64 protein-coding genes (1 of these 64 running past the window's edge) are annotated in these 57,512 nt (G+C 36.2%); 10 read left to right on the plus strand and 54 right to left on the minus strand.

All coding sequences use genetic code 11. From position 1 onward, the window contains the following. Positions 1-166 precede the first annotated feature (166 nt). Positions 167-1,552, minus strand: a complete 1,386-nt coding sequence (locus CBF35_RS04120; RefSeq protein ID WP_126778725.1) for a hypothetical protein — start codon at positions 1,550-1,552, stop codon at positions 167-169. 160 nt (positions 1,553-1,712) lie between these two features. Here CBF35_RS04120 and CBF35_RS04125 point away from each other — a divergent pair, with 160 nt between their 5' ends. After that, positions 1,713-1,898, plus strand: a complete 186-nt coding sequence (locus tag CBF35_RS04125) for an SPJ_0845 family protein (protein WP_126778726.1) — start codon at positions 1,713-1,715, stop codon at positions 1,896-1,898. A gap of 15 nt (positions 1,899-1,913) precedes the next feature. On the opposite strand, the gene CBF35_RS04130 is transcribed toward CBF35_RS04125, so the two are convergent. Genes CBF35_RS04130 through CBF35_RS04140 form a run of 3 tightly spaced genes read right to left on the minus strand, consistent with a single transcriptional unit; the run spans position 1,914 to position 4,013 of the window. After that, entirely contained in the window at positions 1,914-2,354 is a 441-nt protein-coding gene (locus CBF35_RS04130; protein ID WP_126778727.1) for a threonine/serine exporter family protein, read from the minus strand. 11 nt (positions 2,355-2,365) lie between these two features. Then, the gene (locus CBF35_RS04135; protein WP_126778728.1) at positions 2,366-3,112 is read right to left on the minus strand and encodes a threonine/serine exporter family protein; all 747 of its coding nucleotides are present in this window, start codon (positions 3,110-3,112) and stop codon (positions 2,366-2,368) included. 43 nt (positions 3,113-3,155) lie between these two features. Next, positions 3,156-4,013: a MurR/RpiR family transcriptional regulator gene (locus CBF35_RS04140; RefSeq protein WP_126778729.1), complete on the minus strand. Its 858-nt coding sequence runs from the start codon at positions 4,011-4,013 to the stop codon at positions 3,156-3,158. Positions 4,014-4,150: 137 nt separating this feature from the next. Here CBF35_RS04140 and gnd point away from each other — a divergent pair, with 137 nt between their 5' ends. Continuing rightward, positions 4,151-5,050: a phosphogluconate dehydrogenase (NAD(+)-dependent, decarboxylating) gene (gene gnd, locus CBF35_RS04145; protein ID WP_126778730.1), complete on the plus strand. Its 900-nt coding sequence runs from the start codon at positions 4,151-4,153 to the stop codon at positions 5,048-5,050. An 88-nt stretch (positions 5,051-5,138) separates the two neighbouring features. On the opposite strand, the gene CBF35_RS04150 is transcribed toward gnd, so the two are convergent. From CBF35_RS04150 to CBF35_RS04185, 8 genes are all read right to left on the minus strand, one after another. Then, positions 5,139-7,304, minus strand: a complete 2,166-nt coding sequence (locus CBF35_RS04150; RefSeq protein WP_126778731.1) for a hypothetical protein — start codon at positions 7,302-7,304, stop codon at positions 5,139-5,141. Between the two features lie 98 nt (positions 7,305-7,402). After that, positions 7,403-7,891 (minus strand): GNAT family N-acetyltransferase, encoded by a 489-nt coding sequence (locus CBF35_RS04155; RefSeq protein WP_126778732.1) that lies wholly within the window; start codon positions 7,889-7,891, stop codon positions 7,403-7,405. A 117-nt stretch (positions 7,892-8,008) separates the two neighbouring features. Then, positions 8,009-8,857 (minus strand): C39 family peptidase, encoded by an 849-nt coding sequence (locus CBF35_RS04160; protein WP_126778733.1) that lies wholly within the window; start codon positions 8,855-8,857, stop codon positions 8,009-8,011. 14 nt (positions 8,858-8,871) lie between these two features. Beyond that, positions 8,872-9,243, minus strand: a complete 372-nt coding sequence (gene fliS / locus CBF35_RS04165) for a flagellar export chaperone FliS (RefSeq protein WP_126778734.1) — start codon at positions 9,241-9,243, stop codon at positions 8,872-8,874. Positions 9,244-9,267: 24 nt separating this feature from the next. Then, positions 9,268-9,600 carry a hypothetical protein gene (locus CBF35_RS04170; protein WP_126778735.1) on the minus strand — a complete coding sequence of 111 codons (333 nt, stop codon included), beginning with the start codon at positions 9,598-9,600 and terminating at the stop codon, positions 9,268-9,270. Between the two features lie 13 nt (positions 9,601-9,613). Continuing rightward, positions 9,614-11,068, minus strand: a complete 1,455-nt coding sequence (gene fliD, locus CBF35_RS04175) for a flagellar filament capping protein FliD (RefSeq protein ID WP_126778736.1) — start codon at positions 11,066-11,068, stop codon at positions 9,614-9,616. A gap of 4 nt (positions 11,069-11,072) precedes the next feature. Then, complete coding sequence (locus CBF35_RS04180) at positions 11,073-11,468, minus strand: flagellar protein FlaG (protein WP_126778737.1); 396 nt, start codon at positions 11,466-11,468, stop codon at positions 11,073-11,075. 90 nt (positions 11,469-11,558) lie between these two features. Next, complete coding sequence (locus tag CBF35_RS04185) at positions 11,559-12,695, minus strand: flagellin N-terminal helical domain-containing protein (protein ID WP_126778738.1); 1,137 nt, start codon at positions 12,693-12,695, stop codon at positions 11,559-11,561. 181 nt (positions 12,696-12,876) lie between these two features. Here CBF35_RS04185 and CBF35_RS04190 point away from each other — a divergent pair, with 181 nt between their 5' ends. Beyond that, a complete protein-coding gene (locus CBF35_RS04190) occupies positions 12,877-13,422 on the plus strand; it encodes a YrrS family protein (RefSeq protein WP_126778739.1) in 546 nt (181 codons plus the stop codon). A gap of 89 nt (positions 13,423-13,511) precedes the next feature. Here the strand turns inward: CBF35_RS04190 and CBF35_RS04195 are convergent, their stop codons facing one another. From CBF35_RS04195 to flgB, 38 genes are all read right to left on the minus strand, one after another. Continuing rightward, positions 13,512-14,471: a flagellin N-terminal helical domain-containing protein gene (locus CBF35_RS04195; RefSeq protein ID WP_126778740.1), complete on the minus strand. Its 960-nt coding sequence runs from the start codon at positions 14,469-14,471 to the stop codon at positions 13,512-13,514. Between the two features lie 6 nt (positions 14,472-14,477). Then, positions 14,478-16,010 (minus strand): flagellar hook-associated protein FlgK, encoded by a 1,533-nt coding sequence (gene flgK, locus CBF35_RS04200; protein WP_126778741.1) that lies wholly within the window; start codon positions 16,008-16,010, stop codon positions 14,478-14,480. A gap of 43 nt (positions 16,011-16,053) precedes the next feature. Beyond that, on the minus strand, positions 16,054-16,416 hold the full coding sequence (locus CBF35_RS04205; RefSeq protein ID WP_126778742.1) for a hypothetical protein: 363 nt from the start codon (positions 16,414-16,416) through the stop codon (positions 16,054-16,056). A 2-nt stretch (positions 16,417-16,418) separates the two neighbouring features. Then, positions 16,419-16,700 carry a flagellar biosynthesis anti-sigma factor FlgM gene (gene flgM, locus CBF35_RS04210; RefSeq protein WP_126778743.1) on the minus strand — a complete coding sequence of 94 codons (282 nt, stop codon included), beginning with the start codon at positions 16,698-16,700 and terminating at the stop codon, positions 16,419-16,421. Between the two features lie 330 nt (positions 16,701-17,030). Continuing rightward, positions 17,031-18,092 carry a flagellar motor switch phosphatase FliY gene (gene fliY, locus CBF35_RS04215; protein WP_126778744.1) on the minus strand — a complete coding sequence of 354 codons (1,062 nt, stop codon included), beginning with the start codon at positions 18,090-18,092 and terminating at the stop codon, positions 17,031-17,033. 2 nt (positions 18,093-18,094) lie between these two features. Next, entirely contained in the window at positions 18,095-19,093 is a 999-nt protein-coding gene (fliM, locus tag CBF35_RS04220) for a flagellar motor switch protein FliM (protein WP_126778745.1), read from the minus strand. Next, positions 19,090-19,494, minus strand: coding sequence for a chemotaxis protein CheW (locus CBF35_RS04225; RefSeq protein WP_126778746.1), 405 nt, complete (start codon positions 19,492-19,494; stop codon positions 19,090-19,092). The genes fliM and CBF35_RS04225 overlap by 4 nt, the downstream gene beginning before the upstream one ends. 38 nt (positions 19,495-19,532) lie before the next feature. Then, positions 19,533-19,895: a response regulator gene (locus CBF35_RS04230; RefSeq protein WP_126778747.1), complete on the minus strand. Its 363-nt coding sequence runs from the start codon at positions 19,893-19,895 to the stop codon at positions 19,533-19,535. 16 nt (positions 19,896-19,911) lie between these two features. Beyond that, positions 19,912-20,508: a chemotaxis protein CheC gene (locus CBF35_RS04235; protein ID WP_126778748.1), complete on the minus strand. Its 597-nt coding sequence runs from the start codon at positions 20,506-20,508 to the stop codon at positions 19,912-19,914. Next, positions 20,501-22,552: a chemotaxis protein CheA gene (locus CBF35_RS04240; protein ID WP_126778749.1), complete on the minus strand. Its 2,052-nt coding sequence runs from the start codon at positions 22,550-22,552 to the stop codon at positions 20,501-20,503. The genes CBF35_RS04235 and CBF35_RS04240 overlap by 8 nt, the downstream gene beginning before the upstream one ends. Before the next feature lie 30 nt (positions 22,553-22,582). Continuing rightward, positions 22,583-23,350 (minus strand): CheR family methyltransferase, encoded by a 768-nt coding sequence (locus tag CBF35_RS04245; protein WP_126778750.1) that lies wholly within the window; start codon positions 23,348-23,350, stop codon positions 22,583-22,585. Beyond that, positions 23,350-24,435, minus strand: a complete 1,086-nt coding sequence (locus CBF35_RS04250; protein ID WP_244922564.1) for a protein-glutamate methylesterase/protein-glutamine glutaminase — start codon at positions 24,433-24,435, stop codon at positions 23,350-23,352. Before CBF35_RS04250 ends, CBF35_RS04245 begins: the two co-directional genes overlap by 1 nt. Then, positions 24,416-24,904, minus strand: a complete 489-nt coding sequence (locus tag CBF35_RS04255) for a chemotaxis protein CheD (protein WP_126778751.1) — start codon at positions 24,902-24,904, stop codon at positions 24,416-24,418. Before CBF35_RS04255 ends, CBF35_RS04250 begins: the two co-directional genes overlap by 20 nt. Then, positions 24,901-25,401 (minus strand): chemotaxis protein CheW, encoded by a 501-nt coding sequence (locus tag CBF35_RS04260; RefSeq protein ID WP_126778752.1) that lies wholly within the window; start codon positions 25,399-25,401, stop codon positions 24,901-24,903. The genes CBF35_RS04255 and CBF35_RS04260 overlap by 4 nt, the downstream gene beginning before the upstream one ends. Before the next feature lie 80 nt (positions 25,402-25,481). After that, a complete protein-coding gene (locus CBF35_RS04265; RefSeq protein WP_126778753.1) occupies positions 25,482-27,551 on the minus strand; it encodes a methyl-accepting chemotaxis protein in 2,070 nt (689 codons plus the stop codon). 91 nt (positions 27,552-27,642) lie between these two features. Next, complete coding sequence (locus CBF35_RS04270) at positions 27,643-28,353, minus strand: cell division ATP-binding protein FtsE (protein WP_126778754.1); 711 nt, start codon at positions 28,351-28,353, stop codon at positions 27,643-27,645. A 44-nt stretch (positions 28,354-28,397) separates the two neighbouring features. Beyond that, complete coding sequence (locus CBF35_RS04275; protein ID WP_126778755.1) at positions 28,398-29,150, minus strand: flagellar hook-basal body protein; 753 nt, start codon at positions 29,148-29,150, stop codon at positions 28,398-28,400. A gap of 6 nt (positions 29,151-29,156) precedes the next feature. After that, positions 29,157-29,870, minus strand: coding sequence for a flagellar hook-basal body protein (locus CBF35_RS04280; RefSeq protein WP_126778756.1), 714 nt, complete (start codon positions 29,868-29,870; stop codon positions 29,157-29,159). Beyond that, a complete protein-coding gene (locus tag CBF35_RS04285; protein WP_126778757.1) occupies positions 29,867-30,577 on the minus strand; it encodes a sigma-70 family RNA polymerase sigma factor in 711 nt (236 codons plus the stop codon). Before CBF35_RS04285 ends, CBF35_RS04280 begins: the two co-directional genes overlap by 4 nt. A gap of 43 nt (positions 30,578-30,620) precedes the next feature. Beyond that, a complete protein-coding gene (flhA, locus tag CBF35_RS04290) occupies positions 30,621-32,705 on the minus strand; it encodes a flagellar biosynthesis protein FlhA (protein ID WP_126778758.1) in 2,085 nt (694 codons plus the stop codon). Between the two features lie 78 nt (positions 32,706-32,783). After that, complete coding sequence (flhB, locus tag CBF35_RS04295; protein WP_170174708.1) at positions 32,784-33,851, minus strand: flagellar biosynthesis protein FlhB; 1,068 nt, start codon at positions 33,849-33,851, stop codon at positions 32,784-32,786. A 10-nt stretch (positions 33,852-33,861) separates the two neighbouring features. Continuing rightward, positions 33,862-34,620, minus strand: coding sequence for a flagellar biosynthetic protein FliR (fliR, locus tag CBF35_RS04300; RefSeq protein WP_126778760.1), 759 nt, complete (start codon positions 34,618-34,620; stop codon positions 33,862-33,864). Positions 34,621-34,630: 10 nt separating this feature from the next. Next, positions 34,631-34,894: a flagellar biosynthesis protein FliQ gene (gene fliQ / locus CBF35_RS04305; RefSeq protein WP_126778761.1), complete on the minus strand. Its 264-nt coding sequence runs from the start codon at positions 34,892-34,894 to the stop codon at positions 34,631-34,633. Between the two features lie 10 nt (positions 34,895-34,904). Continuing rightward, positions 34,905-35,660: a flagellar type III secretion system pore protein FliP gene (gene fliP / locus CBF35_RS04310; RefSeq protein ID WP_425330180.1), complete on the minus strand. Its 756-nt coding sequence runs from the start codon at positions 35,658-35,660 to the stop codon at positions 34,905-34,907. Further along, positions 35,657-36,034 (minus strand): flagellar biosynthetic protein FliO, encoded by a 378-nt coding sequence (locus tag CBF35_RS04315; RefSeq protein WP_126778763.1) that lies wholly within the window; start codon positions 36,032-36,034, stop codon positions 35,657-35,659. Before CBF35_RS04315 ends, fliP begins: the two co-directional genes overlap by 4 nt. A gap of 16 nt (positions 36,035-36,050) precedes the next feature. Then, on the minus strand, positions 36,051-36,551 hold the full coding sequence (locus tag CBF35_RS04320) for a flagellar basal body-associated FliL family protein (protein WP_170174709.1): 501 nt from the start codon (positions 36,549-36,551) through the stop codon (positions 36,051-36,053). Positions 36,552-36,597: 46 nt separating this feature from the next. Continuing rightward, positions 36,598-36,810: a flagellar FlbD family protein gene (locus tag CBF35_RS04325; protein WP_126778765.1), complete on the minus strand. Its 213-nt coding sequence runs from the start codon at positions 36,808-36,810 to the stop codon at positions 36,598-36,600. 41 nt (positions 36,811-36,851) lie between these two features. Next, the gene (locus CBF35_RS04330; protein ID WP_126778766.1) at positions 36,852-37,754 is read right to left on the minus strand and encodes a flagellar hook-basal body complex protein; all 903 of its coding nucleotides are present in this window, start codon (positions 37,752-37,754) and stop codon (positions 36,852-36,854) included. A gap of 25 nt (positions 37,755-37,779) precedes the next feature. Continuing rightward, positions 37,780-38,211, minus strand: a complete 432-nt coding sequence (locus CBF35_RS04335; protein WP_244922559.1) for a flagellar basal body rod modification protein — start codon at positions 38,209-38,211, stop codon at positions 37,780-37,782. Positions 38,212-38,224: 13 nt separating this feature from the next. After that, positions 38,225-39,529 carry a flagellar hook-length control protein FliK gene (locus tag CBF35_RS04340; protein ID WP_126778767.1) on the minus strand — a complete coding sequence of 435 codons (1,305 nt, stop codon included), beginning with the start codon at positions 39,527-39,529 and terminating at the stop codon, positions 38,225-38,227. Between the two features lie 26 nt (positions 39,530-39,555). Beyond that, positions 39,556-39,990 (minus strand): flagellar export protein FliJ, encoded by a 435-nt coding sequence (locus CBF35_RS04345; RefSeq protein WP_126778768.1) that lies wholly within the window; start codon positions 39,988-39,990, stop codon positions 39,556-39,558. A gap of 33 nt (positions 39,991-40,023) precedes the next feature. Then, complete coding sequence (gene fliI / locus CBF35_RS04350) at positions 40,024-41,337, minus strand: flagellar protein export ATPase FliI (protein WP_126778769.1); 1,314 nt, start codon at positions 41,335-41,337, stop codon at positions 40,024-40,026. Further along, the gene (locus CBF35_RS04355) at positions 41,327-42,205 is read right to left on the minus strand and encodes a FliH/SctL family protein (RefSeq protein ID WP_170174710.1); all 879 of its coding nucleotides are present in this window, start codon (positions 42,203-42,205) and stop codon (positions 41,327-41,329) included. Before CBF35_RS04355 ends, fliI begins: the two co-directional genes overlap by 11 nt. Next, complete coding sequence (fliG, locus tag CBF35_RS04360) at positions 42,189-43,193, minus strand: flagellar motor switch protein FliG (protein ID WP_126778771.1); 1,005 nt, start codon at positions 43,191-43,193, stop codon at positions 42,189-42,191. The genes CBF35_RS04355 and fliG overlap by 17 nt, the downstream gene beginning before the upstream one ends. A gap of 8 nt (positions 43,194-43,201) precedes the next feature. Further along, complete coding sequence (gene fliF, locus CBF35_RS04365; RefSeq protein WP_126778772.1) at positions 43,202-44,866, minus strand: flagellar basal-body MS-ring/collar protein FliF; 1,665 nt, start codon at positions 44,864-44,866, stop codon at positions 43,202-43,204. Between the two features lie 27 nt (positions 44,867-44,893). Then, a complete protein-coding gene (gene fliE, locus CBF35_RS04370; protein WP_126778773.1) occupies positions 44,894-45,223 on the minus strand; it encodes a flagellar hook-basal body complex protein FliE in 330 nt (109 codons plus the stop codon). 23 nt (positions 45,224-45,246) lie between these two features. Then, positions 45,247-45,681 carry a flagellar basal body rod protein FlgC gene (gene flgC, locus CBF35_RS04375; RefSeq protein ID WP_126778774.1) on the minus strand — a complete coding sequence of 145 codons (435 nt, stop codon included), beginning with the start codon at positions 45,679-45,681 and terminating at the stop codon, positions 45,247-45,249. 16 nt (positions 45,682-45,697) lie between these two features. Next, positions 45,698-46,081 carry a flagellar basal body rod protein FlgB gene (gene flgB / locus CBF35_RS04380; protein WP_126778775.1) on the minus strand — a complete coding sequence of 128 codons (384 nt, stop codon included), beginning with the start codon at positions 46,079-46,081 and terminating at the stop codon, positions 45,698-45,700. Between the two features lie 462 nt (positions 46,082-46,543). On the opposite strand from flgB, the gene motA reads away from it, so the two are divergent. The 3 genes from motA to CBF35_RS04395 all read left to right on the plus strand — a co-directional run bounded on the left by motA (position 46,544) and on the right by CBF35_RS04395 (position 48,458). Beyond that, entirely contained in the window at positions 46,544-47,320 is a 777-nt protein-coding gene (motA, locus tag CBF35_RS04385; RefSeq protein ID WP_126778776.1) for a flagellar motor stator protein MotA, read from the plus strand. 15 nt (positions 47,321-47,335) lie between these two features. Then, the gene (locus tag CBF35_RS04390) at positions 47,336-48,049 is read left to right on the plus strand and encodes an OmpA/MotB family protein (protein WP_126778777.1); all 714 of its coding nucleotides are present in this window, start codon (positions 47,336-47,338) and stop codon (positions 48,047-48,049) included. Positions 48,050-48,143: 94 nt separating this feature from the next. After that, a complete protein-coding gene (locus CBF35_RS04395; RefSeq protein ID WP_126778778.1) occupies positions 48,144-48,458 on the plus strand; it encodes a hypothetical protein in 315 nt (104 codons plus the stop codon). Positions 48,459-48,657: 199 nt separating this feature from the next. Here the strand turns inward: CBF35_RS04395 and CBF35_RS04400 are convergent, their stop codons facing one another. The 3 genes from CBF35_RS04400 to CBF35_RS04410 form a co-directional block, all read right to left on the minus strand. Further along, entirely contained in the window at positions 48,658-48,921 is a 264-nt protein-coding gene (locus CBF35_RS04400; RefSeq protein ID WP_126778779.1) for a type B 50S ribosomal protein L31, read from the minus strand. Between the two features lie 97 nt (positions 48,922-49,018). Next, complete coding sequence (gene rho / locus CBF35_RS04405) at positions 49,019-50,314, minus strand: transcription termination factor Rho (protein WP_126778780.1); 1,296 nt, start codon at positions 50,312-50,314, stop codon at positions 49,019-49,021. Between the two features lie 26 nt (positions 50,315-50,340). Further along, a complete protein-coding gene (locus CBF35_RS04410; RefSeq protein WP_126778781.1) occupies positions 50,341-51,600 on the minus strand; it encodes a UDP-N-acetylglucosamine 1-carboxyvinyltransferase in 1,260 nt (419 codons plus the stop codon). Between the two features lie 305 nt (positions 51,601-51,905). On the opposite strand from CBF35_RS04410, the gene CBF35_RS04415 reads away from it, so the two are divergent. Both CBF35_RS04415 and CBF35_RS04420 read left to right on the plus strand, forming a co-directional pair. Beyond that, positions 51,906-53,351, plus strand: a complete 1,446-nt coding sequence (locus CBF35_RS04415; protein ID WP_126778782.1) for a glycoside hydrolase family 1 protein — start codon at positions 51,906-51,908, stop codon at positions 53,349-53,351. A 22-nt stretch (positions 53,352-53,373) separates the two neighbouring features. Continuing rightward, positions 53,374-54,711 (plus strand): PTS sugar transporter subunit IIC, encoded by a 1,338-nt coding sequence (locus CBF35_RS04420; RefSeq protein WP_126778783.1) that lies wholly within the window; start codon positions 53,374-53,376, stop codon positions 54,709-54,711. A 49-nt stretch (positions 54,712-54,760) separates the two neighbouring features. Here the strand turns inward: CBF35_RS04420 and CBF35_RS04425 are convergent, their stop codons facing one another. Next, positions 54,761-55,510: a MurR/RpiR family transcriptional regulator gene (locus CBF35_RS04425; RefSeq protein ID WP_228025979.1), complete on the minus strand. Its 750-nt coding sequence runs from the start codon at positions 55,508-55,510 to the stop codon at positions 54,761-54,763. 57 nt (positions 55,511-55,567) lie between these two features. Here CBF35_RS04425 and CBF35_RS04430 point away from each other — a divergent pair, with 57 nt between their 5' ends. Together CBF35_RS04430 and CBF35_RS04435 are read left to right on the plus strand one after the other, a co-directional pair. Next, a complete protein-coding gene (locus CBF35_RS04430; protein ID WP_126778784.1) occupies positions 55,568-56,464 on the plus strand; it encodes an ROK family protein in 897 nt (298 codons plus the stop codon). An 81-nt stretch (positions 56,465-56,545) separates the two neighbouring features. Continuing rightward, on the plus strand, positions 56,546-57,512 hold the 5' portion of the coding sequence (locus CBF35_RS04435; protein WP_126778785.1) for a glycoside hydrolase family 1 protein. Its footprint extends 470 nt past the window's final position; only the first 967 of its 1,437 coding nucleotides appear in the window; its start codon is at positions 56,546-56,548; its stop codon lies beyond the right edge, outside the window.

Here is a 57,512-nt window from a genome sequence, read left to right on the forward strand (position 1 = left end):
TTTAAACACCGCATTCTAATCAGTTTTAAAGTGACACAAAAAAGCAACTTCACCATTTCTGATGAAGCTGCCTAAGTAACTATTTATTCGACTAAATTTTAGCCATCCACACAATTTGACGTAGAGCCAAAATAAGTCATGAGCGAAGCTGGTTTTTTCATTTTAATTATTTTGAAAAGCGTTTTTTTATTTTACTTAGTAAACTTTGATTTGGTGATTGCTGAGCCTTAGCTCCTTTTGAGTCTGCTAGTTCTTCAATCTTTAAAAATTCAATAATCAAGCCTTTTTGAGTCAGGGGCAGTAGCAAACTAATTTTTTCTTTAGCGCCTGTTAACTCACTAAGCTTTTTCATGTGATGACGTTCTTTTAACTGTTCTAGGGGAAGATTACTCAAAGCCTCGCCAGGCAAATAGAAACGTAAAACCCCTTGGTACTCTGAGTTAATCATCTGTTGGTTAAAGACTTCGATATATTGCTTAATGTAAAACTCGAAGGCCTTTAAGCCACTGTCCAACATATAAATGGGGTTAATCGTCCAGTAAGCAATTAACTGTTTGTTTTTTTCGTCACGCCAAGGAAAATAAGCATTTTCATTTAAAACACCATAACGTCGACCTTCGACATACTGATTAGTCGGGCCATTAAACAATCGGGTAGTAAAATGTCTAGCTTTAAGTTTCGTCGTCGGTTGTAAAGAACTGTTCTGAAACTGAATCATTTGAGTACCATTATTAAAAGTTGTAAATTCAGTATACGCTTCCCGCATAACCCCTACCCCGTTCCGCCATTCTAAATGATCGAAACCAAGTTGGTCTCTAAATAAAAATTGAAACTTAATGTTTTGGGAGTGCTGCCATAAATGGGGATCAGAATATAAGACTACTTTCACAGTTTTCTCCGAGATTGCCGAAACACTTGTTACTTGCTGTAAATCGAGAAAGACTTTTTTAGGAATCACTTGAAAATAATCCCTCGTATACCACATTTGCCAACATGACGTAAAAGTCAGTTCTTCAAGCTGATAGTCATAGCCACTCAGTTGACTCGTATCGACGATTTCTTGATGATTTTGATCATACATGACAGGTAGTTCTTTCGGAAAATCTAAGTTTTCTAACTGTCGCTCCTGAAAAGTTTGAAGGTTGTGACTTAAAAATTCTGCCAATGGGCGGATAAAGGCGTAACTACCAGTTTTCTCCATCAACTGATTGACATAATCTTCAAGGAGATTCTGGTTGGTGACATACGTTTCTTCTATTAATAAAAAACGTTGATGGCTTGTTTGATTACTATAAACGTAAGAAAGTTCTTCTTGCTGGTTTTTTAAAGTTAAAACAATCCGTGACTCGAACTCAAATTCTTTTTTATTTAAAAAGTCAGTGAACTGGCTAAAAGATAAGTCACTTTCATGATTGTCTATTTTTAAATGATAAACTTGATTAATTCCTAATAATTGTCCTAGAATCCCCCAATTATTAAGACTATTTATTAAAGATAGCTGATTTTTATGCGTTTCTTTTGTAACAACATAAAGTTTAAACGGTTCTGACATTATCGCGTCTCCTCCTTACTATGTTATTATAACTCATAAAAATAGCTATCGTCTATTTACTTTACATCCCTTTAAAACATTATTAGATGACAACTCTCTTAAAAAGTCTTATACTAAGAATGAATCGTTACTACTGTATCAATACTTAGGAGGAAGAAACATGGGCTTAAAATATAATAAGATTGATAACTTAGGGAAACTTTTTGAAGAGTTTGCCATTGATCCCGATCAAGTTGAAAATCAAGAACGAGCAAATCAAGCACAAAAAGAAGCTGATTATTTTTTAAATAAAGAACAAGAGCAAATTGCTAAGCAAGCCCTTGAAGCAAAAAAGGAAAATCTCTAAGATTTTCCTTTTTTTTTAGACTCTTTTAGTTCGTAAATTACGACGGGCCAGATCAAAGACAATTAAGCCACCAGCAATCGCCCCAGCAATGGCTAAGACACGAATGCCGTAAAACATCGCAATGTTATACTCCCCGATTACTAAGTTGTAAGTCATTTTATAAGAGATTCCACCAGGTACTAAGGCGACAATTCCCGGGATGTTGTAGAGGGTCGCGGGAGTGTGACGATGACGGGCAAAGTAATAACTAACGGCAGCGATTGTTACGGCTCCTAAGAAAGTTGAAATTGTTACACTGATTCCGACAATTCCTGCTAACCAGTAAACTAGCCAGCCGACAGCCCCGCTAATGCCACTATAAACAATCGAGTCTTTCGGCACACGCATAATGATTGCAAAACCGACAGACGAGATAAAACTTAACACTACTTGCTCTATTAATTTTAGTATAATCATTTTTTCTCCTCCTATTGCATGACGTTAAAAGCGACAGCAATGCCTGCGCCAATCATCGAAGCGATAATCAAGGCTTCGACCCCACGACTAATGCCAGATAGCATGTGCCCTTCTTGTAAGTCACGAACCGTATTAGTAATTGCAACCCCTGGTACTAAAGGCATGATGCTTCCGATAATCATATGATCAATCGAGACATTTAGACCGATTTTAGTCATCATAAACGCACTTACCCCGATGACAAAAGAGGCAATGAATTCATCGACATACTTTAATTTAAAATAAGTCACACTAAACATGTAAACAGCATAACCGATGCCACCAACTAAACAAGTGGCTAAGAAATTACTCCAAGTTCCACCTAGTAAAATCATTAAGCAGCCACTTAAAATAGCCGCACTAATTATTTTCAACGTTAATATTTCCGGTGCTTTCACTTGATCAATCTGATTTAGCTCCCGATTTAATTCGTGTAAACTAATTTGTTCAACTGAAAACTGCCACGACAAATCGTTGACTTGAGAGACTTTTTCTAAGTTAGTCGTTCGCTCACTAATCCGTTTCATTTGAATGCTTTTAGTGCTTTCCAAGCCCATTAAGACAATTGTTTGGGTAACAAAACTAATTCCCTCTTCTTGATGAAAGTTGTCGGCAATGCGATTCATCGTATCTTCAACCCGATACATTTCCGCCCCATTTTCTAACATGATTTTGCCTGCTAAGACACATGTTTCTAATAAAAAATCTTTCTCATTCACTCATGAGCCCTCCTATTTTCCTTAGTAATTGATTATTGACCAGTTAGTCTAATTTAGTTGCAGCAATAACTTCCCTAATTTGATCTAAGCTATCACTAGACTTTTCCCGATCTCGGTACATGACATTAACAAATAAGCCATCTACTAAACTCAACTGGGTTAAACGGGAAGCTAAGGCTTCTGGTCGATACTCCACTTCTTTAGAGGTAGATAATAAACAAATATCTGCTAAAGCTGCTAAAGGCGATAATAAGAAGCTAGTAATCACAATCAGTTTGGCACCACTTTTTTTGACTTGACCGGCTATTTGAAGAATGTCCCGGCTTTGACCGGAATGAGAGATTAAAACGGCACAGTCATTTTCCGCCATTTTAGCCGCTTGCATTAACTGGATATGGCTATCGGTAGCACAGCTCACTGCTAAGGGGCTTCTCAAAAACTTATGATAGGCGTCCATGGCAATCACATTTGATCCACCAATGCCGAAAAAGTAAATGGTTTGAGAATGAAGCAATAAAGAGACTGCACCTTCAAAATTTCTTTCATCTAAGAGTTCGACAGTATCTGTTAAAGCTTGACGGTTGGCTTCAAAGACTTTTTTGGCAATCGTCTTAGCAGTATCTTTTTCTGAAATGCCTTCATAAATGTCATGGCTTAATGGTTGTTCTTGTTTTTTAAATGTTGCTAAATCAATTTTAAATTCTTTATACCCCTTATAACCTAATCTTTGACAAAAACGAAAGACAGTTGACTCTGCCATCCCTAGCTGTCTGGAAAGGTCACCAATTGATTGATGGATAATTCGTTCTGGAAAATTTATGATATAATCAGCAATTTGCTGTTCTTTACGACTAATATCGCGATAAACAGAATTAATTTTTAGTTCGATTGGATTCTTCATCGGTCTTTCCTTTCTAATAAAAAATGTTAATTTTATTATAACACGGCAGAAGAAAAATTAAATTCTTTATTAACTTGAATAAAATAAAATTTTATTCTATAATGAATATAATAAAATAAAATATCGGAGTGATGACAATGGAATTAGGTTTAGTAGGTTTAGGAAAAATGGGTATGAATTTAGCGATTAATATGACTCGTGAAAATCACGAGATTATTGCCACAGATATCAACGTAGACTCTCGTCAACAAGCAGAGGGACTTAATGTAAAAACTGCTGAGACCTTGAGCGCTTTAGTGCAAGCCTTACCACAACGAAAAATCATTTGGGTCATGGTCCCAACTGGTGCCCCTCTTGAGGGTGTCCTTGAAGAACTACTAACCCTTTTAAAACCTAATGACATCGTTATCGATGGCGGAAATTCTAACTTTAAAGAATCTGTGGCCCACGCTGCTAAATTTAAAGCACAAGGCATTCATTTCCTTGATGTTGGAACAAGTGGTGGAACGAGTGGCGCTAATGCTGGCGCTTGTTTAATGATTGGTGGAGAGGAAGAGGTGTTTGCTGACTTAGAACCTTTATTTAAAGATATTTCCTTGACTGATGGCTACTTATACACTGGCGCAGTCGGTAGTGGACACTTTTTAAAAATGGTTCATAACGGGATTGAATACGGGATGATGCAAGCCATTGCTGAAGGCTTTGAAGTTTTAGAGGGCGGTCCTTTTGATTATAATTTAGCCGAAGTTGCCAAAGTTTGGAATCACGGCTCAGTTGTCCGTTCATGGTTAATGGAACTAGCTGAAGATGCCTTTAAAGAAGACGCTAAACTAGAAAACATCAAAGGTGTAATGAATTCTTCTGGTGAAGGAAAATGGACTGTTGAAACCGCTCTTGATTATCAGATCCCGACACCCGTCATCGCCCTTTCATTGATTATGCGTTACCGCTCGTTATACGACGATACTTTTACAGGTAAAGTTGTTGCTGCTTTACGGAATGGTTTTGGTGGCCATGAGATTGTCAAAAAAGATTAAACTAATTTACTACGAAACCCCCAAAATTTACTAAACTAAAAGGCAGACCAGTGACTAATGTCACTGACCTGCCTTTTTATGCTTTACTTTACTCAGTTATCATTAAGGGAATGGCGCTCTCTGCTTCTTTTATCATTGTTGCAAGCTCACTTGATTCATATTCAAATTCGATATCATCAACTAGTTTACTAGCCCGACCATACTGATCTAATTCTACTACTAGTAATAATTCTTTTTCTTGGTTGTTGATCAAAATAACCGGTTCCTTGGTGGATTTTTGACTTATTTTATACGTACCATCAATCAAATCATCAGCTACAAATTGGTAGCTACTAAATTCCAAGTCTTCCATTAAGTCATTGTTAACTAAACCAACTAAATTATCAAGCTCCATGTCACGTTCCCAATCATCTATTGCCAAGTAGTTTTCAATTAATGCCGAAACAATTATTTGGGGTGCCACGGTAATCTTCGCAACTAATTCATCCCATTTCTCTCGACCAAGATTCTCCCAACGAGTGCCAAATACAGCTTCAACAGCACTATCATTTAAGATTAAAATAACATCCGCTTGATTGTCAGTCAAAAACAAAAAATCGACTTGCTCTTCTGCTTGATGGCTTTTTATAATCTCATCTCTCAAACTATTGTCAGTTGTTCCTTCATCGGCAATATAATAATCACGTTGATAATTAACAAATAGTTCTTTTAACTCATTAGGAACATAGCTCTCAATAAATTCCGTTTGTCTAATTTCTCGATCACTGCGATAAGCTTCCCTAAGGAAGTATTCATAAAACTCGCCTTCTATTGTATCAGGATAACTTAAATCTTCTCCATTTTGATCGGTTTCTTCAAACTCATCTTCGTACATCGAGAAATTTTCTTCCTGATTACCAAAAATATTACCTAGTAAAGAAATCCCGATGGCTGCTAAAACAACAAATCGAATTAAGATTGCAGGACTCAGGTTAGACATTTGTGGTAATTTTTTTAGTGGGATCGCTTTTTTTTGTAACAACTGCGGGGAAAAACTATTTTTAGTCACTAATGGTTTAACTAACTGGGCACTGGAACCTTTAATTTGGGAAAAATATTTTTTAGCTTGTTCTTGATCGTTCACTGCATAAAATGCGAGACCGATTAGTAAGACTTTTAAGTCTGCTTCTAAATAAACTTCACTACTATTTTTTAAGGTAGTACTTTCTTTTGGCGTTATTTTTTTTGTCCGAAAGACAGTAAATACTGTTCGTAAAAAAACTGCTGTTTGATTTTTTTCTGTTGCTAAATTACTATTTAAAGGCAATAAATGCTTTTCGATTGCTGTTAAGGATTCCCGATTAGTCACAACTTTTTCAAGATTTTCTTTAATCACAAAGACTGCTGCTAAGTTTTCAATATCTTGATCAAGCAAGGACTGACCTTGTAACCAGTCAGGATTTTGAGCAAACTTTTCTAATAGTTTTTTGATTTCAAATGAATGACTTTGCCAGTCCTTTCGCGATACTAGTAAAAACAACTGATATCGGGTTTCAAAATACGAATACGCCTCTTCTTCTGGTAAGTATAAAACTATCTCAAAGGAAAAGTCTGGTAGTTCACTAATGTCGTAATACCAATTTTTAGTACTCGTTAATTCCAACTGATCCATTTCAAACTCTTCATATAAATAAAATAAAACAGTTTTAGGCAAATAAATTAATTCATCAGCTAAAAAAGGCAACAACAACTGTTGATAAGTTTGCAACTCTTGAGTAATATCCTTTTTATATGATGCCAGCAACTTTTGCCAACTCGATTTCTGAATTTTTTCTGGCCAGTCCTTTAATAATTGTTCTAACTCGCGACTGAAATCTTTACTATCTACTTTCCCTTCAATTGGTACCTCTGTTACAGTAATAGTTGGGAGCTTTGACTGCCCTTTCTTGTCTTGATTCACTTCATCTTTCAGTTCTTTTTCTGGCATTAAAGTGTCTTTAACTTTTGGGACTGTCCCTCTATCTTGTCTCTCAGAAGTCCTTTGAAAGTCCTTTTGATTTATTTTTTCAGTTTTACGTTCTAATTGATTAGTCTGCCCTTCAATAAAAGCAATTGCCGCTTGTTCAGCATCTGTTAATTTTTGATAGGCGTCAGGCTGAAGCTCACCTTTCACTTCTTGATTTTTTAGTTGCCGAACTTGATCAACATAGGCTTTTTTCACTTGATATATTTTTGTCGTTGGTTCAATTTTTAACACTTCCCAAAACCAGCTCATTATTATCCCCCCTTTTTCTTAATTGTAAGTTCATTATACCGTTTATTGAAGACTTTAGCCTACTTTTTTAAAAAAAGAAACTAGTCAATTGGTTTAGACTAGTTTGATTCATCTAATTTTTTTAAATACCATAACTCCATTGCGCCATGTTCAGAGCCTGCTAAAGGTTCTTCTAATAATTCAAAGCCATATTTTTGATATAAACGATTAGCGATGTCCAAACGTTTTGTCGTTTCCAAATAAATCCCCTGATATTCTTTGGCAGCCTCACCCAGTATTTTGTCCATTAACAAGCGAGATATTCCTTGTCCTTGGGCTGCTGGCGCAACATATAGTTTTTGAAGCTCACAAATCGTAGTTTCTTGACCAAAGGGCCCAAATCCTCCACAACCGACGACTTGGTCCTGATCTGTGACAACTACCCAATAACTTCCATGACCTTTTCTTTGGTAATACTCAGTCAAGTTAGCTAATTGTGGATCATAATAGGCTGTCCCCGGAATATCTAAGTTAAAACTTTTCAATGTTTTTTGAATCAATCTTTGAACTTGTCGATTGTCTTTCTTTTGAATTTCACGAATTTTCATCGATTGCCTCCTAATTCTGATTTTATTTTTAACTATATCAAACTCTAAAAGAAATAACTAGCAATTGTGGCTAAAAATAAAAAGGAGACTAACTTTCCCTAGTTAGAATCCTTTCACTTAGTTTTTAGTTAAATAAATGCTCTGTTTCCCCATGCCTTGATATATTTCAGAAAATTGCTCTTGCTTAATTGTGACTCTTTTACCTAAAGCATCATTCAAAAAAATATTTTCTTCATCATAACCGGTAATAACCGCTGCATGATACTTATGACTAACTTCAACATCCCCATCAGAAGTTTGCCACATTGTAAAATCATTAGCTGTTGGGACAGAATAATCAATTGTTACTGCGACCCACACTGGGCTTCCTTGACGGATTGCAGCTAATAACGTCTTAACTGATTGACCTGTAGCGTCTACCACAAGATAATCCTCGCCAACAACTTTTTGAGCTAGGCGAGCAATTGGTTCATGGTAGACACCTGTTCCTGGCTGTTTACCACTTGCATCACCGACAAAGCCTTTATGAGGGTTCCCCATTAAGCCATTAGCTAGTTGATATGGTTGCTTTTCAATAGCTTCTTGCAACTTATTTTTATTCCCCTCATACCCGTAATACTCTAAAATCATCCCTAAGGCTGTTACTTCGCAGCCATATAACAAGGGGGGATCACTCATTTGATTTTTCAAAGGTATGTCTAGTTGGTAGTTTTTTTCAACTTTATTTAGGTTGTGACTATTTACTAATGTCACGCCTCTTACTAAACTAGTTACAGGGTACAGGTCGAGATTTCCTTCTGCCGCTTCAAGAGCGGCTCGGTCTGAGCTAGTTTTTACTACTGAATCGCTCTGTTTATTCCGCCACCAATTAACACTAAAAAGTAATAAGAGACTCGCCGTAATAACTAAGAGCAGTTTTGTTTTCAATAGTTTCTGACAACGAGGCACACTTTTTTTTCTTAACATCTTTTGACTCCTTGCTAACTAATTTCTAATTCATTCCAAGTCGTTTTTAATTCTTCTAACATTTTACGGACTAACTCGAATTTTTCTGGTTGCTTTTCGATATTTGCACTTACTAACCGTTCAAACATAAAATCATATATCTGATTAAGTTGTTCCGTTATTTCTCCTCCGGCTGTTGGGTTCAACGCATTTTTCAGCTCTAATATAATGCTTTGAGCTTTAGTACTATAACGATTAACACTTTCAAAGTCAACTGTATCTAAAGCCAACTCGGCTAACTTAATATTTTTTATTGCACCTTCGTAAAGCAATTCAATTAAACGTTTTGGTGAAGCCGTCAAAATCTGATTGTTTTTATACATTGCCGTTGCATCTCTGTACCCCATTTTTTCACCTCCGTGAGTTAATTATTAAAAGTCTTTATCAATAAAATGTGAGTCTTGAGACTTTAGTAAATACCCTTCAATAATTTTATCTTTTTTAGTTACTTGGGTTAACTCTTTTACAACAGCTACTTGAGCTATTTTTAGACTTTGATTGATTTGATTTGTTTTTTCAACAACCTCTTGAATTATTTGGTAATCAGTTTCAGTCATCGGCTCTTGGGTGGCTTGGTAGTTTAGTAAGAGTCCTTGATTTTCTTCAATAATTTTACTTCCCTTGATAACGTCTTGATCCCAACTATTTAAATTAGCTAACATTTTAACTAATAGTAACTGTCCTTGTGTTCTTTGCTGCCCCATCTTTTCACCTCACTTATCTAGCGGTAAAGGAATCCATTTGACTTTGTAAATATGCCATTTGAGATTCAGCTTGCATCATCACTTGATCTAAACGAGTAAAAGTTTTAACGTAATAATCCCGCTTCTTATCGATTTGTGCTGTAAAGCGCTCGATTCTTGAATCTAATTCCTTTAAATTTTGTGACAATGTTTCAGTTTTTGATGTATAGACACTGCGAGCCCCATTGGCATCACTTAGATACGTATTCATCAGTTCTTTTAGTTTAACTGTATAACCGACTTCTTTTTTATCTTTGACAATTGTCGTGACACCGGCTTGATCGGTCATTTCGACTTCTTGTGGTAGTTTATTAAAGAAGAAGTTTTGAACAGCTTGGGGGTCATTCCCTAAGGCTTCTCGAAATTTAGCTTCATCAAAGACGACTAGTGATGTCCGATCTTTACTATCAATACCTATTTCTGAGGGCTTCAAATGACCGGTTGTTTGATTTTCTCCTGGTGAACTCGTCATCAATAGTCTCAAACTTGATTGTAATCTAATTAACGAGCTATCCCCTGAAAGACTTCCAGGTTTATTGTCTTTTTTACTTGGGTCGCCTGTATTTAACTTTTCGTTAATAAAATCCATCACCGCATTGTATTGATCAACTAAATCCTTAGCAGCAGCTACGGCTTTTTCATCATCAGTTGCTAGACTAATTGTTGCCGCCTCTTTCGTTTCACCGTGTAAATTAATCGTCACATTTTCAATCACATCAGTAATTGTGTTACTACTCCGTACAACTGACATCCCGTCAATTTTAAAGTTCGCATTGTCCCCTTCAGTGACTGTCCTAGCCTCTGGGCTTAATCCTAACTCTTTAGCTAAGCTACCGGCAACATTCAATGTTTTGGCACCTGTTGCCACATTACTAATCACAATCCGGTTATCAATCAACGATCCTTTAATACCTGTTTCTTTCGAATTAGCATTAATCTTAGTAATAATATCTTTGGCGCTGTCCCCTTCAACAATTTCAAGGGAGCTAACTTCACCAGCATCATTAGTAAGCTCTAAGCTACCTTTCAAGTTGAGGCTTGCATAAATCGTTTGATCTTTTAAAGCTAGGATTTCTCCTGAAGCAACTTTAGTCGCCGTTGCTAATTGCTCAACGACTATTTGATAACTACCTGTTTCAGCGCTATCAGTGGCACTCATAGTGACTTTATCTGGTTGAGAACTCGTTATTTTTTTAGTATTAAATGTGGCATTCTTTTGTAAATTTTCAATTTTACCTAGTAGGGTATTTAATCGTAACTTCACATCTTTCCAAGCATTTTGCTGTTCTGAGAGTTGTGTTTTACGATTGTTTAGCTTAACTAGAGGGAGTGATTCAGCCTCTATTAATTTATCAATATCTTTTGCTGTAATTCCCGAATAGCTACCTAAAGTACTACTAATACCATTTGAACTCGATACTCCTGCCATACTTTCACCCCTTTTTATTAACTAACAAACCAGCTGCTTCCCAGATTTGAGCAACTGTATCTAAAAACTTTTCCGGTGGAATTTCTTTAATAATTTCTTCTGATTGAATATCTACTAAGGCAACTAAGGTTCGCCTTGTACCTTCATGAATTTTATATGTAAACTTCGTATTTTTGCCAACTAAAAAACGATTAGCATCTGCTATCCCTCTGTCAATTTGTTCTTTACTGTATTCCGAAAGCGTACCTGGCACGTAATCCTCGCCGTTAACATCTTTAAGTTCTACCTTTACTTCTTCCTGCTCAATTAATGCCATAAATTCTTTTTCAACATATTTTTCTACTGTTGGATGGAGCCTCGTAATTTCACTCACAGAATTTATATAATTTGAAATACTCATCAGAACACCCCTATCATCTAGTAAAAGCCGACAAATTGCTAAGTCGGCTTTCTGTAAGTTATCTAATTATGCAAAAGTATTAGTTAGTGATTATTGTAATAATGATAGTACGCTTTGAGGCATTGCATTAGCTTGAGCTAACATTGATGTTGCAGCTTGAGCTAAGATGTTATTTTTTGTAAATGACATCATTTCTTCAGCCATATCAACGTCTCTAATACGAGAGTTAGCTTCTGTTAAGTTTTCTTGTGTTGTTGATAAGTTGTTGATTGTGTGAGTTAGACGGTTTTGAATTGCTCCTAAATCAGAACGAGTGCTTGAAACAACTGATTTAGCGTTGTCTAATTCATCAATTGCTGCATTAGCGCCATCTGCTGTTGCTAAGCTTAATTCATTTAAACCTAATGATTCAGCATCCATTTTACCAATGCTTACATCAATTTGTTGGTTAGAGTTAGCACCAACGTGGAATGATAATTTTTTACTATCATCATCTGCTGCTTTTGAAACTGTTGCTTCAGCCGCTGTAAATGCGCCAGTTGCTTTATCTGCTGCCGCTGCTTTACCAGCATCAGTTAAAGTAATTTTACCAATGACTTTTCCGCCATCTTTGATTTCATATGAACCATCTTTACTAGCAGTTAATGTTTCGCTACCGTATTTAACGACCATATCAGCACCAGTTGCTTTTTCAACACTGATTTTAACATCAGTACCAGCTACGATTGAAGAATCGTCACTAAATTTAACTGATTTAACCATTGTTTTAACATCTTCAATATCAGTAGTTGCTTTAGCTTTTGAGTCAAAAGAACCATCTAATAATGTTTTTTTATTGAAGTTCGTTGTATCAGAAATACGTGAAACTTCTTCTTTTAAAGCATTGAATTCTTTGTTAATTTCAGCACGGTCATCATCACCTAATGTACCACTTGCTCCTTGGTTAGCTAAGTCGCGCATGCGGTTAAGGATTTCATGTGTTTCGTTTAAGGCGCCTTCAGCTGTTTGGATTAAAGAAACACCGTCTTGAGCGTTACGTGTTGCTTGTTTTAAACCACTGATTTGACCTTTCATTTTTTCTGAGATTGCTAACCCAGCAGCATCATCACCTGCACGGTTAATTCTTAAACCTGATGATAATTTTGCTAATGAGTTACTTTTAGATGCATTGGCTGACGTTAGACGTGAGTATGTGTTTAACGCAGATACGTTTGTATTAATTCTCATTGTTGTTGCCTCCTGATTTTTATTGAGGTTACCCTCTGCTATATATATCGGTTCTAATTCAACTTCTTTAATCCTAAAATAACGTTTTTTTAAACTTTCTTTTAGTCCTTGGAATCACTGGGTTTTTATTATCATTTGTGCTAAAATTAACTTACTAATAAAAAAGATAGGTGTTATTTAAATGCAACTTAAAAAGTTTTTCTCCCTTACTTCAGTTACGAAAAAAAAAGTTAAAGTCTGTTTTTTTATCCTGATTTTAATCGGTGTTGGCTTTAAAATAATAGTCCCTAAAGAAAAAGCCAAAAGCGAGCAAATTGGTGGCCCTAAAGTGAAATTTAAATCAGTGACTTCAGCAGAGCAACCATTAACTTTGCAAAAAAAGAACACTCTTACCTTTCATGAATCAAGTGATGCCAATGTAAAAAAAGCCTGGCAAGATTTAAGCTGGCAAGTCATTCCAACTGAACAAACTGGTCACCATCAAACAAACTACCAAGCTAATAGTAGCGATCGTTTAGAATTAACTAAAGGTATCCTGGAAGCCACCAACTTGCCCTCAGACGATTTAATTGAATGGTGGATTGGCGCAATTGATGAACAAACAGTCTTTGCTTTAGTTAGTAACCAGGAACAATCCCTTTATTATCGGTTAACCTTCAGTTGGCAAAAGAACCAAGGCTGGCTTTGTCAATTAAATGAGGAACTCTGGCAGCTCCCTTCATATTAAAAAAAACCTCTTTAGTCAATTAAAAATGACTAAAGAGGTTTTATTAAATAGCTAAAATGAGCCTAGCATCTCAAGAAAACGATATCTAATTAAATGTAGTCTAAAATACTTGTTTGCATAATTTTGGTCCCCATTGATAGGGAGGCTTGATATGCTAACATCTGTGTTGAGTATTCCATATATTTCTGAATGACATCAACATCTTGTTTTTCTGAAAGCACTTCTTTTAAGTTAATGCTTTCACTTTCATTTCTTTCTTTCACTGCTTCTAACCGATTATTTACCGTCCCAATACGAGAACGGACATTTACAAAGTTTTCAGTATGAGTATCAATTTTGGCTAATAACTCACCAGACAACTTATCCTTATCGTCAGAATTTATTGCTGTCATAATGTCTTTGAAAAAACTTCCTAAATTATCAGGATTCACACTATCCCCGGTTTCTTTCATAAACAAGCGACCATCAGAGATCAAATCAACGGAAACCCCTGTAGCAATTTCTCGTGAAAGATTGCCGTTTTGAGGAATCTTTTGTTGATTATTATCAATTTTATCGACTGTACCATGATATTTCAAATCTAAAATATTCCCATCGCCATCTTTAACAATTTCAAATGGTGGTGTTTTCGTATTCTTCCCGCCAAAAATGTAGCGACCATCGAAGTTAGTATTTAATGAATCGACGATGCCTTCAAATTCTGAAATAATTTCATTTTTATTGGCAAGCATCTCTTCTTTTCCTTGGGTACCAGTGGCAGAAGATTCGATAAGTTGACGGACACGATGTAGTGAATCAGTCGCACTCGCTAAAGCTGAATCTTGGGTTTTCCCCCAAGCAATACTATCACCAATCGTAGAATTATAGTTAGCATTTTGCGTAATAGAGTTATTAACATTGATAATTTTAGCGTAAACTAAGGGATTATCTGATGACTTACTGTATTCTGACAATGAATTTAATTGGTTTTGATACTTTTGTAATTTATTTAAATTTGTTGCCATATTACGGTTAAATTCTGTATGCATGGTTGAATTAGAAATTCTCATTTTTCACTAAACTCCTGTCCGATTGATTAACGTATCTAGCATTTCAGAAATGACTGATATCACACGTGAATTAGCTTGAAAGGCCCGTTGGAATCGAATAACATCAGATACTTCTTCATTGATGTTCACTCCTGAAACTGAATCACGACGTTGCTGTAGTTGACTAAGTAAATAGTCTTGTGAGGTCATTGTGTTGTCTGCTTGTTGCTTAGAAATCCCATTTTTAGTTACGATATCAACGAAGGCCCCTAAAAAGGTTAGTCCGCCCTCCTGATCTTTAATTGTCATAGTTGCCGAATCATACAAACTAGCTAAATCGGTCTCTGACACCGGATATTTTAAGCGAACATCTTTTAGCTTACCGATGGCTGCTGCTCGTGAGCCGTCACCAACTTCATGACTGCCAAGTTCTTGCCCCGTATTGATTTTAGTTGGGTCTTTTTTCAATTCCCCTGATACTTGTAAATCTAAAGCATAGTTTTTAGATGTTCCTAAGTTAAAGAATGGCTCGCCTTTACCATTATCTGAATGAATCATATTGACAGTAGAAGCCAAGTTAAAGGCAAAACTATTTAATTCATTCAGCCGAGCATCCAACTCTCCTAAAGATTGTTGCAATCCTTTGGTGGCACCGGAAGTCATTTCAACTGCAGTGTAGGTGATTGGTTGGATTGAACTATCAGAAATCAAAATATCCCCGACTTGGTGATCACCACTTAAGACATCCCGACCTTTCAAAGCGTCTCCACCTTGAGAAACTAAGAACTTGCCATTTTCATCCTTGCCAACTATCACATTTACTGTTTTTAACGTTGTTGGTGTTAAAACATCTTGGCCTGATATTTTAACCGAAACCCGGTTGTACTGATCAAAACTAGTTTCAATTTTTGAAAAACTAGCTAAACTTTCTAAAATACTATCACGCTGATCTAATAGATCATTGGGAACCGTCCCATTATCTGACATTTTATAGATTTGTTGATTAATGACATCTAGTTGCTGTAACTTACCATTGAAATCTAGTGTGCCTTTTTCTAAGGTTGCCAGACTGTTATTAGCTAACTCAGTCATCTGCTTAGCCATATGATTAATCGTGTCTGTCAGCATATTACCATTTTCTAAAACAATTGTTTTGGCATTATCAAGTTCCGGGTTGTTACCTAGTTTCGACCAAGAATCAAAGTAAGTCGCTAAATTATCAGATAACCCTTTACTAAAGGGGGTCTCATTTAAAATTGTTTCTAGTTGACCGAGAATGTCCGATTTTTGTTCATAATAATTATAAGTTGATGTCTCAGACCGTATGTTGCCAATCACAAAATCATCGACTACTCGGATAATTGAAGTGATCTTCACCCCTGTTCCAACAGAACCAATTCCAACCATATGATAAGGTTGATCCGCTTGCATATTGACTCGTTGCCGTGAGTAGCCAGCAGTATTGGCATTAGCTATATTATGACCTGTTGTTTCTAATGCTTTCTGTTGTGCATTTAACCCTTTATTTGCCGTCCCTAAGGTACCAAATAAACCTACCATAATCTTTCACCTCTTTGCCAATTTTTGCTAAAAAAATCAGTCCTTAAAATTGTTGATTAACTAAACTGATATCTTTAGGACCTTGGATATTTCCTTGTCGTGAATAGGTCGGATTCACATCTTTAACACTTGCACTAATCGCCGAAAGAAAGGCCTCTTGATAACTTAAGGTTTGCTCTGTCAAAAGGAGATTATCTGTTTGAAGTTCTTGAATTTCTTGAATTAAAGTCATCGACAATTCAGAAGTCCCACTTTTAAACTCACTAAGTAATTCCACAAAGGCTTTTTTTTCTTCAACAATTGCCATAATTTTAGTGCCTTCGTCTTTAATTAAAGCTTTTTTCTCTTTTTTTAACAATCTAATAAATTTTTTTAATAATTGTTGTAATTCTCGTTCTTGAGCCATCTCTACATCCTCTGTTCTTTAAAAGTTTCCAGCAACTTGTCTGTTAAAGCATTTGGTTCAACGTGATAAGTGCCAGCTTGAATGGCTTGCTTAATATCAGCTAACCGTTTGTTTTCAGCTACAGATGCACTTGTCTCTTTTGAACGAATCCGTTGACTAGTTGTTGAGATATCAAGTGTAACGGATTCATCTTTAGCGCCCGTAACGGCGCTTTCACTTTGTCCGTGTTGGGCATAGCGATGAGTCGCTTCTAGATATGGTTGATAATCATTACCGATTTTCATGATAACTCTCTTCCTCCTTTTAGCTCTATTTCTTGGGACGAAACAACTGTTTTACTTAACTATAATTATTATCGGTTGTCTAGGGAAAATATTAAGTCCAAGGTTAGAGGTAAAAATGATAGTTTAACTAATCAAAGTTTAGCATAACAAACAAACACAATAGAACATTTAAGTTCATAACGTCTACTTAAGATAATTGCTAGGCTCATATTATATATTTCAGTTGAATAAGTTGTTTAAACATCCGTTAAATAACACTAGTTTTCTATTTTTAAAGACAAAATAAAACTAGGTGCTTAGCCTTGGTGGCATCTGCAACCTAGTTTGTGTTTAACGCTGATTTAAATTAGTGATTCGTTGTTTTGGCGAGAGGATATCCGTCAATCTTACGCCAAAATTTTCATTAATAACGACAACTTCCCCTTGGGCAATCAGTTTCCCATTGACATAAACTTCTAAAGGTTCATCTGTTAGCTTATCCAGTTCAACGACTGAGCCTACTCCTAAAGATAAGATGTCTTTAATTGATTTACGACTATTGCCTAAAACAACACTAAAATCTAAAGGGACATCCATAATTAAGTCTAAATTGTCAATCGTACTTTCTTTAGGCTTATTTTCTAAAGGCTGAAACCTAGGCTGTTGAATGTCGACTTTCTTTGAGCCATTCGTTTGTTGTTCAGAGCCTTTGAAGCTCATCCCTTGGATGTTTTCCTCTAAAGGTTCTGCCCGTCCTTCTAACACTTGGCCTGTATCAGCCAGCATTAGATCAGAAATTTCAGTGACCATTTCTTGCGTATAAATTTGCATAATTTCACTTTCAATGACTCCTTCAACTGATAAATCAAAAGCTATCTTACAGACAACTGTTTCATTAGCAATACCAGCATAGGTCACTTGAGCTTCATCTTGCCATAAATTAACTTCGGGAGGTAAAATATCAACTTTTTTACCAATCATTGTCGCCATCGACGTCGAAGCAGAGCCAATCATTTGGTTCATCGCTTCCCCAACGGCACTAAGCTCTAGCTCCGTAAATTCTGTGTTAGTTGTTGTTCCATCCCCACCGATCATTAAATCAGCAATAATAATTGCATCTTCAACATTCAATAACAACAAGTTACTCCCTTCAAGGTTTTCCTTAAATTCAACTACTGTTGACACTTTAGGCGTAACTAATTCCGCTAAAATTTGTTGAAATTTGACGTAAGTGACGCGGGGAGTTGTAATAGTCACTCGTCGATTTAAAATGGATGATAACGTTGTTGCTGCTTGAGACATTGAGATATTACCGACTTCACCAATAATATCAGTAATCGTTTGATCAAAGACCTCGTCATTCGTATCTTTCATTAATGTATCAATTTCTTGTTGTGATAAGCTTCCACTCATTATTACTCACCGTCTCCTTCCATTAGCTCTAAAATTTCAGCCGCTAAGTGCCCGTCTTTTTGACCAGGCTTTACTTTACTAAATAATTGATTTTCAATATACATCTTCAAAGGTTCCGCAATTTTTTGATTTAAGCTAATTGTGTCTCCTACTTCAAGTTGCGCAAAGTCAGCTAAGGTCATCGTTGTCTCACCTAAAACTGTTTCCATTTTTAACGTAACTGTCTCAATATTTTTCTTTAGCTGATCATTATCTGCTTCATTAAAACCTTTATCAGCATCAAACCAATTTCTGAAGCTTAATTTATCAACAATTCCTTCAAAGAAAACATATGGAACACATAAATTAATAAACGTATTCTGTTTAAAAATTGTGACAGTAAAAGTAATTAAGACAACTGGTTCGTTTGGTGACATATTTTGTAGTAATTGCGGATTCGTGTCTAGACTATCCAGCTGGCTTTCAATCGTTGTAATATCTTGCCAAGCGTTTTCAAAAGCTGTAACAAATGTCTTAAAGACTTCTTCTAAAATAGCCATCTCTATGTCTGTAAAACTTTTTTTACTTAGCTCTTCCCCTTTAGTGATTTGGGCTTCTGAAGCGCCACAGAGTAATTCGACTATTAACATACATAATTGTGGATTAACCTCGATCATTTGAATGCCATTTAATGGGGTGGAATGGAATAACCCCAGTAAAGTAAATTTAGGGATTGAATGAATAAATTCATCGTAACTAATTTGCTCAATCGAAGCCAACTTAAGATTAACATTTGTTCTAATTTGTGTACTTAAATGATTCCCTGCAAATTTAGAAAAATCTTCAAAAATCATAAATAATGTATTGATATACTCTTTTGATAATTTAGTCGGCCGTCTAAAATCATAGCTTTTAGCTTGAGGTGCCTTCTTTTCTTCAATTAATAATTCTTCATCAATGTCACCATTACTCATTGCACTTAACAATGTATCAATTTCTTGCTGACTTAAGACTTGTTTCAAATTGATCCCTCATTTTCAGAGAATAATGTCATGATATTTATAATATTAGTCGCTTTATCATCGATTTGAATCAAGCCTTCAATACTTTTGACTTGTTCTAACTGTTGGATATCTGCAGAGTTAATCGTGTAGACACCGACGATACCTTCAACTAAAATACCAAGTTTCTCTTCCTTATTTGTAATGATAATTATGTTTCGATGCTCTTCACTATCAGCTGCTCCTATAAATTTGGCAAAATTTACTAACGTCACTATTGTGCCTCGTAAATTAATTAAGCCTTCAACCCATTGAGGTCCTTGTGGAACGTGATAGAATTGGGTACTTTTAATAATTTCACCGACATTTTCAGTTTTTATGCCGTAATATTTTTCGTTTTTAGTAAAGACAATAATTTGCATAGCTTCTCCTATTCTTTTCAGACATCACTCTGATAAAGTTAGAGACTGACTTTATCTAAAGCTTTTATCACTCGGTCACTATCAAATGGTTTAACAATAAAATCAACTGCACCAGCACGAATAGCGTCCATCACCATGCCTTGTTGTCCCATGGCACTGCACATTAAAACTTTCGCCTCAGGATGCTCTGCTTTAATTTTTTTCAATGCTTCGACGCCATCCATTTCTGGCATTGTGATGTCCATTGTAACTAAATCAGGAGTCGTTTCATTGTAACGCTCAATCGCTTCGAGACCATTTTGAGCCTCTGCTACAACTTCATAACCGTTCTTTTCTAAGATATCTCTTAACTTCATTCTCATAAATACTGCATCATCAACGATTAATACTTTTTTTGCCATTTTATTCTTTCCTCTCTTACACTCCAAATGCTTTAAATAATTTTTCTAGTACACCTTCTTTAGGAATGAAGTACAATGCTGCTTCTAGTTTATCTCCTAAATAAAAGAACTCATTTCTAATTACCATGACTTGTTCGTCATATTGTTCCAACTCCATATATAAGCTACTAATAATTGCCCCAAACATTTCGACACGTAACAGTGGCACAGAAGAGACTAAATTCACATCAAGCATCTTACTAATAGCATTCAAAAATGAATTAACTATGATGTTAACTAGTTCTTTAGTAGCCGATTCCATTAGTACGTCTGTTTTAGGGATGTCTGTTGGCATCATCATTGTTGTTAAAAGATCAGCCGAGTCAACCGATAATGCAAATAGAAAAACACCGCCAGCATCGCCATAAACTTGACTCATAACACCGTAAACTTGCTGATCCTCTGCCATTATTTTCTGATATAACTCTTCGTAAGCCATAATTTCAATCAAAGGGACTTCCATATTGACTGGTTTACCGATTAATTGAGAAATGCTTGTTGCCCCATGAGCTCCACCAATATTAATTAACTCTTTAAGGACATCTAGTTGTAAATCAGTGAAATTATCAGACATAAATTCCACCATTACTTTCGTAACACAACGTATTGATATCTAAAATTAAAGTAATATCGCCATTTCCTAAAATTGTCGCTCCTAAATATTTTGTCAAAGTTTTTAATTCTTGACCTAATTTTTTAATAACAATCTCTTGTTGACCGATTAACTCATCGACAAGTAAAGCGTAATAATATTTACCTAGTAAAACCATAATCAAATGGGGATGTTGATTATCTAATTGTTCAGGAATTTCAAGTGATTCATTCACACGTATAACAGGTGTTGCCACGCCCCGGTAAAAATACACTTCTTTTTGATGAACTTGAACAATTTCTGATGGCTGAATTTCAATCACTTTTTCGATTACCCCAAGTGGTAATGCAAAAGTTTCTTGTCCGACTTTTACCATTAACGATTGGATAATCGATAAAGTTAAGGGCAGATTAATAGCAAATGTTGTCCCTACATCAACCTCACTTGTTAGTTCGATTGACCCACCAAGACTATTAATTTTAGAATGAACCACATCCATACCAACTCCTCGACCAGACACATTTGTTACTTCTGTGGCTGTTGAAAAGCCTGGATGAAAAATTAATTGCATGATTTCTTGCTCTGATAATCCTTCTACTTCTAATCCCTTTTTTTCGGCACTGGCTTTAATTAAAACTGGGTTTAAACCTTTTCCATCATCAGAAACACTAATCATTACACGATTGCCTTGTTGGGAAGCTGTTAGCCTAATTTTACCAATCTTTGGTTTCCCAAGTTCTGCTCGTCTCTCAGGTCTTTCAATGCCATGATCAGCAGAATTACGAATTAAATGAATTAAGGGCTCACTCAGTTCCGAAACAACTGTACGATCTAATTCTGTATCTTCGCCCTCGATTTCTAATTCAATCTCTTTGTCTAATTCTTTTGCTAAATCTCTCACGACACGGGGAAAGCGATTCATCACAATCCCAACTTGTTGCATGCGAATTTTCAAAACTAAATCTTGTAGTTCAGAAGTAATTCGAGCCACATGATCAAGGGGTTCTTTAATTTCAGCTGTTTGATAGCGACTACTCAAATTCTCTAAACGAGTTCGATAAACTACTAGCTCCGAAACCAAATTCATAAAAGAATCAAGTTTGGCTAATTCCACACGAATTGATTGATTACTGTGATTAGCTTCTACCTTAGTAGTTTGAGCAAGCTTGCTAGACATCGTTTTTTTAGATTCTAAGGCCTGATCTACAAGGAGTTCCTCACTTTCAAGACTTGTTTTCAACTTGTAGTCTTGAAGGCTTTCATTAGTCATTTTTTCAACTACAAGAGCCTCAATATCGCTATTACTTAAAATTAATTCTGTCACTTTTTCTGGTTCTTCTTGGCTCATAAATAGCAACTGAAAATCCCCTGAAAATTCACCACTTTCGAGAATTTCTGGACTTGGTTCAGAATGAATAACCTCGCCATAACTTTCTAACTTATCTAAAATCAAAAAGACTCTTGGCCCTTTTAAGGCACACTCTTGTTCTAAACGAATAGCAATCCCATAAGCCCAATAGCCTTGTTCGATTCCTTGGGAAATAATTTCTTCATCTGATAAGGATAAGTTAATAAAACTCAAGCTAAGTTGCCCTTCCTTTTGACTCGGATTTCCTCCTACTGTACTTTCAGTCTGACTAGTAGCTTCGTCAAAGTCCGTTAAACGTTGAACTAAAGTAGCAATCGTTGCTTCTGAAATGTCTTGCTTTAAACGGAGCCCTTCAACGATTTCAGCTAACTTATCTAAGCAATCAAAAATCAACGTTATCGTCTCACTTGAAATACTTAAGGTTCCGTCTTTAAATTGTTGAAATAAATTTTCCATCTTGTGTGTGAGTGTTGCCATCGTTTCGTACCCCATAGTCGCAGCCATACCTTTCAACGTATGAGCCGAACGGAAAATACTATCTAACAGTGTCCGATTGTCTGGTTCTTTTTCTAATCTTAAAATATCGTCGTTGAGACTTTCTAAGTGTTCATCAGTTTCTTCAAAAAAGAGTTCCCGATATTTAATATTATCATCCAACTTAAAAACACCTCTTTGCTCTTAGATTATTTATATCTTTTGATAAATAAAGGTTGATATCTTTTTAAACCCGATACTTTCAGGGTTATTAATTGTCTCAGTCGCTCCTGTAAAAAATATTCCGCCAGGAACTAGCGCTTTATGAAATTTTCGATAGATCTCGTCTCTCGCTTCGTTTTTAAAGTAGATTGTGACATTGCGGCAGATAATAATATGAAACCCCTTGTCATAGGGACTTTGCAATAAATCGTGTTGCTTAAAGCGAATCATGTTACTTAATTTCTGGCAGATTTGCTGCCCCTCTGTCGTAGTCGAAAAGTATTTTTGTCGCTCATTTATACTAAGATTTTTCAACTCATTGTCTTTATAACAACCTTTTTTGGCTTTGATTAAAACAGGTTTATCAATATCCGTTGCTAATATTTTATCGCCTAAAGGCCATTCATTTTGATCGGCAATCATCGCAACTGTATATGGCTCTGCCCCAACAGAACAAGCGGCACTCCAAATCTTAAGTTGTTTGTACTGGGGTAGTATTTCTTCTGAAACCACTCTCGAAAATTCTGTAAACAACTCTCGATTACGGTAAAATTCTGTTACATTAATCGTTATATAGTCTAAAAACTGTTGCTTGATTTCAGGCTCACTATTAATTAGCTCGGCATATTCTTCTAGGCTACTTGCACCTGTATTAGTCATGATGCTTAAGATCCGTCGCTGTAATTGTTTTTCTTTATATGAATATAAATCTAGTTGCAAATGCTTTTGAACCCATTTATAAAAATACTCAAAATTCATTAACCTTGCCTCACTTTTATAATCCAATTTAGTCTTTTACTAAGTGCTTGAAGACTCATTACTTCGTCGACAACACCGGCTTCAATCGCTTGGCGAGGCATTCCAAAAACCACTGAACTGCCTTCATCTTGGGCGATATTATAGCCACCTAAGGCCTTGATTTTTTTCATTCCTACTGTGCCGTCACTTCCCATGCCTGTCAAAATAACAGCAACCAAGGTTGTTTTAAAGTCATCAGCTGCGGATTCGAATAAAAAATCAACTGCCGGACGGACACCGTGTCGTTTTGCTAGTGTGTGTTCTAATACAATCCTTTGCGCCACTATGCGTAAGTGGTAATCACCTGGTGCTAAATAGATTGTTCCTTTTTGTAATTTCATGCCATTTTCAGCCTCAACTACTGACACTTGAGCTTCTTGATTTAATCGTTTAGCAAAAGAATGAGTAAAGCCGGCTGGCATATGTTGAACTATTATTATAGGAATATTTAGTTCTTTCGGTATGTCTTTGACTAGATTCATCAAGGCTCGCGGACCGCCAGTTGATGCCCCAATCACGATACATTTGACTTTAAGAGGCAAACTACTAGGCTCGACTTGCTCCCGTAGAATTTGTTTTGGCTTTTTATTTAGACGGTGTTGATTTAGTTGCCCCTCATAAATTAACTTGATTTTTGTGCTAATTTCTTGTTGAAATTCTTGACTAATCACTTGCAAGTTCTGGGGTTTCTCAATAAAATCCATAGCGCCAAGCTCCAGTGCTTCGATAGTAATGTCTTCTCCGGTTTGGGAACTTAACATAATAACTGGAATCTGGTAATCAGCCTTAATTTTTTTTAAGGTTTCTAAGCCATTTAAGCCAGGCATCTCAATATCTAAGGTAATTAAGTCTGGCTTTAGTTTAGGAATCAAACGTAAGGCATCCTCGCCATCCCGTGCGATGCCACATACACTTAGCCCAGAACTACTTTTAATTTGATCAGAGATAATTTTACGCATAAAGGCAGAATCATCAACAACTAAGACTTTAATTGAAATTATTATTACCTCTTTTCCACTAATTAATTTATAGCTCAATGATGTCACGATTAACAAGTTTAACTTTCACACTTAAAGTCGTTAAATCGACTATCAACGATCTGCCCATATTTCCACCTGTATGACTACTCAATAGGGGGATTTTTAATTTTTCGAGAACTGTAGTAACTGCAATAATATTGCGCTCCCCAATATTTGGTGCCTTGCTGCCTTCATTGAAGTTAAACATACTTGCCCCACCAGCCATTTTAGCAACAAATTTTCCCCGGGGTTCTTGTTGACGCATCTCTTGAATCATCTTAGGTAACGCTAAATCTGCAAATTTTTCTTGTTTTAACTGACTACGAGCCTTGAAGACCTCACTATCTGGCAGCATAATATGACTTAGTCCACCAAGGTGGCTTTTTTCATCATAAACAATAATTGCGATACAGGAACCTAAACCTAATGTCGTTAATTTATTGGGATTTCTCGTAATCTTATAATCAGAAATGCCGACTTTAACTTCTTCACTCATTGAGCATCCGCCTCAACTTGTTCACTTAATTCCAGCAAAAATGGCTCATACATCTGGTCTTCTTTCAGAATATCTAAAAGTCCTTGGCCATTAAATAGTTCATCAATGGCTAATTGAATAATAATATCTTCTTTAGTTTTTATAAAATACTTTAGATAGGCTTTTTCTTGTTCTAACTCTGTTTGCGGTTCTTCAATTTCCTCAAGAGTAAAATCTTGAATTCCAGTAATCCCCTCAACTAATAAACCAATCAAGCTTTCCTGCCATTGGACTATAATAATTTTAGACTGTTCGTTAGTCACCGTTTTTTGTTGATACAAACGTTGCCTTAGATCAACAATCGGTAAAACTTTTTGATCATATTGAATCATGCCTAAAACATATGTTTCCGTTTCTGGTACAGGCACTGGTAATTCCCATTGAATAATCTTCTCAGTTTTAACAATCGGTAAACTAAAGGATTGGTTATGGCTGACGAAAACAATTTGTTTTTCCATAGGTTACCCCTGTCTTTAATTAAAATGGAACAATTACCATGAAAATCAACGTTTCCATGGTAGTTGTTATTTTTAAGTTGTTATTTTTTCACAATAAAGCTATTTGCTTGAAGTTTCAAAATTTCTGAAATTTCTTCTAACGTTGCAATATTCGTTGTAAATTCTTCCATAGTTGCTAAAATTTCCTCGGCGTTAGCAGAGACTTCCTCTGTTCCAGCTGAGTTTTCTTGGGTTGATGCTGAAATATTTTCAACTGAGAATAATACACCATCTTTTTGATTTTTAACAGCTTGACTTAAGCCGTCTACAGCTTTAATTTCTTTGATTAATTCTTCGAACTTTTCTGACACTTTATTAGCAGAGTTAATTGCATTATTAATAGCTTGAGTTTGTTTTTCTCCACCTTCGTATGAGTCAGAGACTTGGCTAACCATACCATTTGACTTGCTTTGAATTTCTTCAATAATCAATTCAATATCTTTCGTTGAGCCAGCACTTTGTTCCGCTAATTTACGAATTTCCTCTGCCACAACAGCAAAGCCTTTACCTGCTTCACCAGCTCGAGCAGCTTCAATCGAAGCATTGAGAGCTAATAAATTAGTTTGGGAAGAAATATCATTGATGACTTGAATAATTTTATTGATGTTTTGAACATCTGTATTCATACTAGTCATATTAGTTACTAATTGACCAAGTTTTTCTCTTTCTATCTCCCAGTTTTCATGAACGTTAAACATTAACTCAGAATTATGGTTATTCAATTCTGTTGCGATATTCGCATCATTGTTCATGTCGACTGCACTTTGATGAATTGATTCAATCGAGTCACCTAATTGATTCATCTCATTTACAGTTCGTTCGGCATCCACCGCTTGAGAACTTGTCGCTTGAGCGATTCCAGTAATTGTTTCAGATACTTCTTCTGTGGCTGAACTTGTTTGTTTAGATATTTCACTTAATGATAAGGTCATATCGGCAATGCTGTTACTTTCATCTTGAATCCCTACAACAAGGGCAGCGAATCCACGTAACATGGAATTGAAGGCATAGGCAATCTGCTCGATTTCATTCCCATTTTCACTAACTGTTTCTTGATTAATTAAATTAAAGACCAACGCTTTCAAAGGATTTTTACTATCTTTTTTCGCTTCTATAGCCGTTGAATTACTAATTTCAGCTGTCAAATCTCCCATGCTGGCACGACTGAAAGCATCAACTAACATCTTAGCGGCTTGAACCACTTTTCTCGAAATCCAAAAAGCTAAAAGACAAGCTAGTAGTCCCCAAATAAAAATGACAAGTCCTGATGTTTTTAAGAACGCATTTTTTTCTTGATTAAGTTCTTCTTTTTGGACACCTGCAAAAACATTTAAGTTTGTTTTAGTCTTTGCGTAATACATTTGGCCAGTGGCTGTCTTAACAAACCCTGAATCTTTATTAGCTTTTTCAAAAAATTCTTGTTCTGCTAAATTTTTACCAACTTCTCCTTTAGTACCTGAGCCTAAAACTAAACCATCTTTAGTCGTTAATACCATCCGACCGGTTCGTCCGATTTTAGTTTTGGCAATAATTTCACTGATTTGTGAGAAGTTAACATCAACACCTAAAATCCCCATTTCTTTACCATTTCGTTTAACAGTTGTCGAAACAGTGATTACTAGACGGCCAGTATTATTATCGGCAACTGGTTCGGACCAAGTCACATTCTCAGGGTTTAATTTAGCTGACTTATACCAATCACGGGATAAGTAACGGCCTTGCTTATCATCACGATTATTACTAGAAATCAAATGATAGTCAGTTGGTACAAAGTAAACTTCTTCAATGTTAACATCTGCATCTTTAATAACCGTCATCATTCGACGAACAGCTTCTTGATCTTCAAAAGTCTTAACTGGCATCTTAAATTCCGGTTGTTCAACTAGTGTTTTCGTAATACTTTCAACATTTTCTTGAATTGATTCTAAGCGGTCAACGACTCGCTCAGTACTATTTTTTTCTTCCACAGTAATGCGGTTATTGACTAATGTTGTCATGATTTTTAAATTTAAAAACAAGACAATCAACACTGGAATAATTCCCATTGCGATTAACAGTCCGACGATTCCTGGTCCAAGAGATTTTTTCTTCTCTTTTGTATTTTTCCCCATCTAAAAAACTCCCTCTAATTTTTTTATATTACCTTTGATACTATCGGTAAAGACTTAGATTTAGTTAATAGTTTATGGACAACTCTTATTTTTAAATGATATACACATCTTTTTCGTCATCAACTAGGCCATAACCACCTGTTTTTTGATCGCGGATAATTTCGCCATTGCGAATTTCAATGACCCGATACCTTATGGTGTTAACAATGGTACTGTTATGAGTTGCCATCATGATAGTTGTTCCTAGTTGATTCAGTTTATAAAATATTCTCATCACTTCTACGGAAGACTTGGCGTCAAGATTACCCGTAGGTTCATCGGCAATCACGATTTTTGGCTGGTTAACAATTGCCCGGGCGATACTTATTTTTTGACGTTGTCCTTGAGAGAGTTCCACTGGTAGATGATCCTTGTATGCTAACATCCCCACTAACTCTAACGCATTGAATACTTTTTCTTTGATTAATTTATGACTAACACCAATTCCTTGTAGAGCATAAACTAAGTTGCGATAGACAGTGACTTCATTAATTAATAACACTTCTTGGGAAACAATTCCTAGTTGTCGTCGTAAAAAGGGAATCCGCCGATCTTTCAGCGTACCTAAATCGGCATTACCTATTTGAAGCTGACCGCCAGTTAGACGTTCTTCACATGTCAGTAACTTAATTAAAGTCGATTTTCCTGCACCACTAGGACCGATTAAGTAAATAAATTCACCTTGATGAATTTCGCAAGAAATCCCCTTTAGCCCCCAGGTGTTATTATCATATTGTTTTAAGACATTTGTTAGTTTAATCATTCACGTTTCATCTCTTCCCTTATCCCAGTTAACGCTGACTAATCTTATTGTTTAAATTCATTAATTTGTTGCATCATTTCATCTGTCGCTTGCAAGACTTTTGCATTCATCGAATAACTTCTTTGAGTGATGATCATATCCGTCATTGATTCTGCAATATCGACATTTGACCCTTCTGTAAACCCTTGAATCATTTGAGTCGTTCTATTTTGCTCTAAGGCGGCTCCTGCTCTTAATTGATAACGGTTTTCGCCAACAGCACTTAATTGATTATGATTATTAACATCAAAAATTGGAATTCGCCCAACTACTTGGTTTGCAATTCGAACTTCCCCTGTTTCGCTGACTTGTGGAATTCCCTGGGGCCATTGATTTTCTGGCAAACTTTTTTCTATTTCTAAGACTAACCCTTCACTATTTCTAAAAACACCAGCACTATCAACATGGAATCGGCCGTCACGTGTTAAAAATAATTGTTGATTGTTGTCTCGTACTCCAAAAAAACCCGGTCCTGTCAATGCTAAATCAGTGCCATTATTACTTTCAGCTAAAGCACCTTGGCTGAAATCAACGCTTTGTTGATTGACTTTTAAGCCACGGTTAATTGCTAAATTTTGGGCATTTTGACCTAAACCGACTTGATTAGGTCTAATGTCATTTTGCAACAGTGTTTGAAAACTGCTTTCTTTTTTCTTAAAGCCTTCCGTGTTAACATTAGCCACATTATTAGCTACTCGATCTAAATGATTTTGAAGACCTTTTAAACTTGTTTGGCTAATTCCTAGTGTTGTCCTCATAATTACCTACGCCTTCCCAATCTCATTAACAGCTTTACGCAACGTTTCATCTGCTGCATGTAGTAGCTTTTGGTTCGACTCGAATTCTCGAGCAGTTTCAATTAAATTAACCATTTCATCTGCCATTTCAACTGTTGAAGCTTCCAAACTTTTATTTTGCACAAGTGAATCAGTGGCGTCTCGTCCCGCTGTAGCACCTGTGAAGAGGGTTTGACCACGACTAACTAACTCTTCTGGATTATCAAATTGGGTTAATTTAAAGGCTGGTTGCTGTGTCAGCTCTTCAGCCCTAATAGGTTGATTATTTTGATTTAAAACTAAATAACCTTCTTGAGTCGTTAACTGATTGTCTTGATTAAGGGCAAAGTTGCCATTTCGTGTATAACCGGTTTGACCATCTGCTAATCGGACATTAAAAAAACCAGTACCAAGGATACTAAAGTCAGTTTCACGGCTCGTCCCTTTAACTCCCCCCTGACTTTGATCAAGACTGACACTATCAATCTGATTAGCAAAAATAAAATCACCTACTTGATTCAATTGATTTAACTCTGGTCCATTAGTAAAATTAAACATGGCTTGGGCTGGAGTTGTTGATTGGATGATTTGCTGCGCTTTATACCCAAAAGTGTTCGTGTTAGCAACATTGGCACTGATATTTTCTTGCTTCTTTTGTAAAATATTTAAATTGCTTTGAATCGTATCAATACTTCTAATCATGTTAACTCTCCTTCAATCAATAATTTTAGTTTCACTAAGATTTTACCGTGGAGTTGAGATACTCTTGGGATTGAAACATCCAACACTTCGGCAATCTCCTTTAAGGTCAATTCTTCCACATAATATAAATTCAAAATAATTTGTTCCCGGGAGCCAGGTTTTAAGACAGCTTGACTTAAGGCGACTTTCCGTTCTTCGTCTAACAATAAGTCATCAAAGGGAATCATCTTCTCATCTTCAATGATGTCTTTTAATTCCAATGTTTCACCAACACTACTGAAAATAGTGTCTTCTAAAGAAATATTAGCTAAGTAGTGAACCGTCTCATGAATTGTTGCTAAATTTTTAGCCGTAATTCCCAGCTCTTCACAGATTTCTTGATCGCTTGCCTCACTCATCTTACTTTTTTCAATCTTTTCCTTAGCACGATAAAACTCATTCAGATTTTCCATACGTGTTCGCGATACCCGTGAGGTTCTTCTAACTTCATCAATAATTGTTCCGCGAATACGAATATAAGCGTAGCTTTCAAAAGGTACCTTCTTGCTAGCATCAAACTTATTTAAAGCATCCATCAAACCGATAACACCGATATTAAATAGATCATCGTTATCGTATTCACGATTTTTAATCCCAATTCGATTAACTACTTTCTCAACTAATGGTAAGTATTTCACTATTTCAGTTTCAAGATCTATTTCATACACTTGGTTATCCCCTTTACAATTCTCTCTCTCATGGCAATAATTTTTAAGTTACTTGTGTCGTAATATCAATCATTCCTACCGTCTCAATCGCAATTTCATTAGGAACTTCATTCAGTGAAAGAACAGCTAAATCCGGAAAGTTATAAGAAATCAACTTTCTAAAAATCAACCGCATATTAGGTGATGCTAAAATAACATGGTTAACATTTTCAGCTAATAGGCGATTATGGGATTGGCTTAAACTATCAAAAATCTGTGTAATGATTTCTGGTTTCAGAATTGGAATCGAACCGGTTGTCGTTTTTTGAATCCCTTTACTCACTAACTCTTCGACTTCAGGGTGAAGTGTTATCACACGTAATGTTAGGTCCTCATCTAAGTACTGCTTTACAATCGTTCGTTTCAGTGATTGACGAACGTGTTCCGTTAATATTTCTGAGTCTTTAGTCGTTGTTCCATAGTCTGCCAATGTTTCTAAAATTGTCACTAAGTCATTAATTGGGATTTGCTCCTTCAATAAATTTTGAAGAACCTTTTGAACTTCACCTAAACGCATAATTTCTGGAATTAGTTCATCTATTACCACGTTATATTTATCTTTAATCCCTTCTAAAAGATGCTTAACTTCCTGACGCCCAAGTAATTCAGCTGTATTATTATAAATAACTTCTTTTAAATGAGTCGCAATAACCGTAACTGGCTCGATTAAGGTTGCCCCATGTAAGTCAGCTAATTCCCGGTCTTTTTCATCAATCCACAAAGCATCTAAACCAAAGGCTGGCTCCTTAGTTGGAATACCATTAAAACTAATTTGTTCATTTTCAGGATTGATTATCATACATTTATTCGGATAAATATCCCCACGACCAACTTCATTTCCTTTAATTTTGATACAGTAATCATTTGGGTTCAGTTGTAAATTATCTCTAATTCTGATCGGTGTTAGTAAGACTCCTAATTCATGAGCACATTGTTTTCGAATATTTATAATTTGCTTCATTAAGCTATTATCTAAATGGTCATCTGTCATTGAAATTAACCCATAGCCAATTTCAATCGAAATTGGTTCGACTTGAAAGGATGAGACACTGTCATCTTCCTCTAATTCTTTTTCCTTAGCTAATAACGTCATCGCTTGTCGTTCTTCAATCAGCCGCTTCTCTTGGTTTTTTTCATCGGCTTTCATTCGATACGCAATCGTTCCAAAAATAAGGGCAATGATTAAAAAAGGTATTTTTGGAAAACCAGGTACTAAGGAAATAATGACTAAGACTGTGGCAACAATCCAGGAAATCGTTGGGCTTCGGAAAAAATCCGCTCTAATTGCCTCACCGAAACTATTGTTATCATCAGAACGTGTCACAATAATTCCTGAAGCAACTGAAATTAATAAGGAAGGTATCTGACTGACTAAGCCATCACCGATTGAAAGTTTACCAAACTTATCTAGGGCCTCAATCACGCCCATCCCTTGACCTAAGGAAAAGATTAAAATACCACCAATTAAATTGATTAAGGTAATGACAATCCCTGCGATCGCATCCCCTTTGACAAACTTACTTGCCCCATCCATCGCTCCGAAAAAACTTGCCTCCCGCTGTAAATCTTTGCGGCGGTTTTTTGCCGTTTCTTCGTCAATTAAGCCAGCATTTAAATCTGCATCAATCGCCATTTGTTTGCCGGGCATGGCATCTAAAGTAAACCGAGCCGACACTTCTGAGACACGACTTGCACCGTTTGTAACTACCACCATCTGTACGATAGTAATAATTACGAAAATAACTGCTCCAACGATGTAGTTATTACCTGCGACAACATTAGCAAAAGCATCAATAACATGTCCGGCTGAACCTTTTGTTAAGACTAAACGCGTTGAAGAAATATTTAATCCTAGGCGGAACATCGTTGTAATTAACAATAATGTCGGAAATGTGGCAAATTCTAACACATTTTTCGTGAATAGAGTTATTAATAACACATTTATACCGATAGTAATGTTTATAATAATTAAAAAATCCAAGATTGCACTTGGAAGAGGAATAATAATCAAACCAATCACGGCAACGACTAAGAATGAGATGATCACATCTGAATAATTAATCCTCTTTGATTTACTTTTTGAAAACATTCACTCATCTCATCCCTCTTTAACTTTTTTACTAATTGCTTTTTTAAATTTTAAATCTTCCCATTATTCTTGCAAAGCTTAGATTTTATGTTTATTAGCTTCTTCCATTTGATAAACCACGGCTAACACTTCCGCAACAGCTTCATAAAGGTCTTGCGGAATTGCTTGACCGACTAAAGTATCTTTGTATAGTGCTCTAGCCACTGGTTTGTTTTCGATAATTGGAACTTGGTGTTCTTTTCCTTCAGCGCGAATTTTTTGTGCTAAGTAATCAGCACCTTTCGCTATAATAATCGGCGCTGAGTCCCGTTCCGTTTCGTATCGAATGGCAATTGCTAAATGAGTTGGGTTAGTAATAATCACAGTCGCTTCTTTAACTTGGTTCATCATGCCACCAACCATCTGTTGATACATGCCACGCCGTTGGGCTTTAACATGTGGATCCCCTTCTTGTTCCTTACACTCATCTTTTACATCTTGTTTTGACATTCGTAAATTTTTACGGAACATAAATCTCTGGTACAAGTAATCAATCACACCTAAAACTACTAAAACTAAGGCGATTTTGAGACTTAACGTCTTGATAAACAGTAATAAAAAATTTAATAAATGCTCCACCCCAACTTCACCTAAAGTTAGCAGTTCAGTTAACACTTTTTTTATTTCTTGTAAACTCAAATAAAATATTACTGCTAATTTACAAAGATTTTTTACTAAGGAGAATATCGCCTTAGAACTAAAAATATTTTTAAAACCACTAATTGGATTAAGTCTTTTGAAATCTGGTTTTAATGGTTTGGTTGTGAATAAAAAGCCAACTTGACCTAGGTTAACTAGCCAGGAAGCCAAAAATCCTAAACTAACAAATGGTAAAACGATGATCCCTAATTTTAAAATACTCTGAAGTCCAATTGCATTTAAGTTATTAGCTAACGCCTTCACTTCAAACCCTTTAGAAAAATGAGCTTGCAATAGACTAAAACATTGACGTGTGACATACTCCCACATTGGAACTACGACTATTGAAAAAATTGCAAAGGTGATTGCTGAAGATAATTCTGGGCTTTTAGTTAGCTCTCCTTTTTGGCGAGATTCCCGTAAGCGCTTAGGACTGGGCTTTTCCGTTTTACCATCTTTATCTGCCAAACTCTTCACCTCATCCTGTTAAAGATTTTACGAACCCTTCTAAATATTGACTAATTAATGGCATAACTTTAGATATTGATTGAACCACATTCGGCAATAGCAATAACATAAAAAAGAAACTGACTAATATTTTTAAAGGCATACCTAGCATTAAAACGTTAATTTGTGGCACACTTTTAGAAATAATCCCTAAGACTATATCTGAAATTAAGGCAACAATCATCATAGGTGCACCTAAACCTAAAGCGATTTTAAATACTACTGAAAACAACATGATAGTCCCTTCAATCCCATAATTACTTAATGTCGCCGTTCCGATTGGTACAACTTGAAAAGAATCTAATAAGCTTTGGATTAATAAATGATGCATGTCTGTTAGAAAAAAAACAGCTAAGGCTAACCAATAATATAAGCGGCCGTAATTCGACCCGTGAACCCCTGTTGCCGGGTCGAACATTGCTCCCATTGCAAAACCGACTTGAAAATCAATAAATTGACCAGCAATTTCAATGCCAGTGAAAATTAACTGCGAAATAAACCCCATTGCCAAGCCTACTAAGACCTCCCTTACAAGATAAAATAATAGTAGGTATGAACTTATTTCCAGTGGTACTAAGACTGACATGCCATTTACTGCCAAAGTTAGTGCTAATGCTAAACAGACTTTTGCCGTTGTTGGCATACTTTTAAAAGAAAAACCCGGTGAAATGACAATAAAGGCCGAGATTCTGCTAAAGATTAAAAGTAAATTAATTAAATTTTCAGCCATAGCCTCACCTTTATAATGTTGATATTATTTTAAAAATTGATTTCGTAAATTCAACTAACGTGTTTAACATGAAATTGCCTAAGAAGATTAAAGTTAAAAAAACAGCAAGTAATTTAGGGACAAAACTTAATGTTTGTTCTTGAATTTGTGTTGTGGCTTGTAAAATACTAACTAATAAGCCAATAACCATCGCCACTCCTAAGACTGGCCCTGCGATCATAATAATTTTCAAGAAGGCTTCGCCCAGTACGTCTAGTACCATTTGAACTGTCATATCTTCCCTCCTAATAAAAGCCACGAACGAGTGATTCGACAACTAAATACCAGCCATCGACTAAAACAAATAATAAGAGTTTAAAAGGTAAGGAGATCATTACCGGTGACAACATAAACATTCCCATTGACATTAAAATACTAGAAACAGCCATATCAATAATTAAAAACGGAATAAAAATTAAAAAGCCAATACTAAAAGCGGTTCTTAATTCACTAATTAAAAAGGCTGGCACGACAATAACTAAAGAAAGATCTTCTGGCTTAGCTACTTGGTCTTTACCTGAATTTTTTAAAAATAATTCTAAGTCCTTTTCACGTGTTTGCTTTAACATAAATGCTTTCATCGGTTTCTCTGCTTGTTCTAAGGCAACAGATTGACTGATTTCATCTCTCATCAAAGGTTGGATGGCAGTCTCATTAATTTCACCAAAGACCGGTTGCATAATAAAAAATGTCAGAAATAACGCAATTCCGATCAAAACTTGATTAGGTGGTGTTTGTTGGGTCCCTAATGAGCTACGAACAAATGATAAAACCATAATTATCCGCGTAAATGATGTTGTTAAAATTAACAATGTTGGAATTAAAGTCAATACCGTCATTAAAACAAACATTTTTATCGTATCTGGTGACCCTTCGTTATTTCCTGCTAATTTGTTTAGTGTTGTTGTCACTTCATCAACATCAATCGCTAAGACTTGGAGAGGTCTGACAAAAAACAAACTGTAGATAAGTAATAGCGTAACTGTCAGTTTCTTTTTCACAACTTTGACCTCTTCCTGATTATCTTTTGCCAGTAGTTGACGACTTGTCTTTGCCTATTTTTGAACGTAATAGTTTGAGTTACTTGCTGTTCCATTTCTCTTAGTTGGTTTTTTCTTATTTCATTTGCTTCCCTATCAGAGAGTTCTTTAATAATCTCATTCCCTTGAGCTGTGAAACTCATTAAGTAATAAGAATCACAAATACATACGATCGTTAAAGCAGAATCTTTTGAAACTGATACTTTTTCAATAATTTTAATATTTTTCTGATGTTTATTAGTAAAGTGATTCAACTTTCTTAGGAGATAGTTCGCTAAGAGAATGATCGCTATTAAAAAAGCCATACTTTTAAACAAATACATAAAACCACTCATCTTTTCGCTCCCCGCACTACTGAATAACTAAATTTGTAATAAAAACTTCACGAGCCAGTTCAGAGCCATAGTCCTCGTTAATTTGTTTTTTTAGCGATTCCTTTAATTTATTTACACCATCTTCTTCGTTTAAAATACTATTTGCTTGTTTCTGCCTAAGTAAATTGATCACACTGTCTCGTACTAAATCTTGGCTCGCTTTGGCAGTTTCTGCATTTTTTTTATTTGCCGTTAAAAGTGACATTTCGATTTTAATATAGGGGGTTTCACCATTATCACTTTTAGCCAAATTAATTAGAAACTCTTCTAAAGGAACCGAAATCTCGTTATCGTTATATTTCTGCTCAACTTCCTTAGTTGTTTGGCTTCCTTGAACTTTTCCAAAGAAATGATTACCAATAAACGTTCCTGCTGCGCCACTAATTACTCCTACTACTAGAACTAATATGATAAGCATCATTAAACGATTTTTATCCTTTTTTTTCTCTATAACTTGTTCATCAACTTGATCTTCCATGATCATCTACACCTCATTCATTGCTTATTCCTTTATTTTTTCACGTTTATTCATCTTGAAATTTACTTCTGATTGATTCTGCTCGAATAGCTTGCTGATAAGTAATTATTTTATTGACAACTTGTTCAGGTGTTTCTTTAACCATTAAACTTTTACCATCGGTTAAGATAATAACGGTATCTGGTGTCGATTCAATTCGGTAAATTAATGAATCGTTTAATATGAAACTTTGGTGATTCATACTAGTTATTTTAATCATCATTAACTCCTTTAATTAGTTACTGCTAATTTTTATTGATATTAACGTTTTAAATTGATTAATTCTTGTAACATCTCGTCTGATGTTGAAATACTTCGCGAGTTTGCTTGATAGGCCCGACTTGCAATAATCATTTCTGTAAATTCATTGGCTAAATCGACATTTGAACCTTCTAAAGCGCCTTGAACCAACATGCCAGAACCTTCTGTTCCTGCTGTTACAATAATACTATCACCAGAGTTACCTGATTGGACGTAGTTGTTCCCACCCATTTTTTCAAGACCATCTGGATTAGAAAACGTTGCTAATGAAATTTGACCAATAACATACGTATTATTATCACTGTATTTTCCTGTTACCATACCAGATCCGTCAATACTGTAACTAACTAAATCTAAATCTTTTCCACCAACAGTAACTTTATTTTTAATTTCAATCGGTGCTAAATCTCCTAAAGGTTTTAGATTATTAGCCGCAGTGAAATCTTTGTCGTTAAGAACTAATTCGTCACCAACTACCCCTCGTCCCATAACAGCAAAACCATCAGCATTAGTTAACTTTCCTTGACTATCAATCACAAAACCACCGTCACGAGTGTAGTACTTCGTTTGATCTTCGTCATTTTTTTGTAAGATGAAAAAGCCGCCAGCATCTAAAGCAAAATCTAATGGACGACCAGTTGGTTGAGGTGTACCAGCTCCCATCATCGTGTCAATCGAGCCTACTTTAACACCTAAACCTACTTGGCGAGCATTAATTCCGCCGTTGCCATTAGCCGTCGGCCCTTGAGCCCCTGCATCTGTCTGACTTAGTAAATCTTGAAAACGGACCCTTCCAGCTTTAAACCCAACTGTGTTAACGTTGGCAATATTATTTGAGACAACATCCATTTTTGTTTGTAAACTCTTCATTCCACTGACACCTGAATATAGTGATTTAAGCATTTTACTTCCTCCTATGATTTTGTTTTTAGGCACCTAATTCTAGAATATTACTCATTAGATAATCTTTTCCTTTGACTTCAATCGTTGCAAAGCCTGTTGAGAACTTGACTTTATCAATCTTACCTTCCACCTTTTGATCACCGTCCATGACTGTGACTTCTTTACCAATCATGCTGATTGCTTGCTGTTGCTGGGTCATCATCATCGTATACTCTAAATTCGAGCTCAACGTTTGGATTTGTTCTAAAGTTGTAAACTGAACTAATTGTGAAATGTAATCCGTGCCACCACCACCGCCACTTTCACCACCTGATAAAGAAGGGTTACTCATAGTTGCCGCTAAGATTTTTAAAAAATCATCCATCTTAATTCCACTAGTGTTATTACTTTTTGCACTTTCCATATTACCTGTCATGTTACTTCGACTAACTGGCATCTGCTGATTTATTGCTGGCATTTGACTCCACCTTTCAAACTAAAATATCAACACTGTCTGCTGAAACTTCTTGTTCCACCACTTCAAATTTAGCTTCTTTCAGCTTGTAATGATTGCCTTGTTTACTCATTTTTTGGCGTTGCTCTTGTTGGCTTTGTTGTTGGCTAAATTGTCCAGAAAAATTTAAAGCTTCTTGAGAATTCTTTTGAACGACAACTTCCATTTTAGTAATTTCCATCCCTTGTTTAACTAAGTTTTGTTCTAATTTGGGCATATTTTGTTCAAATAGTTGTTTAACTTTTTGATTTTCTACTAAAAATTTAGCTGTTACTTTCCCATCTTCCATTTGTAAAATAACTTCTAGTTGCCCTAACTTTTCCGGTTGTAAAGTCAACTTAAGTGTACTTGTTTGACCTTCTGTTAGGGGTTCGACTCCTTCACTTAGCACATGATTGACTCTCGTTAGATTTTCTTCGAAATTTACTTTTAAGGGCTGATTATTGGGTAGAGTTTGACTAAGCTCCTGGTGCTTAAGACTAGTGATATTTAGGGGACTTTCACTTAATTTAACTTCTGTCCCTTTTAATTGTCCCATTGCTTCATCAGTTTTTGGCGTTTTTTCAGTTTCTGACAACTGAGGCATTTTCCCTTGAGCATCAACCTCTTCACCTGTTTCAACTTCTAGTGCTTCCTTTGGATCACGTGAAACACCTTGGGGATTTTCAAGGCTTTCTTTATTAATCAACGGCTTTTCTATCTTTTGATTTATCTCAAGAACACTTGATGATTCTTGGGTAATCAAAGTAGCTGCCATGCCTTCAGTCCCCTCTTCAGAAGAAAAACTTAAAGGTATTTGAAAAAAACGTTGCTCATGAGTTTCTCGCTGGCTACTTTCGGATTGAACCAATGATTGTAGAGTTTCTGGTATTTTTTCAATCGGGACCATTGAGTGTTTATTAAATATCTGAACTTCTCCATTTGACCTTAGTTCACTCTCAGGCTTAAAAAAAATTGGTTCCTTAACTACTAACAGTTCTTGAGCAGTCATTAAACTTTGAAGATTAATTCCTAGCACACCACTATCAGTTTCCTTCTCTGCTGTTTCACTCACTAGTTCAGAAGTCGAAGCTAACTCGCCGCCCTCATTGTCACTAATCAGCACGCTCGGAAGTTCTGTCAACTCTTCTTCTGTTTCAACACCCTCATCAGTCACTGGATTTGGTGTTTTTATGCCTTTTATTTTAACTGCTAAAGACTCACTAAAAGAGCCTTCAACCGTCGTTTTAGCTGAACCGATGAGATTACTTTCTTTAGTAATTAACTCTGATTGAATTTTCAATGACACACCTCCTAAATTAGAATTAGTTAAATCATAGAATAACCGTAACGCAAGCTTCCCATCTCATCTAATTCTTTTTGTTCGGTATTTTTTTGTTGAAATAAAAAGGTTTCGTATTGTTTTTCTTTAATTTTATCCATGATTTTTCGTTCTTTTTTTGCTTGTAAAAAGATGGCTAACTCCCGTTCGGTCTCTTGGGTAACACTGGCCAGATGACCTTCCTCAACTTCAATCTGTTCAGCTAAATAATTTTTGTACAAGTACTGTTGCCGCATTAAGTTAATATTGCTAAAACGAACACTGGAAACTTTTAAGTCATTACTTGCTTTTTTTATTGCTAATAGTTTTTGTTCCTGTTCATCTTGTAAGTTCTTTTGAGTCAAAAAATCTGACTTAGCCACTGACTCGACAGATTCTCGCCAGTTTAAAACTTTTGTTAAAGAGAATTGATAATTACTCACTGTTTAACCCCACTTTTTTTAACATTGTACTTTTCAATTGAAAATTCCTTGTAAACAAGTAATTGTTTCCTCAAATTCCATTGGTTCATCTACTTGTTGCTTTAAAAATGACGTTATGGCCTCGTGAATTTCTAAAGAACGATCTATTTTCAAGTTACTGCCATGTTTATAGGCGCCAATATCAATTAAGTCCTTAGCTTCCGCATAAATAGCCATATTCTCTTTCAATTCACCTGCAAGTTGTTGATGTTCCTTGGCGACAATACTCTTCATCAAACGACTTAAACTTTGTTGAATGTCAATTGCTGGGTAATGATTTTCAGCTGCAATTTTTCGAGAAAGAACAATGTGCCCATCTAATATTCCTCTTACAGCATCAGCAATCGGTTCATTCATATCATCCCCCTCAACTAAGACCGTATAAAAAGCCGTAATTGAGCCTTTAGCCGACATGCCACTCCGCTCTAATAATTTAGGTAACATCGTAAAAACTGAAGGCGTATAACCTTTCGTCGTAGGCGGCTCACCTGTAGCTAGACCAATTTCTCGCTGGGCCATTGCAAAGCGAGTTACTGAGTCCATCATCAAGACAACTTTTTTTCCTTGATCTCGAAAATGTTCTGCAATTGCCGTTGCTACAAATGCACCCTTTAGTCGGACTAAAGGCGGCTGATCTGATGTGGCACAAACAATCACCGATTTTTGATAACCAGCAGGCCCTAAATCATTTTCAATAAACTCTGCTACTTCCCGCCCACGTTCACCGATCAAGCCAATGACAATCACATCAGCGTCACAATTCCTTGCAAGCATTCCTAGAAGTGTACTTTTCCCGACGCCACTACCAGCAAAAATCCCCATTCGTTGACCTTCGCCAACAGTTAACACACCATCAATTGATCTGACACCTGTTCGCATTACTTGAGAAATTCTTTGACGAGTAAAAGGATCAGGGGGCGTCCCACGAACTTCGTAAAAATCACCGTCAACAGGTTCATCACTCGTTAATACCCGACCTAAACCGTCCAATGTCTTTCCTAACAACTTATCGCTAATTTCAACTTTTAGAGAGTGGCCTGTCGGTTCAACTAAACAGCCAGGACCAATGCCATCTAATTCGTCTAAAGGCATTAATAGCACGGTTTTATCGATGAAACCAACGACTTCACTTTGAACTATTTTGTTTTTACGAGGAAGAAAAATTTCACACACTTCCCCAATAAAAACTTCTAAACCTTCAACTTTAACAACTAAACCAACAACTTGTGTTACTTTACCGAATTTTTGGTAAAAGTCAGTGCTTTTCAAACTTTCCCGATATTTTACTACAGGCAAACTAAAACTCATTAGTCGTCACCTCTTTAAATAACGAAAGCATCGCTGTTAACTGTTCTTCTAAATCAAATTTGATCACTTCATAATCAGTTTCAATTGTGAAGGCTACTTCATTTAGATTAGGATCAATTAAGACCGTATATTTCATTAACGGTTGTTCTAATTTTAGTTCTGACATTTTTGCTTGAATGACGTCAAAGTAACATTCTTGAGTTAAAATTGTTATAAAATTATCGACTTTATTGATTTTATTTAAAATTGGTTTTAATAGACTAAAAAGTTGTTCTTCTGTTTGTTCAATTTGACCTTGGATGATTTTTTCGGCCATTTCTTTTGCTAAGCCTAATAATTCTGTTTGTTTTTCTAACTGATATGTTTTGACCGCTTGCTGAGCTGCTTTCAACATTTCTAAACTTTCTGCTCGCAACTCAGCGGCAATTACTTGGCCTTCTTGATAACCTGCTTGATAGCCATCTGTTTGACCAGACATTTGACCTTCAGCAAAGCCAGTTTCATAGCCAATTTTGTGCTGATTCGCTACTTCTACCTGAGCGTCTTCTAAGACACGGTCTTTCAGTTCTTTTAATTCTCTCAAGTAGGTCATTTTTTCATTTTCTAACTCCCGCTGTAGCTGTTTGCGACGTTCTTCCTCATACTCAACTAAATCTTGCTTTTTTTTAGCCTTGAGTTCTTTGAATTGCCTTTCAAGCTGGCGCGCTCTTCTTTGTGGTGTTTCTTGTGTGTCACTTGTCACGACTTCCTTAGCTTGTTCCACAAGCGGTTCTTCACGAAGTTTTGGAACATGAATTGTGTCGATTACTTTTGCAGTAGTGACATAATTCAGTTCACTATCTTTAAAAAAACTACGTGATAACGGCATCTTGGTCCCCTCTTCCGATGTAAATTTCCCCTTCTTCATCTAAACGACGAATGACTGCTACAATTGTTTGTTGCGCTTCTTCAACAGCAGAAAGTCTTGCAGGTCCTAAGAATTGTAAATCTTCTTTTAACATTTCCACGGAACGACTACTTTGATTACTATAAATAAAGTCTTTTATTGTTTCTGAAGCACCTTTAAGAGCTAAAACTAGCACATCATGCTGAACATCTCGTAATACTTTTTGCGCATCTGCTTTTTGTAAGCCGACGATATCTTCAAAGGTAAAGAGATTGGCTTTAACTTCTTCCGAAAGTTCTGGTTGTCTTTTTTCTAAATCACTAATAATATTTTTCTCAGTACTACGGCCCACCGAGTTTAAAATCTCTACTAAGGTGTTGACACCTCCAACATTTTCCGTGTCATTTTCAACAAAATTAGAAAATTTATTTTCGATAACTTTCTCGATTTTTTCAATTACAATCGGCGAAGTACTAGATATAGTACCTATTTTTTCAGCGATTTCAGCTTGGGCATGATCAGGAAACTGAGCTAATATTTGAGCTGCTTTATCAGGCTGCATGTAACATAAAATTAACGCTACAGTCTGGGGATGTTCACCTAATAATAAGTTAGTCAACTGCTGAGTATCAGCTTTTCTCGCAATATTGAAAGGCCGTTCCCGCAGTTGAATTTGATTTAATACGGCAATAACTTCTTTAGCTTTTTGAGCTCCTAAAGCTTTATTTAATAAATCAACTGCGTAATCAATGCCTCCGTCAATTACATTTTTTCGAGCAGAAGACATTTGAATAAATTCATTGATAACTTCTTCCCGTTCTTCCGGGTGGACGAAATCAATATTCGCAATTTCATAACTGACTTTTTGAATATACTTTTCCGGCAATAATTTCATAATTTGTGACGATGTTTCCGACCCTAGAGATATCAATAACAGCGCTGCTTTTTTTGTCCCGTCGACATTTTCCATTAACTCACCTACTTATCTTTCATCCAAACTTTGATTAACTCAGCTGCTAAATCCGGATTTTCTTTCGCGTATTTCTTAGCTTGCTGCTCTTTATCAGTCATCATTTGAGCTAATCTCAGCTGCTCAGCTTCAGCCCGCTGTGCTTCTTTAGCTAATTTCGCTTCCCGTTCTTGAAGCTCATTGAAAATTAATTCTTCCGGCTCAAGCTCTTTGATTAACGGCTCTTCAACTAGTGGGACTTTTTCAACAATTGGCGGTGTCGGTTCTACCATAATTTGTTGAACATCTAATTCAGGTTCTTCATCAATGACTTTTTTACGACCTTTCATGACTATAACCAAAATTAGGAGAATCATAACTAATAGACCAATAATCCCACCAATAATTAAAATACTTGGCTTCATACTTTGAAACATTGAGTTTTTCATAGTTGCTCCTGTTTTCTCTGTTAATGATTCCTCTTGCCCTTTAGCAAAAGTCATTCCTTGAACTGCAATTGTATCGCCTCGTTCAGCTTCGTAACCAATTGCTGATTGAATGATATTTTCTAGTTGACTAATTTCAACGCCCGATAATGTTTGATTTACTAAAACAGAAGCTGTTATTTTTTTGACAACTCCTGGAGCATTTAAGACAGTTGTGGTTTCTGTGTCAAGTTCATTATTAACATTACGTTCATAAGTCTTGTTACCTTGACCATTGCCACCACCAACGACATTTGAAACATTATCATTTACATTTCCGCCTTGAACTTCTTGTGCATTAACAGTTCCACCAGAGGCTTGAACATTCTCACTTCTTATTTTAGGATCAGCATACTTAACTGTTGTTTTCTCAATCGAGTCAAAATCTAAGTCGACATTGATGCTTAACCGAACTTGCTCTTCACTAAAAACTGATTCTAATAAGGCGGTAGTTTTAGTTTCTAAGTTTTTTTCAAAATCAGTTTTAATCAGCTGATACTTACTTGCAAGATCAGTGCTTTTCAACGTATTATCTTCTTCCAAAAAGTTAGAAAGAACATTGCCTTGATCATCAACAATTTTAATATTTTTAGTCGGCAAATTTTCAACTGCACCTGAAGTCAATGAAGCTATTCCTTGAATTGCTGATTCTGCAGGTTGCTGACCGTCATGTAAAGTTAAAACAATTGAAGCAGTTGCTTCTTTCGTTTTGTTTTCAAAAATGCTTTTATCTGGAATTACTAACATAACTTTAGCTTTTTGGATTGACTCTAACGTCTCAATTCCTCGTTGAAGTTCACCAGTAACTGCCCGTTGATACATTATTTTTCGATCTTCATCAGTCGCCATCATATTTTTCTCATCAAAAATTTCAAAACCCGTTGATTTATTTGGTAACTTATCATCTACTGCTAGGTCGATGCGAAATTTATCTAGATGTTTTTCATCAATTAAGATTTTCGAACTATTATTTTCAAGTTTGTATTTAATTCCTTGATCATCTAATTCCTTTGCAATAACCCCACTTTCAGTTTCAGACAATTCAGAAAACAAGACTCCATAATTAGTTTTATTAACTAAAAAGATTGCTGTTAAAATCACAAAGGTAAGGCTGAGTGTCGTAAAGATGATTGCCGCTTTCTTCATAGTATTAAAATTATTCCAACTAGCGACAAGCCGCTCTTGAAGCTCTTTTAGTTTATCCATCATATCTAACTAACACACCCCTGTTTCTTTCTAAAATTGCATATTTTTAATTTCATTGTAGGATTCAACACACTTATTTCTAACTTGAATCGCACTTTGTAATGTGAGCTGAGCTTCAGTCATATCAATCATCATTGTATGTAAATTGTCTAACTCACCAGTAATCAAAGCCGGTGTGTTTTGATTTGTTTTAGCGACGCTAGCATCTAGTTTGTCTAAGGCCCCTTTATACACAGTGCCAAAATCGACTGAATCATCTGAAGATTCAGAATTTTTTAACGACACATCTAACTGATTAAGGCCTTTTAATTCCATTTGATAATTTGTTAATGTTTGAGCAGAATTATTAGTAATCGGCATCTTTTTAAGTCTCCTTTATCTTCTTAATCTTTGGAAATTTCTAGCGCTTTTTTCATTAAATTTTTACTGCTTTCGAAAGCCGAGATATTTGCCTCATATGTTCTAACGGTGTTCATTAATTCAATCATTTCATCTGCCATGTTTACATTTGCTTGTTCAACATAGCCATCTGCATCTGCATCTGGATGATTAGGGTTATAGGTAAATTCTACATTCTGATCATCAGTCAAAAGTCCTGTTACTCTAACACCTTGACTTTTAATTTGTGTTTGGTAATTTTTTTGATCTTGGATAGTCTTTAAACTTTCTTCAAAGACTACTGTTTTTTTACGATAGGCGCCACCTTCAGCTGTTCTAGTCGTGTTAACATTAGCAATATTGCTAGAAATAGTATCTAGCTTTAATCGTTCTAAAGCTAGCCCACTGGCATTAATATTAAATGATTCAAAAACTGTCATTTTTATTCTCCTCTAGTTAGTGATTAATCACGTAGTTCAACATGGCATATTCACCATTTAGTTGTCGAGTTAATGAACTATAATAGAGTTCATTAACGGCTTTTTCTGACATTTCCATATCTATATCAACATTGTTCCCATCTTTCTTGATTGCTGTATCTTCCCGTTTAACAATCTCAGGGTTTAAGTCAACGGTTTTCCCTCGACTAGTCAAGTGTTTATCATTTGTTCGTTCTAATTGAAAACTACTTTCTGATATTACGTCTTGTAGTTTCTGTTCAAATTCTACCCGCTCAACTTTATAACCCGCCGTGTTCACATTGGCTATATTGTTGGAAATCGTTTTTTGACGCAGGCTAGCTGTGTCTAAAGCTTTTTGGATTAATTCGATGTTATTCATAACAATCCTTCCTTTCTTCTATTCTGAATTAGTGAAGTCCTCTACAAATTAAAACGCATCCACGAAACGGCATTAAATAACACAAATAATAAAATAATTTTGAACATTTTCATCTTTTTCATAAAAATAATCTGACTCTTTTCAGAGTTTTCCAAGACAAAAAGGATTATATCTTAGAAAAAGCACTCACAAGGTTTCAGAAATTGCTTATAGATACGCAATATTAGTCAATTTATGATATCATCGTTGACATCATCAACTTTATTGTGAAATAAAATACTTTTTGAAATTCTCATCAAATTATAATCTTAATAGTACTTAACTTTTTCTTTTTCTTACCGATATATAAGTGTGGGCCGCTAAAACATGTTAACATCAAGTTTTCACAGCAACAAAGCAACTACTAATAAATAGCAAACTATTAGCTTAGAGGCTAATAAATAATTAAATAGGAGTTACATCATGGATATCTTTTTAATTTTGGGAATAGTTTTAGGCTTTATTTCAGTAATTGTAGGAATGATTGTTAAAGGGGCAAATGCCCTAGTATTATTAAATCCTGCTGCAGCCATTATTATCGGCTTAGGAACGCTGGCAGCTTTGATTAACTCTTTTCCAAGTTCTGACATAAAACGCTTACCAAAAATTTTTAGTGTTTTAATAAAAAATAACAAACAGAACTCTGCTGATGAGACAATTAAAACAATTATGTCCTTGGCTCAAAAAGCACGGCAAGAAGGGGTACTAGCCTTAGAAACAACCGTTGATAACCTTGAAGACCCTTTTCTTAAAAATGGTATGGAAATGGTTGTTGATGGCGTTGACGCAAATCAAATTCAAGATATTTTGGAAAATGAAATTATATCTTTAGAAGAACGTCACCGGGTTGCCTCTGGCATGTTTAAAACAGCTGGTTCTTCTGCACCAACCCTTGGTGTTTTAGGAGCTGTAATCGGCTTAATTGGGGCTCTAGGCAACTTAAATGACGTGGATGCCTTAGGACATATGATTTCGGCTGCCTTCGTAGCTACTCTTTATGGTATCTTTTTCGGTTATGTTTTGTTAATTCCTTTTGGTTCTCGTTTAAATCGTAAATCAGAAACGGAAGTCGCAAACATGACAATTGTTATCGAAGGTGTTTTAGCCATTCAAGCTGGCCAATCTCCAAGTACGATTGAACGAAAACTTTTAGGTATGTTAGATCCCAAAGAACGAAAAAATATTGCAACTAAAAATTAAGGATGCTGATTAATAATGAAACGTAGATCGAAGAAAGAGGAACATGTCGACGAAGGTTGGTTACTTCCCTATGCTGATATGATGACCTTATTATTAGCACTCTTTATCGTCATGTTTGCCATGGCAAAAGTTGATGACCAGAAATTTGAGGCTTTAAGTGAGCAATTTAATATTATCCTTTCTGGACAACCTAAAAGTGGCAATGGCGGTATTTTACCTGACCATCCTAACCCAAATAAAGCGACTGAAAAGAGCGCAAAAGAAACTGATGAGGATAAAATAGTCGCTGCTGGTAACTCGATTGAAAAAGATTTAGCTGCCGCCGGTCACCAAGCTGACATCGATGTTAATCTAGAAGCTGACGGTTTACGGATTGCCATTAAAAGTGGGCTTTTATTTCACTCTGGTAGTGCAAAATTAAATTCAGAAATTGAAAGTTTAGTCTTAGGGATTTCACATTCCCTAAGTAAATTAGACAATGAAGTGATTATTGCTGGATACACAGATAATGTACCTAATCAGACGGCTGACTATTCAACTAACTGGGAGCTAAGTGCGGCACGTGCCATTAATGTTATGCAATTTTTAATTGAGACTCAAGGCATTTCTGAAGATAAAGTATCTATTCAAGCATATGGTGAATTTCGTCCTAAAGTGGCTAATAACACTGCTGAAAATCGTTCTAAAAATCGACGTGTCGAAATTTTCATTTTACGGAAAGAACAATAAAAGGAATCTTAGTTATACTTAGTAAATTTATGATTACTTCCTTGACATCCTGAACATTTGTTCGTATTATGAATAAGAGAAGGAAGTGACACTAATGACAATTAACGAATTTATTACTTATTTAGAATCATTAATGACAGCTAAGGATGCTTTTTACGTAAAGTTTACTGAAAATGAAGAAACTAAAAATATGGAACGCTCACCAGCTAAACGTTGGAATGAAACAATCATTGAACGAGCAGTCGATAAACATTGGCTTGAGTTTATGAGCCACATCTACGACCAAGTTGCCACTAAAGTTAAAGTCACTACTCCTGCTAATCAAGGTTGGCTTGATTTTATTAACAGTGGCGAGTTTATCAACTCTTTAGATCAGTCGATTCATGAGATGGAAATTGAAGAAGATTAATAAACAAAACACTGTGATTGATTTCGTTTAAAGAAATCACTCACAGTGTTTTTATTTGATTTTTAATTATTTATGAATATTTTTTTGAAGGACTTTGCGACACTTGTTTCATTAGCCAATCAAGAAATCCTATTTTAAATATTTAAACAAAAAAGAACGTTGTGGCAAGCCACAACGTTCTTTTTGACAAAACTGCTGACTATTCGCCGGCGTTTTCGTCTTTGATTCCGTATTTTTTGTTGAAACGATCCACACGGCCGTCTGCTTGTGTAAATTTTTGACGTCCAGTATAGAATGGGTGAGAATCAGAACTGATTTCCACACGGATTAATGGGTATGTGTTACCATCTTCCCATTCAACAGTTTCAGAAGTTGTTTTAGTTGAACCTGACAAAAATTTGAATCCTGTCGTAGAGTCCATGAAGACAACTGGTTGGTAATTTGGGTGAATATTTTCTCTCATGTTTGTTTCTCTCCTTTGCCCTGAAACATTTGCTGATCCAGAGTTGATTTGCTTTTTACAACATTACTATATTATCACATTATAAGTCTTCTGACAATCATCTTTTCGGATTTCTTTGGCTAGATTTGCTGCCAAAAGAGACATCTTTAAAGGCTTCAAATAATTGTTTGTTATTATCAGTTCGTCGTAAGAAATTTAATAGTTGTTCAGTGTACTCTAAAGAGTCACCTTTCATGTTGCGACGAAGCTTCCAAATATCTTCTAACTGGCTACTTGTCATTAAGAGTTCTTCTTTTCGTGTCCCTGATTTTTTCACATCAATCGCTGGGAAAATTCGGCGTTCTGATAATTCACGAGATAAGTGCAATTCCATATTGCCGGTACCTTTAAACTCTTCAAAAATCACGTCGTCCATGCGACTGCCTGTATCGACTAAAGCCGTAGCTAGGATTGTTAAACTGCCACCTTCTTCGATATTCCGAGCCGCTCCGAAAAAGCGTTTCGGTTTATAAAAAGCCGCTGGATCAATCCCGCCACTTAAAGTTCGACCACTTGGGGGAATCACTAAGTTATAGGCTCGGGCTAACCTAGTCAAACTATCCATTAAAATCACAACATCACGTTTGTCTTCCACGAGGCGCATCGCGCGCTCTAAAACAAGTTCAGCTACTCGCGTATGGTTTTGTGGTTGCAAATCAAAGGTCGAAGAAACCACATCGGCTTTGACACTCCGTTCAATATCTGTCACTTCTTCTGGTCGTTCATCAATTAGCAAAACAATCAACTCGACTTCAGGATGATTTTCAGTAATCCCATTGGCAATTTCTTTTAAAATTGTCGTTTTGCCAGCTTTCGGCGGCGCTACAATTAAGCCCCGTTGACCAAAACCAACAGGTGAAAAAATATCAATCATGCGAGTACTTAAACGACCTTTAGTTGTCGCTAAGTTTAATTGACGGCCTGGATAAAGAGCAGTCATCCCAGGGAAATGAGGCCGTTCTTTCGCTTCTTCAGGATTTTTACCATTGACTGTTTCCACATGCATTAAGCCGTAATAACGCTCAGACTCTTTTGGTGGTCGAGCTTTGCCCCCGACTTTGTCACCGTTTCGTAAACCAAAACGCCGAATTTGTGACGAGGATATATAAATATCTTCTTGACTAGCTGAATAGTTAATCGGTCTTAAGAAACCATAGCCTTCGTTAGCGATAATATCTAAAACGCCTTCCATAATAAAGAACCCTTGTTTTTCCGCTTGGGCTCTAATTACAGCTAAAGACAATTCTTTTTTATTCATTTGGCTATAATAAGGGATTTTAAAATTTTTAGCATAGGTATAAATCTCTTTCAAGGTACTATTTTCAAGTTCCCCCATGGTTAAATAATCTTTCATACGTCCTCCTTTGCTAGCATCCATCGTTACTCTTCGATCATCTTTATATCAGCTCCAAGAACTGTTAATTTTTCAATAATTGAGTCATAACCGCGTAAAATATATTCCACATTAGAAATTTTAGTCGTGCCTTCTGCCATTAAACCAGCAATCACTAAACAAGCACCTGCTCGTAAGTCACTAGCAACGACTTCAGCTCCTTGTAATTTGTTAGGACCTTCTAAAATAATCATATTGCCTTCGATTGACGCCTTAGCGCCCATACGAGCCAATTCAGGAATATGGTTCACTCGTTTTTGATAAATTGTATCGGTAACGACACTTTGGCCTTTGGCTTTTAATAATAAAGGCGTTAGTGGCTGTTGGAGGTCTGTTGCAAAACCTGGATAAGGATAAGTTTTAACATCTGCTCCGACAATCTCTTGGGCGGGATGAACATAAACTGAATCTTCGCCAATGTCTAATTTGACACCAATTTCTTCAAGTTTAGAAATAAAACTTTCAATGTGTTCATGAATCACATTTTTGACTAAGATGCCATTACCAGCTGCAGCGGCTAAAGAAATATACGTCCCCGCTTCAATTCTGTCAGGAATAATCGAATGACGACACCCATGAAGCTTCTTAACTCCGTCAATCCGAATTTCATCAGTACCAGCGCCACGAATTTTAGCTCCCATATTGTTTAACAAGGTAGCTACATCGATGATTTCTGGTTCTCTAGCAGCATTTTCAATCACGGTCCGGCCTTCCGCTTTAACAGCCGCTAACATGACGTTAATCGTTGCCCCAATCGAAACCATATCCATAAAAATTCGTGTGCCTTTTAAGCCCTTTTCAGTGGCGTTTAAATAAGTCGCTCCATGTTCTGTTTTAACTTCAGCTCCTAAAGCTTCAAAACCTTTCATGTGCAGATCAATCGGTCTTGGGCCTAAGAAACAGCCCCCAGGAAGACCGACAACCCCTTCGCCGAATTTACCTAATAAGGCTCCCATAAAGTAGTACGAGGCTCTCAAACTGTTGATTTTGCCACTTGGCATTGGTACAGAGACCATCTCTGTTGGGTCAATCACCATTTTATTATCACCAAAGGTTACTTTAACGCCCATAATTTCTAAAATTTCTTTTAATGAATGGACATCGTTAATATCTGGTACGCCTTCTAAAGTTACTGGTGAGTCAGCTAAAATCGCAGCGGGAATTAAAGCTACTGCACTATTTTTGGCTCCGTTGATTGTTACTTCACCAGTCAGCGGGTTACCACCGTTAATTACAAATTTTTTCATAAATACTTTCACTCATTCCTTAAAAAAGCCACGACATTGTAGCTTATACTATTTATTAAATACTTGTCTATTGAACTAATTTTAATCTTCATTATTCTACCACAGTTTTAGGGATATAAAAAGGATTCCTCCTGTTTTTAATGAACGGCTGCTAATATATCAGTCTACTTCTATTAAAAGATGAGTTTCTGAAACGCTGTGTTTCACTCAAGAAAAACCAATCTAAATCTATGTAAATGGTTACATTATGGAATTAATAAGCTTATGATAGAAATGTAAAGTAACTAGTAAAGGAGAGATACATTATGTTTCATCACAAATTAGAGCCCTTCCCAAAAGAGTTTCTGTGGGGTTCCGCATCTGCTGCTTATCAAGTCGAAGGTGCTTGGGATGCCGATGGTAAAGGGGAATCAGTCTGGGATAATTACGTCAAGATTCCTGGTACAACTTTTAAAAATAGTAATGGAAACGTGGCTGTTGATCATTATCACCGGTATCAAGAAGATGTGGCTTTAATGGCTGAACAAGGCTTAAAAGCTTACCGCTTTTCAATTGCCTGGTCACGAATTTTACCAAATGGTAAAGGTGAGGTTAATCAGCAAGGCTTAGCTTTCTACAATGATTTAATTAACGAACTACTAAAGTACGGAATTGAACCAATTGTCACAATCTACCATTGGGATTTACCACAAGCCCTTCAAGACGAATACAAAGGTTGGGAATCTCGTGAAATCATTCAAGACTTCACTAATTACGCTCGGATTTTGTTTGACGCTTTTTCTGACCGAGTTAAACACTGGGTTTCATTAAACGAGCAAAATGTGTTCATCATGCACGGATACATGATGGGGTCCCATCCCCCAGCTGTTCAAGATCCTAAACGAATGTACGCTGCGAACCATATCGCTAATTTAGCCAACGCTTCCGTTATTCAAGCCTTTCGAGCTGGTAGTTACCCTGGGAAAATTGGCCCAAGTTTCGCCTATAGCCCAACTTATCCAATCGATGCTCATCCTTTAAATGTCCTTGCCCACGAAAACATGAGTGATTTTTCAGCTCACTTTTGGATGGATGTTTACGTTTATGGGCGCTACCCTGCTACGATGTTAAAAAATCTAGCAAAAATGGGTGTTCTACCTGAGATTAAACCAGAAGATTACACCTTATTAAAAGCTGGCACACCTGATTTTATGGGCTTGAATTATTATCAATCAATGACTGTCGCTAGTAACCCTTTAGATGGCGTTGGCATGACTGGTGAAGCTAACTACTCTGGTGAAAAAGGCACAACCAAAGAAATGGGTATGCCTGGTATTTTCAAAATGGTTGAAAATCCTTACTTGGAAAAAACGAACTGGGATTGGACGATCGACCATGAAGGCTTAAGAGTTTGTTTACGTCGCATTGCTAGTCGCTACGACTTACCGATTTTAATTACTGAAAATGGCTTAGGTGAATTTGATACTTTAGAAGCTGACGGGACTATTCATGACCAACAACGAATTGATTATATCAATAATCATTGTGTAGCAATTCAAGAAGCAATCAGTGATGGTGTCGATGTGATTGGTTACTGTACTTGGAGTTTCACTGATTTACTTAGCTGGTTAAACGGTTATCAAAAACGTTATGGTTTCGTTTACGTTGATCGTGACGAAACAGATCCGAAAGAGTTAACTCGGTACAAAAAAGATAGTTTTTATTGGTATCAAGACGTCATTAAGACAAATGGCCAGTCACTAAAAAAATAAAGTTATAAGGAGAGAATAAATAATGGAAGCATTAGAAAAGTTTTTAAATAAATTTTTAGGTCCTGTAGCAAATTGGATGAGTCAAAGCAAATTCTTTAGCGCTTTATCAGAAGCTTTTATGCGAACTACCCCAGTAACACTTGGTGCTGCAATTTTAATGATTATTGGTAATTTCCCAATCCCTGCCTGGGTTGCTTGGGTTGAAAGTTCTGGTATGAAAGTTCACTTTGATTCAGTCATTGGGGCGACAATGAATGCCATCTCAATCTTCATCGTTTTTAACTTCGCTTATGTCTATGCTCGTAATGAAAAACAAAACCCCTTATCTTCAGGGTTACTAGCAATTGCCAGTTTCTTTATTTTAATGCCTCAACAAATTGCGATTCCAACATTGGAAACTGCTGTTGAAACATTTCCAGGTCAAGCTGTCGTTACAGCTATGGAAAACAAAGAAGCTTTCGATACATTCTTCACTGGTGGAACTGGTTTAATGGTTGCTATCTTTGTTGGGTGGTTAACTGCTTGGTTGTTCGTCTTCTTAAATAAGAAAAACTTAACAGTTAAAATGCCTGATACAGTCCCAACTAATGTGGCAGAGTCATTAAGCCCATCCATTCTTTCAGGTGTCATTTTTATTGTCTTTTTCTTAATTCGTTTAGCCTTTGCCTTTACGCCATTTGGTAGTATTTTCTACTTTATTTTTGGCTTAATTCAACAACCGCTACAAGCTTTAACAAGTTCGCCAATTGCCATCATCATCATCTTTACTTTAGCAAACTTACTATGGTTCTTCGGGATTCACCCGAATATGGTTTACGGTGTTGTAATGCCAATGTTAATGGCTAATGGCGTGGCTAATATGAACGCCTTTAGAAATGGTGAACCTTTACCTTTCTTATTAATGGGTGTCATCGCGCTTGTCTGTGGTAATGGTTTTGGTGGCCAAGGCGGAACTTACGGTTTAGTCATTGCTATGTTTACAGCAAAATCCGAGCGGTATAAATCACTAAGAAAACTAGCTGGTCCGCCGGTAATCTTCAACGTCAACGAACCTTTAGTTTTCGGAATGCCTTTAATGCTTAACCCGGTTTTCTTTATTCCAATGGCGATTGGACCAATCTTAATGGGCTCCGCTGCTTGGTTAATGGTTAATATTTTAGACTTCACAAAACTTAATCCGATGATTAGCTTACCATGGACCACGCCAGCGCCAATTGTGATGGCTCTTCAAGGTGGGTTTAAATACTTAATAATTTTCGTAGTTGTTTTCATTATTAACGTTGTTTTATGGTTCCCATTCTTCCGTATTGCTGACAAACATGCGGTGCAAGAAGAAGCTGAAGCTGCGGCAACGATGTAACAAAAGAAAAAGGTTGAGACATTTGTCTACAACCTTCTTTCTTTACTTATTAATTTTCAAACATATATAATTTTTTAACGACTTTTTCAATGAAATAAACTACTGGTAATTGTGAAGATAAGTCGGCATTATAGTAAACCCGATCGTAAGACGTTCGGTAATAAATATCCAAATCCGTTGTCTTTGATAAGGTGTTTTGTTCACGATTAGTAATGCTCACAGTATAGATTGGACTCGTTTCAAGAAGTTTAGCAATATGGACGATCTCGATTGTCTCACCAGAAACAGAAAAAATTAAACAGACTTCTTTACTGTCTAGTTCCCCTTCTTTTTTTGGTGCTAAATAAGGAAAATAAGTTGACGTTGAGGCAAAGCTTCGGTAGCCTAGAGTTGAAAATTGCCGAGCGGCATACTCCGCCATAATGCCTGAAGCACCTAGGCCAATGCAATGAATAAAATCAGCCTTTAGCAAACGCTCGACTAAACGGTCAACCTTTTCAGAAAAATCTACTGGAAAAACATCTAAGCTAAGTAACTCTTGCTGTCCTTGACTTTCTCCATGAATTTCTTTACGTTTCGCTAATTCTTGCTTAACCATGACTCGTAATTCAGGGAAACTACTAAAGCCCATCTTTTGGGTAAATCGCACGATGGTAGCTGGTGAGACATGGGTAGCATCAGCTAATTCACGGACCCGCATAAAAGCAACTTTTTCAATGTTAGTCATAATGTATTTGGCAATTTCAGAGTCTAATTCCGTCGCCGTTTTTAACTTATCCATCTCGAACATTTTTTTCATCTCCCTCTTCATCTATCTTAATAGAAATCCACATACTAGTAAAGGAGCTTATTTAAAATGACTACATATATTTGTATCGACATTGGCGGTTCAGCCGTTAAACACGCCTTAATTAATACTGCAGGAGTAATCTCAACAACTGGGGAAGTTCCAACCCCAACCTCCCTTGAAACTTTCATCGCAACGATTAAAGACATTCAAGCGATTTATCAAGACACCCAGACTAAAGGGATAGCGATTAGCATGCCAGGTCTAGTTGATTCTGATACTGGGCACGTCATTCATGGTGGGGCTTTGACCTTTATCCAAAATCTTAATATTCGTGACCTCTTACAGGAAGCCTGTCACGTCCCTGTTGAGATTGAAAACGATGGTAAATCTGCAGCTTTAGGCGAGCATTGGTTAGGCAACCTTCAAGGGGTTGAAAATGGCATTGCTTTAGTAATTGGTACTGGCATTGGTGGTGGCATTATTGTTCACAATAAACTGCTACGAGGGCATCATCTCGGGGCTGGCGAATTTTCTTACATGCGCACCAACAGTGAATCCAATGATTTTAATTACTTATTTGCCATCCAAGGCAGTTCTCAAATATTAAGTAATACTTACGCTGAAATCAAAGGGTTAAAAGAGCAAGACATGAATGGCAAACTCTTTTTTGAAGATGTTAACAATGATCTTCCCGATGCTACTAGTTTACTTAACTCTTACACCGAAAAATTAGCGAAACAATTAATGAATTTACAAACGATTTTAGATCCAGAAATCATTACAATTGGTGGCGGTATCAGCAGTCAAGAACGCTTATTCACTAGTCTCAATAAACATATTGATGAGATTGTTAGCTCTTTCCCTTTACCCTTAATCAAACCGACAGTTAAACAATCTAGCCTCGGTAACAAAGCTAATTTACTAGGTGCTTTGGCTAATTTCCAAAGTCAAGTAGGCGAGTAAAAAACGTGTTTTTCCTAAAAAAAACTATTCGTTAATATATCAGGTATAATGAACATAGACTATTAAAAGGAGTGATTTTTTATGAATAAAGGATTTAAAGATGGCTTTTTATGGGGTGGCGCAACAGCTGCTAACCAATTTGAAGGTGCTTATAATGTTGATGGTAAAGGTTTAACCATTGCTGATATTTCTCCCGGTGGCAAACAACGGATGGGCTTATTAATGTCTGGGGACTTCCCTTTAGAAGTTGATAAGACTAAATATATTTATCCTAACCACCAAGGCATTGATTTTTATTCTCGTTACAAAGAAGATATTGCCCTTTTTGCTGAGATGGGCTTTAAAACTTTCAGAATGTCAATTTCATGGGCGCGAATTTTCCCTAATGGCAATGATGCTGAACCAAATGAAGCTGGCTTAGCATTTTACGAGAACGTCATTGACGAATTACTAAAACATAACATTGAACCAACGATTACGATGTCTCACTATGAAACTCCATTAAATTTAGTAAAAGAGTACGGTGGTTGGAAAAATCGTGAACTAATCGGTTTGTTTGAAAAATACGCTCGCACCATCTTAGAGCGTTTCCATTCAAAAGTTAAGTACTGGATGACTTTTAACGAAATTAATACTGGGGTTTTTGGCTCATTCTTTACAACTGCCATGCGTGGTGCTACTCCCCAAGATAATTTCCAAGCCTTACATAACCAGTTTGTCGCTAGTTCATTAGCTACGAAAATTGCCCATGAATTAAACCCTGACTTACAAGTTGGGTGTATGAGTATTTACGCAACGATGTACGCTTATGATTCAGATCCTGCTAACGTCATGGCTATGGAAGAAAAGAGCCGCATGTTTAACTACTTCTGTAATGATGTGCAAGTCCGTGGGGAATACCCAAGTTACGCTCGACAATTCTTTGACCAACATGGGATTAAGTTGGAAATTACTGATGAAGACTTAGCTATCATTAAAGCTCATACTGTTGATTACTTATCCTTTAGTTATTATATGTCAGCCACAGTTTCAATCAAACCGGAACACC

The sequence above is a fragment of the Vagococcus salmoninarum genome (assembly GCF_003987495.1).
Taxonomy (GTDB): Bacteria; Bacillota; Bacilli; order Lactobacillales; family Vagococcaceae; genus Vagococcus_D; species Vagococcus_D salmoninarum.

Excerpts from the sequence above, each read along its gene's own strand:
- CBF35_RS04395 (WP_126778778.1), top strand. The coding sequence starts at position 48,144 with ATGACAATTAACGAATTTATTACTTATTTAGAATCATTAATGACAGCT.
- fliG (WP_126778771.1), bottom strand. The coding sequence starts at position 43,193 with ATGGAAAATGTCGACGGGACAAAAAAAGCAGCGCTGTTATTGATATCT.
- CBF35_RS04275 (WP_126778755.1), bottom strand. The coding sequence starts at position 29,150 with ATGAGGACAACACTAGGAATTAGCCAAACAAGTTTAAAAGGTCTTCAA.
- CBF35_RS04320 (WP_170174709.1), bottom strand. The coding sequence starts at position 36,551 with ATGGAAGATCAAGTTGATGAACAAGTTATAGAGAAAAAAAAGGATAAA.
- fliI (WP_126778769.1), bottom strand. The coding sequence starts at position 41,337 with ATGAGTTTTAGTTTGCCTGTAGTAAAATATCGGGAAAGTTTGAAAAGC.
- CBF35_RS04400 (WP_126778779.1), bottom strand. The coding sequence starts at position 48,921 with ATGAGAGAAAATATTCACCCAAATTACCAACCAGTTGTCTTCATGGAC.
- CBF35_RS04255 (WP_126778751.1), bottom strand. The coding sequence starts at position 24,904 with ATGAGTGAAGAAGTTAAAGTCGGCATTTCTGATTATAAGATTACGAGA.
- CBF35_RS04355 (WP_170174710.1), bottom strand. The coding sequence starts at position 42,205 with ATGCCGTTATCACGTAGTTTTTTTAAAGATAGTGAACTGAATTATGTC.
- CBF35_RS04415 (WP_126778782.1), top strand. The coding sequence starts at position 51,906 with ATGTTTCATCACAAATTAGAGCCCTTCCCAAAAGAGTTTCTGTGGGGT.
- rho (WP_126778780.1), bottom strand. The coding sequence starts at position 50,314 with ATGAAAGATTATTTAACCATGGGGGAACTTGAAAATAGTACCTTGAAA.
- CBF35_RS04335 (WP_244922559.1), bottom strand. The coding sequence starts at position 38,211 with ATGCCAGCAATAAATCAGCAGATGCCAGTTAGTCGAAGTAACATGACA.
- CBF35_RS04325 (WP_126778765.1), bottom strand. The coding sequence starts at position 36,810 with ATGATTAAAATAACTAGTATGAATCACCAAAGTTTCATATTAAACGAT.
- fliQ (WP_126778761.1), bottom strand. The coding sequence starts at position 34,894 with ATGACAGTTCAAATGGTACTAGACGTACTGGGCGAAGCCTTCTTGAAA.
- CBF35_RS04430 (WP_126778784.1), top strand. The coding sequence starts at position 55,568 with ATGACTACATATATTTGTATCGACATTGGCGGTTCAGCCGTTAAACAC.
- CBF35_RS04260 (WP_126778752.1), bottom strand. The coding sequence starts at position 25,401 with ATGGAAAAACAAATTGTTTTCGTCAGCCATAACCAATCCTTTAGTTTA.
- CBF35_RS04225 (WP_126778746.1), bottom strand. The coding sequence starts at position 19,494 with ATGCAAATTATTGTCTTTACTAAAAACGAAAAATATTACGGCATAAAA.
- flgK (WP_126778741.1), bottom strand. The coding sequence starts at position 16,010 with ATGGTAGGTTTATTTGGTACCTTAGGGACGGCAAATAAAGGGTTAAAT.
- CBF35_RS04410 (WP_126778781.1), bottom strand. The coding sequence starts at position 51,600 with ATGAAAAAATTTGTAATTAACGGTGGTAACCCGCTGACTGGTGAAGTA.
- CBF35_RS04180 (WP_126778737.1), bottom strand. The coding sequence starts at position 11,468 with ATGAGTATTTCAAATTATATAAATTCTGTGAGTGAAATTACGAGGCTC.
- motA (WP_126778776.1), top strand. The coding sequence starts at position 46,544 with ATGGATATCTTTTTAATTTTGGGAATAGTTTTAGGCTTTATTTCAGTA.
- flgC (WP_126778774.1), bottom strand. The coding sequence starts at position 45,681 with ATGACAGTTTTTGAATCATTTAATATTAATGCCAGTGGGCTAGCTTTA.
- fliE (WP_126778773.1), bottom strand. The coding sequence starts at position 45,223 with ATGCCGATTACTAATAATTCTGCTCAAACATTAACAAATTATCAAATG.
- CBF35_RS04160 (WP_126778733.1), bottom strand. The coding sequence starts at position 8,857 with ATGTTAAGAAAAAAAAGTGTGCCTCGTTGTCAGAAACTATTGAAAACA.
- CBF35_RS04140 (WP_126778729.1), bottom strand. The coding sequence starts at position 4,013 with ATGAAGAATCCAATCGAACTAAAAATTAATTCTGTTTATCGCGATATT.
- fliY (WP_126778744.1), bottom strand. The coding sequence starts at position 18,092 with ATGAGTGGAAGCTTATCACAACAAGAAATTGATACATTAATGAAAGAT.
- fliD (WP_126778736.1), bottom strand. The coding sequence starts at position 11,068 with ATGGCAGGAGTATCGAGTTCAAATGGTATTAGTAGTACTTTAGGTAGC.
- CBF35_RS04130 (WP_126778727.1), bottom strand. The coding sequence starts at position 2,354 with ATGATTATACTAAAATTAATAGAGCAAGTAGTGTTAAGTTTTATCTCG.
- CBF35_RS04125 (WP_126778726.1), top strand. The coding sequence starts at position 1,713 with ATGGGCTTAAAATATAATAAGATTGATAACTTAGGGAAACTTTTTGAA.
- CBF35_RS04315 (WP_126778763.1), bottom strand. The coding sequence starts at position 36,034 with ATGAGTGGTTTTATGTATTTGTTTAAAAGTATGGCTTTTTTAATAGCG.
- gnd (WP_126778730.1), top strand. The coding sequence starts at position 4,151 with ATGGAATTAGGTTTAGTAGGTTTAGGAAAAATGGGTATGAATTTAGCG.
- CBF35_RS04265 (WP_126778753.1), bottom strand. The coding sequence starts at position 27,551 with ATGGGGAAAAATACAAAAGAGAAGAAAAAATCTCTTGGACCAGGAATC.
- CBF35_RS04150 (WP_126778731.1), bottom strand. The coding sequence starts at position 7,304 with ATGAGCTGGTTTTGGGAAGTGTTAAAAATTGAACCAACGACAAAAATA.
- fliS (WP_126778734.1), bottom strand. The coding sequence starts at position 9,243 with ATGGGGTACAGAGATGCAACGGCAATGTATAAAAACAATCAGATTTTG.
- fliR (WP_126778760.1), bottom strand. The coding sequence starts at position 34,620 with ATGGCTGAAAATTTAATTAATTTACTTTTAATCTTTAGCAGAATCTCG.
- CBF35_RS04195 (WP_126778740.1), bottom strand. The coding sequence starts at position 14,471 with ATGAGAATTTCTAATTCAACCATGCATACAGAATTTAACCGTAATATG.
- CBF35_RS04155 (WP_126778732.1), bottom strand. The coding sequence starts at position 7,891 with ATGAAAATTCGTGAAATTCAAAAGAAAGACAATCGACAAGTTCAAAGA.
- CBF35_RS04205 (WP_126778742.1), bottom strand. The coding sequence starts at position 16,416 with ATGGCTCAAGAACGAGAATTACAACAATTATTAAAAAAATTTATTAGA.
- CBF35_RS04280 (WP_126778756.1), bottom strand. The coding sequence starts at position 29,870 with ATGATTAGAAGTATTGATACGATTCAAAGCAATTTAAATATTTTACAA.
- CBF35_RS04420 (WP_126778783.1), top strand. The coding sequence starts at position 53,374 with ATGGAAGCATTAGAAAAGTTTTTAAATAAATTTTTAGGTCCTGTAGCA.
- CBF35_RS04170 (WP_126778735.1), bottom strand. The coding sequence starts at position 9,600 with ATGGGGCAGCAAAGAACACAAGGACAGTTACTATTAGTTAAAATGTTA.
- flgB (WP_126778775.1), bottom strand. The coding sequence starts at position 46,081 with ATGAATAACATCGAATTAATCCAAAAAGCTTTAGACACAGCTAGCCTG.
- fliF (WP_126778772.1), bottom strand. The coding sequence starts at position 44,866 with ATGATGGATAAACTAAAAGAGCTTCAAGAGCGGCTTGTCGCTAGTTGG.
- CBF35_RS04235 (WP_126778748.1), bottom strand. The coding sequence starts at position 20,508 with ATGTCTGATAATTTCACTGATTTACAACTAGATGTCCTTAAAGAGTTA.
- CBF35_RS04390 (WP_126778777.1), top strand. The coding sequence starts at position 47,336 with ATGAAACGTAGATCGAAGAAAGAGGAACATGTCGACGAAGGTTGGTTA.
- CBF35_RS04185 (WP_126778738.1), bottom strand. The coding sequence starts at position 12,695 with ATGAGAATTAATACAAACGTATCTGCGTTAAACACATACTCACGTCTA.
- flgM (WP_126778743.1), bottom strand. The coding sequence starts at position 16,700 with ATGAAAATCGGTAATGATTATCAACCATATCTAGAAGCGACTCATCGC.
- CBF35_RS04330 (WP_126778766.1), bottom strand. The coding sequence starts at position 37,754 with ATGCTTAAATCACTATATTCAGGTGTCAGTGGAATGAAGAGTTTACAA.
- CBF35_RS04120 (WP_126778725.1), bottom strand. The coding sequence starts at position 1,552 with ATGTCAGAACCGTTTAAACTTTATGTTGTTACAAAAGAAACGCATAAA.
- CBF35_RS04270 (WP_126778754.1), bottom strand. The coding sequence starts at position 28,353 with ATGATTAAACTAACAAATGTCTTAAAACAATATGATAATAACACCTGG.
- CBF35_RS04245 (WP_126778750.1), bottom strand. The coding sequence starts at position 23,350 with ATGAATTTTGAGTATTTTTATAAATGGGTTCAAAAGCATTTGCAACTA.
- CBF35_RS04425 (WP_228025979.1), bottom strand. The coding sequence starts at position 55,510 with ATGAAAAAAATGTTCGAGATGGATAAGTTAAAAACGGCGACGGAATTA.
- flhA (WP_126778758.1), bottom strand. The coding sequence starts at position 32,705 with ATGTTTTCAAAAAGTAAATCAAAGAGGATTAATTATTCAGATGTGATC.
- CBF35_RS04230 (WP_126778747.1), bottom strand. The coding sequence starts at position 19,895 with ATGGCAAAAAAAGTATTAATCGTTGATGATGCAGTATTTATGAGAATG.
- CBF35_RS04190 (WP_126778739.1), top strand. The coding sequence starts at position 12,877 with ATGCAACTTAAAAAGTTTTTCTCCCTTACTTCAGTTACGAAAAAAAAA.